General features: G+C 47.8%; 47 protein-coding genes and 1 pseudogene. 16 read left to right on the top strand and 32 right to left on the bottom strand.

All coding sequences use genetic code 11. The annotated features are described in order from the left end of the window. Window positions 1-36 precede the first annotated feature (36 nt). From tnaA to yieF, 6 genes are all read left to right on the top strand, one after another. Window positions 37-1,452, top strand: a complete 1,416-nt coding sequence (tnaA, locus tag ACJHW7_RS15475; protein WP_001295247.1) for a tryptophanase — start codon at window positions 37-39, stop codon at window positions 1,450-1,452. A 90-nt stretch (window positions 1,453-1,542) separates the two neighbouring features. Continuing rightward, the gene (gene tnaB / locus ACJHW7_RS15470; RefSeq protein ID WP_000131911.1) at window positions 1,543-2,790 is read left to right on the top strand and encodes a low affinity tryptophan permease TnaB; all 1,248 of its coding nucleotides are present in this window, start codon (window positions 1,543-1,545) and stop codon (window positions 2,788-2,790) included. A 131-nt stretch (window positions 2,791-2,921) separates the two neighbouring features. After that, entirely contained in the window at window positions 2,922-4,097 is a 1,176-nt protein-coding gene (gene mdtL, locus ACJHW7_RS15465; protein WP_040235092.1) for a multidrug efflux MFS transporter MdtL, read from the top strand. Continuing rightward, window positions 4,072-5,031 (top strand): HTH-type transcriptional regulator YidZ, encoded by a 960-nt coding sequence (gene yidZ / locus ACJHW7_RS15460; protein WP_021557348.1) that lies wholly within the window; start codon window positions 4,072-4,074, stop codon window positions 5,029-5,031. The genes mdtL and yidZ overlap by 26 nt, the downstream gene beginning before the upstream one ends. A gap of 156 nt (window positions 5,032-5,187) precedes the next feature. Beyond that, window positions 5,188-5,937 (top strand): 4'-phosphopantetheinyl transferase family protein, encoded by a 750-nt coding sequence (locus ACJHW7_RS15455; RefSeq protein WP_001491398.1) that lies wholly within the window; start codon window positions 5,188-5,190, stop codon window positions 5,935-5,937. A 21-nt stretch (window positions 5,938-5,958) separates the two neighbouring features. Then, a complete protein-coding gene (gene yieF, locus ACJHW7_RS15450) occupies window positions 5,959-6,525 on the top strand; it encodes a class I chromate reductase YieF (RefSeq protein ID WP_001626317.1) in 567 nt (188 codons plus the stop codon). Between the two features lie 53 nt (window positions 6,526-6,578). Here yieF and adeP read toward each other — a convergent pair whose 3' ends face one another. Further along, the gene (adeP, locus tag ACJHW7_RS15445) at window positions 6,579-7,916 is read right to left on the bottom strand and encodes an adenine permease AdeP (protein ID WP_000082693.1); all 1,338 of its coding nucleotides are present in this window, start codon (window positions 7,914-7,916) and stop codon (window positions 6,579-6,581) included. Window positions 7,917-8,082: 166 nt separating this feature from the next. Here adeP and yieH point away from each other — a divergent pair, with 166 nt between their 5' ends. Beyond that, the gene (gene yieH / locus ACJHW7_RS15440) at window positions 8,083-8,748 is read left to right on the top strand and encodes a 6-phosphogluconate phosphatase (RefSeq protein ID WP_021557349.1); all 666 of its coding nucleotides are present in this window, start codon (window positions 8,083-8,085) and stop codon (window positions 8,746-8,748) included. A gap of 136 nt (window positions 8,749-8,884) precedes the next feature. On the opposite strand, the gene ACJHW7_RS15435 is transcribed toward yieH, so the two are convergent. Continuing rightward, on the bottom strand, window positions 8,885-11,293 hold the full coding sequence (locus ACJHW7_RS15435; protein WP_072847838.1) for a type III effector: 2,409 nt from the start codon (window positions 11,291-11,293) through the stop codon (window positions 8,885-8,887). Between the two features lie 300 nt (window positions 11,294-11,593). Here ACJHW7_RS15435 and ACJHW7_RS15430 point away from each other — a divergent pair, with 300 nt between their 5' ends. Then, window positions 11,594-12,781, top strand: coding sequence for a pentapeptide repeat-containing protein (locus tag ACJHW7_RS15430; RefSeq protein ID WP_021557351.1), 1,188 nt, complete (start codon window positions 11,594-11,596; stop codon window positions 12,779-12,781). A 2,901-nt stretch (window positions 12,782-15,682) separates the two neighbouring features. On the opposite strand, the pseudogene ACJHW7_RS15425 reads toward ACJHW7_RS15430, so the two are convergent. The 26 genes and pseudogenes from ACJHW7_RS15425 to asnC form a co-directional block, all read right to left on the bottom strand. After that, a pseudogene (locus tag ACJHW7_RS15425) lies at window positions 15,683-15,766 on the bottom strand (hypothetical protein); the annotation flags it as partial. Window positions 15,767-16,190: 424 nt separating this feature from the next. Next, window positions 16,191-16,916, bottom strand: coding sequence for a phosphate signaling complex protein PhoU (gene phoU, locus ACJHW7_RS15420; protein WP_000377785.1), 726 nt, complete (start codon window positions 16,914-16,916; stop codon window positions 16,191-16,193). Between the two features lie 14 nt (window positions 16,917-16,930). Beyond that, window positions 16,931-17,704, bottom strand: coding sequence for a phosphate ABC transporter ATP-binding protein PstB (gene pstB, locus ACJHW7_RS15415; RefSeq protein WP_000063125.1), 774 nt, complete (start codon window positions 17,702-17,704; stop codon window positions 16,931-16,933). Window positions 17,705-17,874: 170 nt separating this feature from the next. Further along, a complete protein-coding gene (pstA, locus tag ACJHW7_RS15410; RefSeq protein WP_001251991.1) occupies window positions 17,875-18,765 on the bottom strand; it encodes a phosphate ABC transporter permease PstA in 891 nt (296 codons plus the stop codon). Continuing rightward, window positions 18,765-19,724 carry a phosphate ABC transporter permease PstC gene (pstC, locus tag ACJHW7_RS15405; protein WP_000741620.1) on the bottom strand — a complete coding sequence of 320 codons (960 nt, stop codon included), beginning with the start codon at window positions 19,722-19,724 and terminating at the stop codon, window positions 18,765-18,767. The genes pstA and pstC overlap by 1 nt, the downstream gene beginning before the upstream one ends. A gap of 86 nt (window positions 19,725-19,810) precedes the next feature. Next, a complete protein-coding gene (gene pstS, locus ACJHW7_RS15400) occupies window positions 19,811-20,851 on the bottom strand; it encodes a phosphate ABC transporter substrate-binding protein PstS (protein ID WP_000867143.1) in 1,041 nt (346 codons plus the stop codon). A gap of 211 nt (window positions 20,852-21,062) precedes the next feature. Next, window positions 21,063-22,145: a fimbrial protein gene (locus ACJHW7_RS15395; RefSeq protein WP_001383675.1), complete on the bottom strand. Its 1,083-nt coding sequence runs from the start codon at window positions 22,143-22,145 to the stop codon at window positions 21,063-21,065. 27 nt (window positions 22,146-22,172) lie between these two features. Beyond that, entirely contained in the window at window positions 22,173-23,264 is a 1,092-nt protein-coding gene (locus ACJHW7_RS15390) for a fimbrial protein (RefSeq protein WP_021557353.1), read from the bottom strand. Between the two features lie 11 nt (window positions 23,265-23,275). Further along, window positions 23,276-25,810 (bottom strand): fimbria/pilus outer membrane usher protein, encoded by a 2,535-nt coding sequence (locus tag ACJHW7_RS15385; RefSeq protein WP_021557354.1) that lies wholly within the window; start codon window positions 25,808-25,810, stop codon window positions 23,276-23,278. A 21-nt stretch (window positions 25,811-25,831) separates the two neighbouring features. Further along, window positions 25,832-26,518 (bottom strand): fimbrial chaperone, encoded by a 687-nt coding sequence (locus ACJHW7_RS15380; RefSeq protein WP_021557355.1) that lies wholly within the window; start codon window positions 26,516-26,518, stop codon window positions 25,832-25,834. Between the two features lie 102 nt (window positions 26,519-26,620). Next, window positions 26,621-27,223 (bottom strand): long polar fimbria major subunit LpfA2, encoded by a 603-nt coding sequence (gene lpfA2, locus ACJHW7_RS15375; RefSeq protein WP_000804045.1) that lies wholly within the window; start codon window positions 27,221-27,223, stop codon window positions 26,621-26,623. Window positions 27,224-27,922: 699 nt separating this feature from the next. Then, window positions 27,923-29,752 carry a glutamine--fructose-6-phosphate transaminase (isomerizing) gene (gene glmS, locus ACJHW7_RS15370; protein WP_040235096.1) on the bottom strand — a complete coding sequence of 610 codons (1,830 nt, stop codon included), beginning with the start codon at window positions 29,750-29,752 and terminating at the stop codon, window positions 27,923-27,925. 161 nt (window positions 29,753-29,913) lie between these two features. Further along, window positions 29,914-31,284, bottom strand: a complete 1,371-nt coding sequence (gene glmU, locus ACJHW7_RS15365) for a bifunctional UDP-N-acetylglucosamine diphosphorylase/glucosamine-1-phosphate N-acetyltransferase GlmU (RefSeq protein WP_021557356.1) — start codon at window positions 31,282-31,284, stop codon at window positions 29,914-29,916. 350 nt (window positions 31,285-31,634) lie between these two features. Then, window positions 31,635-32,054 (bottom strand): F0F1 ATP synthase subunit epsilon, encoded by a 420-nt coding sequence (locus ACJHW7_RS15360; protein ID WP_001251965.1) that lies wholly within the window; start codon window positions 32,052-32,054, stop codon window positions 31,635-31,637. Between the two features lie 20 nt (window positions 32,055-32,074). Then, on the bottom strand, window positions 32,075-33,457 hold the full coding sequence (atpD, locus tag ACJHW7_RS15355; protein WP_000190506.1) for a F0F1 ATP synthase subunit beta: 1,383 nt from the start codon (window positions 33,455-33,457) through the stop codon (window positions 32,075-32,077). Between the two features lie 26 nt (window positions 33,458-33,483). Next, window positions 33,484-34,347, bottom strand: a complete 864-nt coding sequence (gene atpG / locus ACJHW7_RS15350; protein ID WP_000896498.1) for a F0F1 ATP synthase subunit gamma — start codon at window positions 34,345-34,347, stop codon at window positions 33,484-33,486. A gap of 50 nt (window positions 34,348-34,397) precedes the next feature. Beyond that, window positions 34,398-35,939: a F0F1 ATP synthase subunit alpha gene (atpA, locus tag ACJHW7_RS15345; RefSeq protein ID WP_001176745.1), complete on the bottom strand. Its 1,542-nt coding sequence runs from the start codon at window positions 35,937-35,939 to the stop codon at window positions 34,398-34,400. Between the two features lie 12 nt (window positions 35,940-35,951). Next, window positions 35,952-36,485 carry a F0F1 ATP synthase subunit delta gene (atpH, locus tag ACJHW7_RS15340; protein WP_001288594.1) on the bottom strand — a complete coding sequence of 178 codons (534 nt, stop codon included), beginning with the start codon at window positions 36,483-36,485 and terminating at the stop codon, window positions 35,952-35,954. A gap of 14 nt (window positions 36,486-36,499) precedes the next feature. After that, window positions 36,500-36,970 carry a F0F1 ATP synthase subunit B gene (atpF, locus tag ACJHW7_RS15335; protein ID WP_001052219.1) on the bottom strand — a complete coding sequence of 157 codons (471 nt, stop codon included), beginning with the start codon at window positions 36,968-36,970 and terminating at the stop codon, window positions 36,500-36,502. A gap of 61 nt (window positions 36,971-37,031) precedes the next feature. After that, the gene (gene atpE, locus ACJHW7_RS15330) at window positions 37,032-37,271 is read right to left on the bottom strand and encodes a F0F1 ATP synthase subunit C (RefSeq protein WP_000429386.1); all 240 of its coding nucleotides are present in this window, start codon (window positions 37,269-37,271) and stop codon (window positions 37,032-37,034) included. Between the two features lie 46 nt (window positions 37,272-37,317). Then, window positions 37,318-38,133 carry a F0F1 ATP synthase subunit A gene (gene atpB / locus ACJHW7_RS15325; protein ID WP_000135625.1) on the bottom strand — a complete coding sequence of 272 codons (816 nt, stop codon included), beginning with the start codon at window positions 38,131-38,133 and terminating at the stop codon, window positions 37,318-37,320. Window positions 38,134-38,141: 8 nt separating this feature from the next. Further along, window positions 38,142-38,522 (bottom strand): F0F1 ATP synthase subunit I, encoded by a 381-nt coding sequence (gene atpI, locus ACJHW7_RS15320; protein ID WP_000116695.1) that lies wholly within the window; start codon window positions 38,520-38,522, stop codon window positions 38,142-38,144. A gap of 616 nt (window positions 38,523-39,138) precedes the next feature. Next, window positions 39,139-39,762 carry a 16S rRNA (guanine(527)-N(7))-methyltransferase RsmG gene (rsmG, locus tag ACJHW7_RS15315; protein WP_000932839.1) on the bottom strand — a complete coding sequence of 208 codons (624 nt, stop codon included), beginning with the start codon at window positions 39,760-39,762 and terminating at the stop codon, window positions 39,139-39,141. A gap of 63 nt (window positions 39,763-39,825) precedes the next feature. Then, window positions 39,826-41,715, bottom strand: a complete 1,890-nt coding sequence (gene mnmG, locus ACJHW7_RS15310; protein ID WP_000499788.1) for a tRNA uridine-5-carboxymethylaminomethyl(34) synthesis enzyme MnmG — start codon at window positions 41,713-41,715, stop codon at window positions 39,826-39,828. A 378-nt stretch (window positions 41,716-42,093) separates the two neighbouring features. After that, window positions 42,094-42,537, bottom strand: a complete 444-nt coding sequence (mioC, locus tag ACJHW7_RS15305) for an FMN-binding protein MioC (protein WP_000763742.1) — start codon at window positions 42,535-42,537, stop codon at window positions 42,094-42,096. An 89-nt stretch (window positions 42,538-42,626) separates the two neighbouring features. Next, complete coding sequence (gene asnC / locus ACJHW7_RS15300) at window positions 42,627-43,085, bottom strand: transcriptional regulator AsnC (RefSeq protein WP_000432970.1); 459 nt, start codon at window positions 43,083-43,085, stop codon at window positions 42,627-42,629. A 151-nt stretch (window positions 43,086-43,236) separates the two neighbouring features. On the opposite strand from asnC, the gene asnA reads away from it, so the two are divergent. Next, window positions 43,237-44,229, top strand: coding sequence for an aspartate--ammonia ligase (gene asnA, locus ACJHW7_RS15295; protein WP_000845107.1), 993 nt, complete (start codon window positions 43,237-43,239; stop codon window positions 44,227-44,229). 4 nt (window positions 44,230-44,233) lie between these two features. Here asnA and viaA read toward each other — a convergent pair whose 3' ends face one another. Further along, window positions 44,234-45,685, bottom strand: coding sequence for an ATPase RavA stimulator ViaA (viaA, locus tag ACJHW7_RS15290; protein ID WP_001626337.1), 1,452 nt, complete (start codon window positions 45,683-45,685; stop codon window positions 44,234-44,236). Further along, on the bottom strand, window positions 45,679-47,175 hold the full coding sequence (gene ravA, locus ACJHW7_RS15285; RefSeq protein WP_021557357.1) for an ATPase RavA: 1,497 nt from the start codon (window positions 47,173-47,175) through the stop codon (window positions 45,679-45,681). Before ravA ends, viaA begins: the two co-directional genes overlap by 7 nt. A 222-nt stretch (window positions 47,176-47,397) precedes the next feature. On the opposite strand from ravA, the gene kup reads away from it, so the two are divergent. From kup to rbsR, 7 genes are all read left to right on the top strand, one after another. Then, window positions 47,398-49,266 carry a low affinity potassium transporter Kup gene (gene kup, locus ACJHW7_RS15280; RefSeq protein WP_000102319.1) on the top strand — a complete coding sequence of 623 codons (1,869 nt, stop codon included), beginning with the start codon at window positions 47,398-47,400 and terminating at the stop codon, window positions 49,264-49,266. A 166-nt stretch (window positions 49,267-49,432) separates the two neighbouring features. After that, window positions 49,433-49,852 (top strand): D-ribose pyranase, encoded by a 420-nt coding sequence (rbsD, locus tag ACJHW7_RS15275; RefSeq protein ID WP_000715936.1) that lies wholly within the window; start codon window positions 49,433-49,435, stop codon window positions 49,850-49,852. 7 nt (window positions 49,853-49,859) lie between these two features. Next, complete coding sequence (gene rbsA, locus ACJHW7_RS15270) at window positions 49,860-51,365, top strand: ribose ABC transporter ATP-binding protein RbsA (protein WP_000387770.1); 1,506 nt, start codon at window positions 49,860-49,862, stop codon at window positions 51,363-51,365. Between the two features lie 4 nt (window positions 51,366-51,369). Beyond that, window positions 51,370-52,335 carry a ribose ABC transporter permease gene (gene rbsC, locus ACJHW7_RS15265; RefSeq protein WP_000211858.1) on the top strand — a complete coding sequence of 322 codons (966 nt, stop codon included), beginning with the start codon at window positions 51,370-51,372 and terminating at the stop codon, window positions 52,333-52,335. Between the two features lie 24 nt (window positions 52,336-52,359). Continuing rightward, window positions 52,360-53,250, top strand: coding sequence for a ribose ABC transporter substrate-binding protein RbsB (gene rbsB / locus ACJHW7_RS15260; protein ID WP_001056273.1), 891 nt, complete (start codon window positions 52,360-52,362; stop codon window positions 53,248-53,250). A gap of 125 nt (window positions 53,251-53,375) precedes the next feature. After that, a complete protein-coding gene (rbsK, locus tag ACJHW7_RS15255; protein WP_021557358.1) occupies window positions 53,376-54,305 on the top strand; it encodes a ribokinase in 930 nt (309 codons plus the stop codon). Window positions 54,306-54,308: 3 nt separating this feature from the next. Then, the gene (gene rbsR / locus ACJHW7_RS15250; protein WP_000224470.1) at window positions 54,309-55,301 is read left to right on the top strand and encodes a ribose operon transcriptional repressor RbsR; all 993 of its coding nucleotides are present in this window, start codon (window positions 54,309-54,311) and stop codon (window positions 55,299-55,301) included. Here the strand turns inward: rbsR and mdtD are convergent. Together mdtD and ACJHW7_RS15240 are read right to left on the bottom strand one after the other, a co-directional pair. Next, complete coding sequence (gene mdtD / locus ACJHW7_RS15245) at window positions 55,267-56,694, bottom strand: multidrug transporter subunit MdtD (RefSeq protein WP_001280838.1); 1,428 nt, start codon at window positions 56,692-56,694, stop codon at window positions 55,267-55,269. The two genes, rbsR and mdtD, sit on opposite strands and share 35 nt — an antisense overlap. A gap of 22 nt (window positions 56,695-56,716) precedes the next feature. After that, complete coding sequence (locus ACJHW7_RS15240) at window positions 56,717-57,409, bottom strand: FadR/GntR family transcriptional regulator (protein WP_001131169.1); 693 nt, start codon at window positions 57,407-57,409, stop codon at window positions 56,717-56,719. Window positions 57,410-57,671 lie beyond the last annotated feature (262 nt).

Below are 57,671 nucleotides of genomic sequence, written 5' to 3'. Positions count from 1 at the left end.
GGATCACTGTAATTAAAATAAATGAAGGATTATGTAATGGAAAACTTTAAACATCTCCCTGAACCGTTCCGCATTCGTGTTATTGAGCCAGTAAAACGTACCACTCGCGCTTATCGTGAAGAGGCAATTATTAAATCCGGTATGAACCCGTTCCTGCTGGATAGCGAAGATGTGTTTATCGATTTACTGACCGACAGCGGCACCGGGGCGGTGACGCAGAGCATGCAGGCTGCGATGATGCGCGGCGACGAAGCTTACAGCGGCAGCCGCAGCTACTATGCGTTAGCCGAGTCAGTGAAAAATATCTTTGGTTATCAATACACCATTCCGACTCACCAGGGCCGTGGCGCAGAGCAAATCTATATTCCGGTACTGATTAAAAAACGCGAGCAGGAAAAAGGCCTGGATCGCAGCAAAATGGTGGCGTTCTCTAACTATTTCTTTGATACCACGCAGGGCCATAGCCAGATCAACGGCTGTACCGTGCGTAACGTCTATATCAAAGAAGCATTCGATACGGGCGTGCGTTACGACTTTAAAGGCAACTTTGACCTTGAGGGATTAGAACGCGGTATTGAAGAAGTTGGTCCGAATAACGTGCCGTATATCGTTGCAACCATCACCAGTAACTCCGCAGGCGGTCAGCCGGTTTCACTGGCAAACTTAAAAGCGATGTACAGCATCGCGAAGAAATACGATATTCCGGTGGTAATGGACTCCGCGCGCTTTGCTGAAAACGCCTATTTCATCAAGCAGCGTGAAGCAGAATACAAAGACTGGACCATCGAGCAGATCACCCGCGAAACCTACAAATATGCCGATATGCTGGCGATGTCCGCCAAGAAAGATGCGATGGTGCCGATGGGCGGCTTGCTGTGCATGAAAGACGACAGTTTCTTTGATGTGTACACCGAGTGCAGAACCCTTTGCGTAGTTCAGGAAGGCTTCCCGACATATGGCGGCCTGGAAGGCGGCGCGATGGAGCGTCTGGCCGTAGGTCTGTATGACGGCATGAATCTGGACTGGCTGGCTTATCGTATTGCGCAGGTGCAGTATCTGGTCGATGGTCTGGAAGAGATTGGCGTTGTCTGCCAGCAGGCGGGCGGTCACGCGGCATTCGTTGATGCCGGTAAACTGTTGCCGCATATCCCGGCTGATCAATTCCCGGCACAGGCGCTGGCCTGCGAGCTGTATAAAGTCGCCGGTATCCGCGCGGTAGAAATTGGCTCTTTCCTGTTAGGCCGCGATCCGAAAACCGGTAAACAACTGCCATGCCCGGCAGAACTACTGCGTTTAACCATTCCGCGCGCAACATATACTCAAACACATATGGACTTCATTATTGAAGCCTTTAAACATGTGAAAGAGAACGCGGCGAATATTAAAGGGTTAACCTTTACCTACGAACCGAAAGTATTGCGTCACTTCACCGCAAAACTGAAAGAAGTTTAATTAATACTACAGAGTGGCTATAAGGATGTTAGCCACTCTCTTACCCTACATCCTCAATAACAAAAATAGCCTTCCTCTAAAGGTGGCATCATGACTGATCAAGCTGAAAAAAAGCACTCTGCATTTTGGGGTGTTATGGTTATAGCAGGTACAGTAATTGGTGGAGGTATGTTTGCTTTACCTGTTGATCTTGCCGGTGCCTGGTTTTTCTGGGGTGCCTTTATCCTTATCATTGCCTGGTTTTCAATGCTTCATTCCGGGTTATTGTTATTAGAAGCAAATTTAAATTATCCCGTCGGCTCCAGTTTTAACACCATCACCAAAGATTTAATTGGTAACACCTGGAACATTATCAGCGGTATTACCGTTGCCTTCGTTCTCTATATCCTCACTTATGCCTATATCTCTGCTAATGGTGCAATCATTAGTGAAACGATATCAATGAATTTGGGCTATCACGCTAATCCGCGTATTGTCGGGATCTGCACAGCCATTTTCGTTGCCAGCGTATTGTGGATAAGTTCGTTAGCCGCCAGTCGTATTACCTCATTGTTCCTCGGGCTGAAGATTATCTCCTTTGTGATCGTGTTTGGTTCTTTCTTCTTCCAGGTCGATTACTCCATTCTGCGCGATGCCACCAGCACCACTGCGGGAACGTCTTACTTCCCGTATATCTTTATGGCTTTGCCGGTGTGTCTGGCGTCATTTGGTTTCCACGGCAATATTCCCAGCCTGATTATTTGCTATGGCAAACGCAAAGATAAGCTAATCAAAAGCGTGGTCTTCGGTTCGCTGCTGGCGCTGGTGATTTATCTCTTCTGGCTCTATTGCACCATGGGGAATATTCCGCGAGAAAGCTTTAAGGCGATTATTTCCTCAGGCGGCAACGTTGATTCACTGGTGAAATCGTTCCTCGGCACCAAACAGCACGGCATTATCGAGTTTTGCCTGCTGGTGTTCTCCAACTTAGCTGTCGCCAGCTCGTTTTTTGGTGTCACGCTGGGGTTGTTCGATTATCTGGCGGACCTGTTTAAGATTGATAACTCCCACGGCGGGCGTTTCAAAACCGTGCTGTTAACCTTCCTGCCACCCGCGTTGTTGTATCTGATCTTCCCGAATGGCTTTATTTACGGGATCGGCGGTGCCGGGCTGTGCGCCACTATCTGGGCGGTCATTATCCCCGCGGTGCTGGCAATAAAAGCTCGCAAAAAGTTTCCCAATCAGATGTTCACGGTCTGGGGCGGCAATCTTATTCCGGCGATTGTCATTCTCTTTGGTATAACCGTAATTTTGTGCTGGTTCGGCAACGTCTTTAACGTGTTACCTAAATTTGGCTAAATCCTTCAAGAAGCCAGTCATTCGCTGGCTTCTTGCCTCTCAGGAAATCACTTATGTCCAAATGGCAACTCGCCTGATCCTCCTTCACCACGTATGCTTTGCGTCACCTTACTATCAGGACGCTTTAGCCCATGTCCCGCTTTTTGATTTGTAGTTTTGCCCTGGTTTTACTTTATCCCGCTGGGATTGATATGTACCTCGTTGGTTTACCGCGCATCGCCGCCGATCTCAATGCCAGCGAAGCGCAGTTACATATTGCGTTCTCCGTTTATCTGGCAGGTATGGCAGCTGCGATGTTATTTGCCGGTAAAGTGGCCGATCGTTCAGGGAGAAAACCGGTCGCCATCCCCGGCGCGGCGCTATTTATTATCGCTTCGGTGTTCTGTTCACAGGCTGAAACCAGTACGTTATTTCTTGCAGGGCGCTTTCTACAGGGGTTGGGCGCGGGCTGTTGTTACGTGGTGGCATTCGCCATTTTGCGCGACACGCTGGATGATCGACGTCGGGCAAAAGTGCTGTCGTTACTCAACGGCATTACCTGCATCATTCCGGTGTTAGCGCCGGTGCTCGGTCATCTGATTATGCTTAAATTCCCGTGGCAGAGTCTGTTCTGGACGATGGCAATAATGGGCATCGCGGTACTGATGTTGTCTTTGTTTATTTTAAAAGAAACGCGCCCTGCCGCCCCCGCAGCTTCGGACAAATCACGAGAAAATAGCGAGTCGCTGCTTAATCGGTTTTTCCTCAGCCGTGTTGTTATCACCACCCTCAGCGTTTCGGTGATCCTCACCTTCGTCAACACGTCGCCGGTATTGCTGATGGAAATCATGGGTTTTGAGCGCGGAGAATACGCCACCATTATGGCGTTGACCGCTGGCGTCAGCATGACCGTTTCATTCTCGACGCCATTTGCGCTGGGAATTTTTAAGCCACGTACGTTGATGATCACCTCACAGGTGTTATTCCTGGCGGCGGGGATCACTCTTGCCGTTTCACCTTCCCATGCGGTTTCTCTGTTTGGTATCACGCTGATTTGCGCCGGTTTCTCGGTTGGTTTTGGTGTGGCGATGAGTCAGGCGTTAGGGCCGTTTTCATTACGCGCGGGTGTAGCCAGCTCGACCTTAGGTATTGCGCAGGTTTGCGGTTCGTCACTGTGGATTTGGCTGGCGGCGGTGGTTGGTATCGGCGCATGGAATATGCTGATCGGGATTCTGATTGCATGTAGCATAGTGAGCCTGTTGCTGATTATGTTCGTCGCGCCTGGACGCCCCGTTGCCGCTCATGAAGAAATCCATCACCACGCTTGATCTCAATCTGCTGCTCTGTCTGCAACTGCTGATGCAGGAGCGCAGCGTGACCAAAGCGGCGAAGCGGATGAACGTGACCCCTTCGGCGGTGAGTAAGTCGCTGGCAAAGTTAAGAGCGTGGTTTGACGACCCGCTCTTTGTGAACTCACCGCTGGGGCTGTCGCCCACACCGCTAATGGTCAGCATGGAGCAAAATCTGGCGGAGTGGATGCAAATGAGCAACCTGCTGCTGGATAAACCGCATCACCAGACACCGAGCGGCCTAAAGTTTGAGCTGGCGGCAGAATCACCGCTAATGATGATCATGCTTAATGCGCTGTCGAAACAGATCTACCAACGTTACCCGCAGGCGACCATCAAATTACGTAACTGGGATTACGATTCCTTAGATGCCATTACTCGTGGTGAAGTGGATATCGGTTTTTCCGGTCGCGAAAGCCATCCTCGCTCGCGGGAGCTGTTAAGCTCGCTACCGTTAGCCATTGATTATGAAGTGCTGTTTAGTGATGTGCCTTGCGTCTGGTTACGCAAAGATCATCCGGCACTGCATGAAACGTGGAATCTGGACACCTTTTTACGTTATCCGCATATCAGCATTTGCTGGGAACAGAGCGATACCTGGGCGCTGGACAATGTGTTACAGGAGCTGGGGCGCGAACGCACGATTGCTATGAGCCTGCCGGAATTCGAGCAGTCGCTGTTTATGGCAGCGCAGCCCGACAATCTGCTACTGGCGACCGCGCCGCGCTACTGTCAGTACTACAATCAACTCCACCAACTGCCGTTGGTTGCTCTTCCTCTCCCGTTTGACGAAAGCCAGCAAAAAAAGCTGGAAGTCCCTTTTACCCTGCTGTGGCACAAACGGAACAGCCATAATCCGAAGATCGTCTGGTTACGGGAAACCATTAAAAATCTTTACGCGTCGATGGCATAACCGAATCGTATGAAACGCGACCCTATTTCACAATAAAATGTAAAAAATTTGTAATAAACTTGTCTGAATCGAACTTTTAGCCGCTTTAGTCTGTCCATCATTCCAGTAAATGATTACTCTTGTATTCATAATGGACCATTAAGCATGGAGCGAAAAATGGCGACTCACTTTGCCCGAGGGATTTTAACGGAAGGACATCTGATTTCTGTTCGTCTCCCCTCCCAGTGTCATCAAGAAGCCCGAAACATTCCCCCTCATCGTCAAAGCCGTTTTCTGGCGTCCAGAGGTTTACTCGCAGAACTGATGTTCATGCTGTATGGCATTGGCGAATTGCCGGAAATCGTCACCCTGCCGAAAGGTAAACCGGTTTTCAGCGATAAAAATTTGCCTTCGTTTTCTATTTCCTATGCCGGGAATATGGTTGGCGTGGCGTTAACAACCGAAGGTGAATGTGGCCTCGATATGGAACTGCAGCGTGCGACACGCGGGTTTCATAGCCCACACGCGCCCGATAACCACACCTTTTCCAGCAATGAATCGCTATGGATCAGTAAACAAAACGATCCTAACGAAGCGCGGGCGCAGCTCATCACGCTGCGCCGAAGCGTGCTAAAACTAACCGGTGATGTTTTGAATGACGATCCGCGCGATCTGCAGCTGCTGCCCATTGCCGGACGCCTGAAATGTGCTCATGTAAATCATGTAGAAGCGTTATGCGACGCGGAGGACGTGCTGGTGTGGTCCGTGGCGGTCACGCCCACGATTGAAAAGCTCAGTGTCTGGGAGTTAGATGGCAAACACGGCTGGAAAAGCCTGCCGGATATTCACAGCCGCGCCAACAATCCTACCAGCCGGATGATGCGTTTTGCCCAGCTCTCTACCATGAAGGCTTTTTCGCCAAATTGATAGACAACCACAGGAGTCATTATGTCTGAAAAATTGCAGGTGGTTACGTTACTGGGGAGCCTGCGCAAAGGCTCATTTAATGGCATGGTTGCACGTACCCTGCCGAAAATTGCTCCGGCGAGCATGGAAGTCAATGCGTTACCTTCCATTGCCGACATTCCCCTGTATGACGCTGACGTACAGGAGGAAGAAGGTTTTCCAGCAACGGTTGAAGCTCTGGCGGAACAGATCCGTCAGGCTGACGGTGTGGTGATCGTCACGCCGGAATATAACTATTCGGTACCGGGTGGGCTGAAAAATGCCATCGACTGGCTTTCCCGCCTGCCGGATCAACCGCTGGCCGGTAAACCGGTGTTGATTCAGACCAGCTCAATGGGCGTGATTGGCGGCGCGCGCTGTCAGTATCACCTGCGTCAGATTCTGGTTTTCCTCGATGCAATGGTGATGAACAAGCCGGAATTTATGGGCGGCGTGATTCAGAACAAAGTTGATCCGCAAACCGGAGAAGTGATTGATCAGGGTACGCTGGACCACCTGACCGGGCAATTGACCGCATTTGGTGAGTTTATTCAGCGAGTTAAGATCTAAATAAAAAACCCGCCAGCAATCATGCATGGCGGGTTTTTAATGCGCTATCGATTTTAATGAGCGTCGATAAATACAATCTTCAGGATAAACAGCAGCGCAACGATGATTACGCACGGGCTAAGGTCACGGAGACGCCCGGTACCAATCTTCATCACGCAGTAGGAGATAAAGCCCAGCGCAATACCTTCGGTAATCGAGAAGCTGAACGGCATCATCACAGCGGTAATAAACGCCGGAACAGATTCAGTAAGATCCTGCCAGTTCACGCGAGCAAGACTTGAGGTCATCAACACGCCAACGTAAATCAGCGCGCCAGCTGCAGCGTAGCCTGGCACCATTCCCGCCAGCGGCGACAGAAAGATAACCAGCAGGAACAGCAGACCAACAACCACTGCCGTCAGACCGGTACGACCGCCAACCGATACGCCGGAAGAGGACTCAATATAAGCCGTAACGGAAGAAGTACCGATAAACGAACCGGTCACGGAAGAGATACTGTCGACATACAGCGCCTGCTTCATGCGCGGGAATTTCCCCTTCTCATCTGCCAGACCTGCTTTATCGGTCACGCCAATCAACGTACCGGAGGAGTCAAACAGGTTGACCAGCATGAAAGAGAAAATCACCCCTGCCAGCCCGAGGTTAAACGACCCGGCTAAATCTACATGACCCACGACAGTCATTACGCTCGGCGGCGCAGAAACGATGCCATTGTAGTGGACATCACCCAGCATCCAGCCCAGCAGCGTTGTCACCACGATAGAAACCAGCACCGCTGCGTGAATGTTGCGTGAGGCCAGAATAGCAATGATGAAGAAGCCGAGGATCCCCAGCAGCACGCTGTGAGAAGTCAGATTACCGATGCTGACCAGCGTTTCCGGGTTAGCGACAATCACACCTGCGTTTTTCAGCCCCATCATGCCAATGAACAGACCGATACCGCTGGTAATGCCCACACGCAGACTCACCGGAATGTTGGCAATCATCCAGTAGCGAACGCGGAAAATCGTCAGTAATAGCAGACCAATCGCGCCCCAGAAGATTGCGCCCATCCCGACTTGCCACGGCAAGCCCATCGCCTGCACAACGACAAAAGCGAAGAACGCATTCAGGCCCATAGCGGGTGCCAGTGCAACTGGCAGGTTAGCAAACAGCCCCATCATAATACTGCCGAATGCAGCAATCAGACAGGTAGTGACGAAGACGGCGCTGGTATCCATGCCAGCAACGCCAAGAATTTGCGGGTTAACAAAAACGATGTAAACCATCGTCAGGAAGGTGGTAAAACCGGCGATCACTTCGGTCCGTGCCGTCGTGCCATGTTCGCGCAGTTTAAACACGCGTTCCAGCATCCCCTGGCCAGAAGCCTGGGTTGTGTGTTGTTGACTCATTATCTATTTCCGAACAAGGAGGGAAAATCCGTCGCTATCGTATACCAAAATGAGACAATATGGACGGCTGAAGATAACTTTTTTTCATTGTATTTGCTTATACGGCAACGATTGCGTCATGCGAATTGGCATGACGAAAACGTTAAACTAACGATAAAGGAAAGACATGTCCCAGATAGAAGCGGTATTTTTCGACTGCGACGGTACGCTGGTCGATAGCGAGGTCATTTGCTCTCGCGCCTATGTCACGATGTTCAGGGAATTTGGCATTAACGTTGACCTGGAGGAGATTTTTACCCGTTTTAAAGGCGTAAAACTCTACGAAATCATCGACATCATCAGTAAAGAACATGGCGTGACGATGGTCCAGGCCGATGCCGAGCACGTTTACCGCGCAGAAGTAGCGCGTCTGTTTGATACCGAACTTGCGGACATCGCAGGCGCGAACGAATTGCTGGCGAGCGTTAACGTGCCGATGTGCGTCGTCTCTAACGGTCCGGTCAGCAAAATGCAGCATTCGCTGGGTAAGCTCAACATGCTGCACTACTTCCCGGAAAAACTGTTCAGCGGCTACGATATCCAGCGTTGGAAGCCCGATCCGGCATTAATGTTCCATGCGGCAAAAGCGATGAATGTGAACGTTGAAAACTGCATTCTGGTCGATGACTCCAGCGCTGGCGCTCAATCAGGGATAGATGCCGGAATGGAAGTGTTTTACTTCTGCGCTGACCCGCACAATAAGCCGATCGTTCACCCGAAAGTCACCACCTTTACCGAGCTGTCGCAGCTGCCTGCGCTCTGGAAGGCACGCGGCTGGAATATAACGCGATAATCGCCTCCTTACTTCAACGCTTACACATCAGTCACGCTGGTTTGAGATAAAGAACACCAGGTGTCTGATGAGTAAGCGTCTATTCCCTATGAATAAATTATGTCGTTATTCGTCCTGTCATCCACCCTCTGCATAGTTAAGCCTTGGTTATATTTTTTACAATATCGGAATACTGTTCGAACCAATCCAGAATATTACGCATCGCGTCACTGATGTTTTTATCGTCTTTATATTGATTCTCAAGTCTATTATTTCGAATAATAGTAAGCTTAGAACGTATTTTATCATCACAATCGACAATTTTCGCATTCAATACATTTACTTCATCCTGCACTTCTATACTATTCCAATTGTCCCTTTTGTTATCAAATAAAGTCCTTTTATCCTCTAATGATTTATTACGACTTATGGTTAACTCTTTAATTTCTCGCAATAAGTCATCGTAATCTTTAATGGAAGTATTTATTTCCTGATAGTTTTTTTGTAAATCCTCCCAGTTAATTGCAAATGCACTGGAAAAATTTCGAAAATCGGAAGCAAACTTATTGAGCTCTGAGTCGTAATATGCTTTGAAATTTTTTATATTTTCCAATTGGATTTTTAGCGCTTCAATTTGTTTTTTTTCAACACCTTCAAAAAGGGGGACAAGGTCACCATAATTCAATTTATAATCAATATCAAATTGGTTATGAGACTCATGTTGTTTTTGTCGAATAAATTTGTCTGAATCTTTAGTAGGCATTTTTATATCTGCCGGTGGAATGATTTTATTTATGATAGATTCAATAAACTTAATCCGGTCACTTTCTATCATATTGGTAATAATATTTTGTGCTTTATATTGCATATCTTTGAAAATAAAAAATTCAGACCTACTATTATTAAAATGATATTTCTCCTCGTACGATTTATTTTCAACATAAAGTGTAGACAAAAACGACTCTAGCTCTGAAAATGCGTTATTATATTCTTCCTTAATCTTTGTCTCAGTATTATAAAAATCTTTTATATCGCTATTGATAGCATTTACCTTTTCTAAGAAATTAGGTATTTTGTCTTTACTTATAGCTCCGTCCAGATTCATATAAATGTATTTTATCGGTGTAACACCATCTTCTAAATAAATTGAATCTGGATCAATAGAACAGTCTTTGCACCAATCTTCTCTGTAATAACTGTCTAAATTGGCACTCCGCAAATCACAATAATTAAAGGAGATATTATCATTCTCTGAATTCTGCTTGCTAAATGAAGTTTTAACAGCCTTCTCGATATTCCCTACGCAGTTAGAAAAATTATCATCCAACTTAAGAGTTCTCGATCTTCTTTCAATGTAATCAGAAAAATACTCTTCTGGGTTAAACTTATATTCATCGGAACTCGCATTACCAAGACTACACTTCATATTAATACTATTCAAATTACAATAATTAAACACAGTTCCCTGATCCTGCGCCCTGGCTTCGTTATCACTAGACTTAGTGAATGCGTTTGCCAAAAAATCCATCCCATGAGCATCAAGTTTCGCTATCGTACAGTTATAAAAATGACTCAGAAGTATACTCGAACCAGGACAATATCCCCCCTGAATTGTGCAATCCTGAACAAAAGACTGCATAAAGAGATAAGAACCTAATTTTTCATTAATACTTACAGGTTGTGTAACGTTGTAGATTTTAGACGTCTCACATCTATAATTTTCAATTTTGCATTTAGAAATAAAACAACCTTTAAACATACCTTTTATTGGTTTTTTATTTCCTGACCCCACAGTATCATCATTAGTCTCATAAAGCTGTATGTTGTTGAATTTACAATCATCGAAATAGCAATTTTCAAAAACCGGACCTTCAAGGTTAGGGCTGTTTATCACTCCTGAAAAAATTACATTCTTAAAACTACAATATTTTAGTGAATTTAAAACATCCTTAGACAACGATGATAAATTGATTGTTGTATTAATAATAGGAATTTTATTTTTAATCAGCGTCGTAAGTTTTACAGAATAATCATCAAACGTTAATCTATTCAAGGGAGAATTATCAAAATGTGAATCATCAAGATAATTATCAAGCGTTAATCTCTCTGAAGAAACCTGTTTTTTTTCGTTATCATTCGAAGTAGCCCCCGTGTAGAGATTAAAGGATCTACTCACAATAACTTCATTATTTTCATTTGTGGTAAAGTCTGTCTTAGTACTAAATCGCCATTGTTGTTCTGTTTTTGCCAGCGATTTAATCTTATCGAACACCTCGGCTTTGTTATCAACTTTCGTGACAAATTCGTAAATTAAGCCTTTGACTTCTTTAATATGAGATCCAGGAAAAAGATCGCGAACAAACTCCCACAGTGTACGTTTTTTAAATAAATCCCCTTTGCCATCAAGAATATTTTCAATATCCTTAGAGTTTACATTATATTTCTTATCATTAATACTTAAAGCAATTTTATCAGAATAGCCTTTATGACTAAGCCTCTCCTTATACATTGCTTCTAAAAAAGGATTAGTATTAACAAAAACATCTGGTTTTAATTTAGCGACCATAAATCCTCCGGCGTGCAATATTGAGTTGTTTGAAAAACAATAACTTCTATGTTGTTAATTAACCGTACTGCTAGTTAGGTTAGCAACAAGTGTTACTTATATTACCGGTGAATACTGTAAAAAATAGCTCATTATTTCCATTTTAACCCAGGGTGTTCACCCTGGATTTGCAATTTTTAGGGGGTTAACGGCACATTCCACAGGTTAACCGCAGCATCAGAAAATGAGCGTTTTTTTATAGCCGCTTTTATTGTCGAGGTTAAAATAAAGAGATTTTATTAAATTTTATCAAGGTGATTTATGGATAATCTTATTGGCACACCACCAAACCACGCAGTTCCCCATAACTATATAGACATGGAGCAAATGGAATATTTATGTCATCTCAATCGTTTTTCTAAATTGTCTGACGATTTTTTAATAAATGGTCCAAGAGATGACATTTTTACATATAAATATATTTTAGATGACTCTTTTTCAAATTTACAGCATTTACTTCCTAAAGGACAACTACAGAAGATACAACAGAGATTAAGTTCTCTTATGCATAAAAACATGTTTCATTGTTTTCATGTTTTTTTATTAAAACTATGCTCAATTGAGAGTATTCCTCTCCCAAATGCCGATTACGCTTTCTTTGATGACGAAATGCCATTTACATTAACTGATGAACAGATCGAAAATATTTCTTTTTTAAACGCATATCACAAAGAAAAGAAAGGAAACCACGACATTGTTACATTTGATTTTATGAGTGCTGATCACCACCATAATTTTAGCACAACCATAGCTTTAACAAATTATAGCTTTCATATATCATCAATAAACAACCATAATGCACAGGTTATATTCGATGAAAACTTCCATTTATACCCCAATGAATTACCAGAATCATCACAGTGGTGTTATCAGTTAATAAAAAACATGATTTCTTTATATTGCAGATACAATAACAACTTCAAAATCAAAAAAACCTGTTCTTTTGACTTTAAAAATAAATCTTTTTGTCATTCCAGGTTGCAATATATAACGTTTATTGCATGTTTATTTTCACATGCAGACATGAAATGTTCGACATTTCATGATGTTAATTTTGATATGTGTGAGATAAAGAATTGTAATTTTGATAATTCAGAAATGAATTTTATTTCATGCGTCGGGACAAATTTTAGTGGTTCTACATTTAATAATGTTAAAACAACAACAGCGCAACTAATTAAGACACCAACAAAGTGGACGAATAATATTCTAAAATATTGGTTCTCCAGTTGTAATAAACGTAATATCATCTTCACACTTAATACAATATCTGATAGAGATATAAAATTAAAAGGTGTCAAGGATATATTATTATCATTAGTTGACCAAAAAGCTAATATTTATAGTGTAAGGCAAGAGTTTCTGGATTTCCTTAATAGTGATTTATATAAAAATGATGGCGAGATTCTTTCTTATAAAGAATCAATAATGATGTTTTGTGCTGAGTAGCCGACTATAGATTTTTAAGATTAACTACCGCACTCTATGTTGGGTTTATATCCATGTCAGGAAACAGGTCATTTGTGAATCCTGACACCAGACCATGACTCTCGTTCAAGGATCATCCACAAACGCTGGAGGCTGTCTCATTTCAGCAGGATAAAACCGTAGAGTGCGATTGTGATGAACAATAAATACAGACTTATTATTCCAGTCTGTTTTATTGCGTTGGCTTATTCAAATGGCTCGGTTAATAAAATGCACCATTCACTCGGAAAACTCAACATATTGCACTCTTATACGCCGTCTGGAAAGGGCGTAGCGGTGATATAACAATTTAATCGTCTCCCAACGTCGACGCTTACACATCAGCGACACTGGTTTAATTAAAGTACACCAGATTTCTAATGCGTAAGCGTCTTTTTCGTATAACCTCATTGTCACAGGAACGACTTGATCCGTTTATTTATTCGCCATGTTATTAGTATCAATTTTCTTAATAGCTTTCACCATATTTTCATTTTCTTTTAGCCAACGCCTGATATTTTGAACTACATCATTAAGTGTATTTTCTTGTTGATACTCTTCCTCCAATCTCTCTGTTTCATCCTTAAGATGTAGAATCTCATCACTTATATTTGGTAGTTTTCCATCTATTGTCTTTAGTATTTCATTAATCTCATTAATTCTGGCTACATCTTTTTTATCTTTATTGTCTTTATTATTTAATTCAAAACTCTCATTAATCAATTGATCCTTAGTAGCGACTAAATAATTTCTTTCATAAATAAGCTTGGCATATTTGTCTTTTTTATTACCATAATTTTCCTCATTATAGCTATTATTTTTCTCAATTACCCCCAGTAAATATCGTTCAATGCCAGAGAATAAATCGACTTTATCATCTACATATTTTGATACTTTTCTATAATCCCTGTAATTTATTTCCGTTCTTTCCTTAAATACATTCAACGCTAAAAATATCTTTTGCATTTTATCAAAACTATCAAAATCATAAAGATTATCATTTTTATGATTTTTATTATAACTGCTGTAAAGAGCTCGCAAATCATTAAAATTAAAGTGGAAGTGAAATGTTTTGCTGTTTGAAATACCAGAACGATTTATTTTTAAATATTCACGTTCATTGTAATGAAATTGCCAAAAGAATCCAGTATAGAGGTTATGCATGAAATTCACTTTATCAATATCTATTTCATTGGCTATATCTTTTTCTATATTGTACAAAACATTTAATATAATATACTGGATAGCTTCATCATTAAGTTGATATTTTTTTCCTTCATTATCAAGATTGAAGCTACCCAGCTTGACCAACAAAGATTGTAAATATAATAGTTCCTTTTGGTAATAACTTTTCGCATCCTTGCCATAATTATTAAATTCTTCTACCCATGAATTAATTTCCATTAAATTTTCCATGAAATCTGAAATGCCATTTTCAGCTATAGCTCCTTTCATGTCCATATAAACAGGAATTCTAATCTGGGTATTCGCAGCAAGATTACCACTTAACCAAGTGGTTGAAGGATCAATAGCACAATCATCCAATTTAATTCCATTGATTGACTCGCCCAAACAAGTTTTAAGTAAATTGCAATTACTAAGTTTTAAATATTTTTCTATATCACCACCAACGTCTTTATCATTTATATAATGATGTTCACTCATATTAGGGAAAATATTAATGTAGATAAAGTCAGAAATGCGTTTATCCAGATTAAGTTTACCTCCATCCTTTTTGAAATACTCTCTGGGATCAAAATCCAGTAAATCTTTGCGAATTCCATTTCGCTTGCATGTCATATCAGAGGAGCTAAAATCACAATAATAAAAATGATTATCATATTTATATTCACGTCTATAATCGTGATAAAACGAAGTCCCTATGAAATCCATTTCAGCACCATTAAGCTTTGCTATTTTACAACATAACAAACTGCTTGCAATAACACTTGCATTTTTACACACTCCATTCACAAGAGTACATTCATATACAAATGATTGCATAAACAGATATGCACCAACCGGCTTACCCACATCGGAATCTTGATTTACAGAGTATATTTTTGATGTATCTATGTTAAAATTGTTTATATCACAATGAGATAGAAAACATCCTTTAAACACGCCGTAAATAGGTATTTCATTATTTGGTTTTACTCGACGCCTGGAGCTAACAAGTGACACATTCTCAAAAATACAGTCCTCAAAAAAACAATTTTCAAATACTGAACCATTAAGATTTTCGTAAGATATAGCACCAGTGAATGTCACTTTTTTAAAGTTACAATATTTTAGAGATGCCAGGGCTTCTTTTTCCAGCGCAGATAAATCGATTGTGATATTTTCAAAGGGGATTTTATTTTTTAAATATACGCTAAGCTTTTCATTATCATTTGGGAACTGTATTTTCAACATTCCTGATTGAAAAGCCTTCTCATCAAAATGAATATTATGCTTATAAATATCCAAACTGAGATCTTCTGAAAATACAGAATGCATTGTATTTTCTTCAACATCATTATGATTATCTTTCGAGTTAATATTTATTTTAAATACTCTACTAACAATAATGTCTTTATTTTCATCTACAGTAAATTCTGTAGTCGCATTAAAACGCCATTGTTGATCTTCATTGGCGAGAGATTTAATTCTATTAAACATCTCAACTTTATCACCAGGTTCCGTCACAAAATTTATAATGGCTTGTTTAGCCTCCTTAATATGATACATAGGAAAAAGATCGCGTATAAATTCCCAAAGACTTCGTTTAAGAAAAGATTGACTATCACCAGCTAAAATGTTTGTTATATCTTTATGAGTTACTGAATACTTACCCACACCATCTACAGACAAACCAATTTTTCCTGAATATTTTTGCGTTCTATTTTTTTCATTCATATTTTCATCTGGTATTTTAGTCAGATTAGCAAATTTATCTGTAACTGTACTATATGATGATATAGCCATAATCATTTCTCCTGAACACAATATTTATTCGCCCAAGCACAACACATAGCCGATTTGTCTTAAAAAGCATACCTGGGTGTTGGTTTGAGACGATTATGGCTAAACCACCTATGAATACTGTAAAAAATCGCTCATTATGTATGTTTCGATATAGGGCTTTCACCCTGTTTTTTGTTTTCTTTTCCATTCTCTGTGCAGGTAGCGATATAAATGAAAAGAATAACAAAAATGTTTTTATAGCGTGGCACTACATTAAAAGTAAAATAATTCAAATGTAATAATGTATATGCAATGTACTGGGGAGAGTTTCGAGGTGAGTTTGTGTGGCAATATTTCAGTGAGAAAGTTTATCAGCCCGGTAACTATGTATGACCGGGCTGATTGCCAGATGCGGCAAAAAGCTTTATCTGGCCTACAGTTAGCACTACTCTTTGGGGTCTTTTCCCGCCAGCAGTTTATCCAGCTCATCACCACCGACGTGACGGAAATCCTGCCCCTTCACGTAGTAGAAGATAAACTCACAAATATTCTGGCAGCGGTCGCCAATACGTTCGATAGAACGCGCACAGAATAGCGCGGTAAGTACGCTCGGAATGGTACGCGAATCTTCCATCATGTAGGTCATCAGTTGACGAACAATACCTTCATACTCCTGATCGACTTTTTTATCTTCACGATAAATACGTACCGCTTCGTCAATGTCCATCCGCGCGAACGCGTCCAGCACGTCGTGCAGCATCTGGATGGTATGACGGCCCAGCGACTCCAGACTTACCAGCAACGGCTGATGCTGCTGGGAGAATTTCTCCAGCGCAGTACGGCAGATTTTGTCCGCCACGTCGCCAATACGCTCCAGTTCAGCAATGGTTTTACTGATCACCATAACCAGACGCAGGTCGCTCGCTGTCGGCTGACGTTTGGCAATAATGCGCACGCAGGCTTCATCGATCGCCACTTCCATCATGTTGACGTTCTTGTCGCCTTCGATGACGCGCTTCGCCAGATCGCTGTCCTGGTTGTGCATCGCGGTGATTGCATCAGAAAGCTGCTGCTCCACCATGCCGCCCATGGTCATCACCTGCGTGCGGATACTTTCCAGTTCGGCGTTGAACTGGCCGGAAATATGTTTATTAAGATTGAGACTGTCCATAACGCACTCCTGAATCAACCGTAACGACCGGTGATGTAGTCTTCTGTTTGTTTCTTCGCTGGCTTGGTGAACAGATCGTCCGTGTTGCTGAACTCAATCAATTCGCCCAGGTACATAAACGCCGTGTGGTCGGAACAACGCGCAGCCTGCTGCATGTTGTGGGTGACGATCACCACGGTGTAATCCTGCTTCAGTTCGGTGATCAGCTCTTCAATACGCCCGGTAGAGATAGGGTCGAGCGCCGAACACGGTTCGTCGAGCAGCAGCACTTCCGGGCGAATGGCGATACCACGCGCAATGCACAGACGTTGTTGCTGACCACCAGAGAGAGAGTAACCGCTCTGGTGCAATTTATCTTTGGTTTCGTTCCACAATGCGGCTTTGGTCAATGCCCACTGTACGCGCTCGTCCATGTCGGCACGGGAGAGCTTCTCAAACAGACGGACACCAAAGGCGATGTTGTCGTAAATGGACATCGGGAACGGCGTAGGCTTCTGGAACACCATGCCCACTTTCGCACGCAGCAGGGCGATATCCTGAGAGTTGGTCAGGATGTTGTCGCCATCAAGCAGAATTTCACCTTCCGCACGCTGTTCCGGATACAGTTCAAACATTTTGTTGAAGGTACGCAGCAGCGTCGATTTACCGCAGCCGGACGGCCCGATAAACGCCGTTACCTGGTTTTTAGCGATATCCAGGTTGATGTTTTTCAGGGCATGGAATTTGCCGTAGTAGAAGTTCAAATTACGAACCTGAATTTTACTCGGGGCAGTTTCAACCATACTCATTGCAATCTTTTCCTCATCGTGCCTGATGCACTTCGCTAATCAGGCTTACCGTAGGCCGGATCAGGCGTTTACGCCGCATCCGGCAAAGTGTTAACCGTGTACAGAGTCAAAAAGGCGCTCGGTCGGTCCCCTCGCCCCTCTGGGGAGAGGGGAAAACCGTGTCAGCAATATCAACCGTGTTTATTCTTCGCGAAAACAACGCGCGCCAGAATGTTCAGCAGCAGTACGCACAGGGTAATGATCAATACCCCGGCCCAGGCCAGTTGCTGCCATTCCGCAAACGGGCTCATCGCAAACTTAAAGATCGTCACCGGCAGGTTGGCGATCGGCTGCATCATGTCCGTGCTCCAGAACTGGTTGGAGAGCGCGGTAAACAGCAGCGGCGCGGTTTCACCGGCAATACGGGCAATCGCCAGCAGGATACCGGTCATAATTCCGGACACCGACGCTTTCAGCGTAATCGCGGAGATCATCTTCCACTTCGGCGTACCCAGTGCATAAGCCGCTTCACGCAGGCTGTCCGGCACCAGTTTCAGCATGTTCTCGGTGGTGCGGATAACAATCGGTACCTGCAACAGCGCCAGCGCAATCACACCCGCCCAACCGGAGAAGTGCTCCATCTGCGCCACCACGATGGTGTAAACAAACAGACCAACCACAATCGACGGCGCAGAGAGCAGAATGTCGTTAATGAAGCGAATCACTTCTGCCAGCCAGGATTTACGACCATATTCAGCCAGATAAATCCCCGCCATAATGCCCAGCGGCGTACCGAATACCGTGGCCCACAAAATTAACAGCCCGCTACCCGCCAGAGCGTTCGCCAGACCACCACCTTCCGTATTGGGCGGCGGCGTCATTTCAGTGAACAGAGCCAGCGACATACCATCGATACCGCGAGTGATGGTGGACATTAAAATCCAGATCAGCCAGAACAGACCGAAGGCCATCGTCGCCATTGAGAGCGTCAGTGCAATACGGTTCTTGAGGCGGCGACGCGCCTGCATTTTGCGGCGGGATTCAGCAAGCGCCGCAGTGGTTTGCATTTCAACCATAGCCATTAGCGTGCCCCCTCATTCTTAGCCAGGCGCATAATCATAAACTTCGATGCGGCGAGGACGATGAAGGTAATCACAAACAGGATCAGGCCCAGTTCCATCAGTGCGGCAACGTGCAGACCGGATTCCGCTTCCGCAAATTCGTTCGCCAGCGCAGAGGTGATACTGTTGCCCGGCATGTACAGCGAGGCGCTGTCGAGCTGGTAGGTGTTACCGATGATAAAGGTCACCGCCATGGTTTCACCAAGCGCGCGGCCCAGCCCCAGCATAATGCCGCCGATAACACCATTTTTGGTGAACGGAAGAACGATACGCCAGATAACCTCCCAGGTGGTGCAGCCAATACCGTAGGCCGACTCTTTCATCATCACCGGGGTTTGTTCGAACACATCGCGCATTACCGCCGCAATGTACGGAATAATCATGATGGCGAGGATCACGCCTGCCGCGAGGATACCGATACCAAATGCCGGGCCAGAGAACAGCGCGCCGACAATCGGGATATTCGACATGATATTGCCGACCGGCTCCTGGAAGTAAACGGCGAACAGCGGCGCAAAGATAAACAGGCCCCACATGCCGTAAACGATACTTGGAATGGCTGCCAGCAGCTCAATGGCGATACCCAGCGGGCGTTTCAGCCAGCCAGGCGCAAGCTCAGTCAGGAACAGGGCGATACCGAAACTCACCGGGACGGCGATCAGCAGCGCGATAAACGAAGTCACCAACGTACCGTAGATCGGCACCAGCGCCCCGTAGATATCGTTCGGCGCATCCCACTCTTTGGTCCACAGGAAAGCCAGACCAAATTTCTGAATGCTCGGCCATGAGGAGATGATCAGAGAGACAATAATGCCACCCAACATCAATAGCACAATCAGCGCCGCCAGTTTTACCAGCACGCTGAAAATTATGTCGCCCTTTTTACCCGGTGGGTTAAAAGCAGGCTTGGTTGCAGCCATAAGTTACTCTTCAGTTAAACGCGTTTACAAAGTCATTTTGTAATGCCGGATAAGCCGTTTAATGCCTTATCCGGCCTGGAGTTTTATTAGTACAGCGGCTTGCCGCTACTGTCTTTAATATTGGTCTTCCACGCAGCGCGAACCTGTTCAACTACGCTATCCGGCAGGCTGGCGTAATCCAGGTCGTTCGCCTGTTTAGCCCCGGTTTTGTACGCCCAGTCGAAGAATTTCAGCACTTCTGTGCCTTGTTCTGGTTTCTTCTGATCTTTGTGGATCAGAATGAACGTGGTAGAGGTAATAGGCCACGCATCTTCGCCTTTCTGGTTGGTCAGATCCTGAGCGAAGGTTTTGCTCCAGTCTGCACCTTTTGCTGCATTAGCGAAGTTTTCTTCAGTCGGCAAAACAGGTTTACCATCAGCGGAGATCAGTTTGGTGTACGCCAGGTTGTTTTGCTTCGCATAAGCATATTCAACGTAACCAATTGCACCCGGCAGACGCTGAACGAACGCAGCGATACCGTCGTTACCTTTACCACCCAGACCGATCGGCCATTTTACGGTAGAGCCAGTACCAACGTTGTTTTTCCACTCTTCATTCACTTTCGCCAGGTAGCTGGTGAAGACGAAGGAAGTCCCGGAGCCATCTGCGCGGCGTACTACAGCAATGTTCTGTGAAGGCAGTTTCAGACCCGGATTCAGTTTGGCGATGGCTTCATCATCCCACTTCTTGATTTTGCCGAGGTAGATGTCGCCGAGGGTTTTACCATCCAGCACCAGCTCGCCAGACTTCAACCCAGGAATGTTAACCGCCAGCACCACGCCGCCAATCACGGTCGGGAACTGGAACAGACCTTCCTGAGCCAGTTTTTCGTCAGACAGCGGCGCGTCAGAAGCACCAAAATCAACGGTATTGGCGATAATCTGTTTTACGCCACCGGAAGAACCGATACCCTGGTAATTAACTTTATTACCGGTTTCTTTCTGGTAAGTGTCAGCCCATTTGGCATACACCGGCGCAGGGAAGGTTGCACCTGCACCTGTCAGGCTTGCTTCTGCAAACACAGAGAAAGCACTCATCGATAAGGTCGCGGCGACAACAGTTGCGACGGTGGTACGCATAACTTTCATAATGTCTCCTGGGAGGATTCATAAAGCATTGTTTGTTGGCTACGAGAAGCAAAATAGGACAAACAGGTGACAGTTATATGTAAGGAATGTGACAGTTTGATGACACCCAAAGGAAAGTTATTACTTATTGATATTGAAGGGGAAAAATATCAGCATTTTTTCATGAAAGGAGAGGAAATATGAACGGCTGTCATAAAACAGCCGCAAAAGGTTAGTTTACAAATTCAATGGTTAAGGTCGCGGTAGCGTTAAAAACGCCGGGCTGAGGCCGGGCACCGGTAAAGCTGGCAGGTGCTGCCGAAAAAGTTACCGAACCATTTTTACGACCAATAATGGTCGTGTTGCCCATGTCTGCGGGTAACTTGCCGTTGTTGACGCTAACTTCAGCATTCGATTTATTGTAAATTTTGATCCCGACATCAGCATTGTCTGTCGCCACCATCGTATCGTCACTGCTTCGGTTCGTCCCCGTAAAAGAAGCATCGACTTTCTGCGTACGCTCATCCCCCATCCCCGTACACTCAATACTCACTGTTTTAGTGATTTTTCGTGAAGTAATGGCTTGCCCGGCGGTAGATGAAAATTCGGACGCAGGAATAGTATCAAAATCAAAATAAATCACCTGTCCTGCATTTATCTGACAAGACTGTGGTGCGGTCAAACTGCCTGAAATTCGAACTTTTGCAATCGCCTCACCACGGGTCGTGGTGCTGGATATGTTGGCATACAGCAATGCAATATCGGTGATAGGTATTACTACCGTTCCATTTATTGAACGTTTAATACGAAATGAAATCTTCGCATCTGCTCCAGTTTTCAGGCTCACGCCAACCGCTGTAGTTTTGTTTCCCTGACAAGTGTGATCTGTTGTAGTTGCCTGGTTGGAAACATGTTCAAAAGGAACTGCCGTATACCCCGCATTTAGCACAGATATTTTTGTTCCCACATCGACATATTCGTTAAGATAGTAAAAAGCAAGACCACTTGCGGTGGTGCTATAAACCATACCGGGAGCAGGGTCTGCGGTATAATATATTTCGTGATAAGCGCCATTGCTATGTTTTGAATCACAGTTACACAGAACGCTATAATTTTCAGAAGATGTTGCATTAGCAATATCTATTAATGTATTTCCAGGCACATTGTTTGCTGCACTGACCGTTGTCAGAGGAAAATTAAGGCTTAATGTATGTGTGCCGCCTCTTGTTGCACACGTGCCATCATTTGCCGCATACCCGCACGGCAACCCTAAATGAAAGAGAATTATGCAAAATATATAATGCCATTTTTTCATGAAATTATTCCTTTTACTAACACAAGATTAGTTAGTAAATTCAATAACCAGCGTGGCTGTGGCGGTAAATCCATTATCAGGCGCTGGTTTTGTGCCCGTCAGACTGGCGGGCGCTGAATAAAACGTTACGCTACCATCGGTTTTTCCTAATCGACTAATAGCACCCATATCAGCGGGTAAGTTGCCCCCATCCACATTCACTGGACGGTCGTTCTTATCAAAAATCTTAATTCCCACATCCGGATTACTCGTCACGATCATGGTGGCATCGGCACTTCTGTTTGCCGCAATCATCGACGCACTCACCACCTCCGTAGACCTTACGTCTTCCATCCCGGTACAGGATACTGTGACTTCGGTTTTAATCTTTCGTTCTGCAATAATTGAACCCGCCGTTGAGGAGAACTCACCGCTATTAATTTTTTGAAAATCGACATCGATGCTCTGATTTGGCGTTAACTCACAGTTCTGCGGGGCCGTTAATTGTCCGCGAATTGTCACTTTAGAAACGGGGGTCGTTTTGGGAAAATGATCGGACATGCCCGCGTATAACCAGGCGACTTCCGTTGTGGGTATTGTCACCGTGCCAGTAATAGAATGCCGAACATAGAAAGATAATTTTGCCGAGCGCCCTGAATCCAGATTTACAGTGCTCCCATTATTACCTGCTCCACAGGTATGTTGCGGTGAGGTGGATTGGTTGGATAAGTGTTCAAAAGGAATGGCCGCATATTGGTTATTAATAATAAAAATCGTCACGCCGACCGATAAATAATCATTCAGAGCATAGTAATTTAACCCATTAAGAGTGCGCTCAAGCACAAGCCCCGGTGCGGCATCCCCCGTGTAGAAGATAGGAAAAAATGCTGTTTGTTGGCCCGGTCCGCCATGCGTGTCATCACAGTGACAGCGCACCGGGTATGTTCCAGTCGTGTTGCTCAGTGCCTCGAAAATATTGTATCCGGAGTGGTTATTCGCCGCAGCCACCGTCAGCGGACCAAATGATAAATTTGACATGTGCGTTGCGCCATCACTATTAAAACAAACGCCATCACCATTAGCGGCGAAACCATAAGGACAGCAAAGCAGCAGAATCAACCCTGATAATATTTTTTTCATTCATGCTTCCTTTAGCGACAAATCGCATCCATTTGAATCAGGCTGGTATCATCAGGTTTATGGGTGATGTGATAGGCCGCCTTACATTTTTCATCCGCAGCTTGTCCCCAACTCAATAAAAACTCGCCTTTTTCAGGCATCCCGGAGAGATACAGTTCGCCGTTATCACCGACAATCCCGGTGACTGTGCCCGTTTCGAGAGAGGCGGTTGCCATCGCGCCAAACATTATTGGTTTACCGTTGACCTGGCGGACGTTAAATAGCACGCGATAACCGACATGGGTGACAAATTCGGCTTTCACCACCGCACCGCGCGTTGGTACCAGGTTGATGACGGTGTTTTCCAGTTCAATATTGGCTTTGGAGAAATAGTCGCTGTTCAATGCCACGCGGTTTTCGTCATATGGGCTAAGCTGCGTTTTTACGGTATAACCACGCCAGTCGGTAGAAATCCCGGTGGCGTTTTCAATGGACAGGCCTTCTGCGCCCGGCGCTTTGACTAATGCCACCGTTTCGCCCAGTTCCTGCGAGAAGGTCACTCCGTCACTATGCACCAGCACGCCGCCTCTGGCGCCATAATCAAAATGTTGGGAGTCACGGCTCCAGGAATAGCTGCCATTGACCGAGCCATAAGTCCCGTCATAGGTCATTCCGGCATTGCCGCTGTAGGAGTCATCAGGAGAGTGCATCCACGATTCCTGTACGTTATAAGACAGGTTACGCCCTTCCAGCATCGTTCCGTTCAGACCGACCTGCATCGTGCTTTCATGGTGGTTGTTTTGCGTTAACGAATAGTTGACGTAGCTGTCTTCCATCCAGCCCGATAGCGGTATCGACATTGAGAACATGAAAATCTGTTCTTTGCCGAAATTATCATTGTTATCATCATGATAGTTGCTCGATGAGCGCTTGATCGAGTCCGTATAGTTCCAGGAAACGTTCCAGGAGATGTTTCGCCAGTTGTTGTTATAGCCGAACTGTAATAAACGCTCGACCTCATCGGTCTGCCAGTATTCCTGTCGACTGAATGTTAAATAAATATTGCCCCAGCCTGGCGTGAAAGATTGCGTCCAGGTGCCTTCGAAGCGGCTGCGACGGTTGCCCGTTACCCAGAAATCAGAATCGTTATCCTGTCGCGACACCCATTCATTGAGGGTGTAGAACCCCTCCGTAGAGTAGCGATAACCCACCAGACGAAAGGTGGTATTGGTGTCTTCAAAACGTTTGGAATAGAGAAAACGATACGATTGACCACTCTCATTATCGCCGTAGTCAAACTGCGAGCGGGCATGAGTCACGTCAAAAGAAATCGCGCCCAGCGCCCCCATATCTTTACCAATACCCAGCGCGGCAGAAGCGTAATCATTTGCCAGTTGTGTTCCGCCATACAAGGTTATTCCCAAAGGGAAACCGTGCATTGCTTGTAACTGCAAGACCTCAGGCGTAAAGCCGCTTTCGTCGCGCACTTCTCCAATGCTAAGGTCTACATCGGTCTGACCTTCACGCTTGAGAATGGCCAGTGAAGTAAATGGCTGAATAAAGTGCTGCTCGCTGCCATCTTCTTCTTTGATAGTGACATCGAGATCGCCGCCGCTACTGGTCGTGTTTAAGTCGGTGAGGGCAAATGCGCCCTGTGGTACGGCTGATTGATAAATAACGTAGCCGTTTTGTTTGATGATCACCGTGGCGTTAGTTTTCGCAATCCCATGTACCACTGGCGCAAAGCCATTCTGGCTGGAGGGCAACATATCGTCATCGGTATACAGCCGCACGCCACGCACCTGTGTACTATCAAATACATCGCTTGCCGTCCAGGTATCGCCAATCATAATCTGGCTACGTAATGCCATGATGTCGCGCTGAATGTAATTACTGACGGAATGGTAGTCCACATTACCGTCATAAGAATTCAGGGTGCTGTAATTACGAAAACGCCATGCGCCTAAATTAATACCATTACGCAAATTCAGATAATAACTGTCATCGTCGTCGTCATAATTTGACCGGATGGTATGCGATGCCGAAAAATCATAATTCATCATCATGGCATTGATCCCCTGATCCCAACGGGAAGGGCTGATATAACCATTAACTGCATTGTTGAGATAAATTTGCGGAATAGTAATATTCAATGCAAGTTTACTGGCGTCCAGTAACCAGGTAGCCCCGTCGATCAGCGGAACTGGATTTACGCATGTTTTGTCATCAACATTCGCCAGAGATTTTATCGCATCAACTTTTATACCATAGGTCGCCAGTACGTTTTTTATCGCCACGTAGCATGGGTGGAGTTCAGCATCAGGGTTATCCTGGACAAATTTAACTTCCTGGCGTTCGAAGAGCATGCCGTTGATCATCACATCAACTTTGTATGTTCCCGCAGGTAAGGTATTCGAACGGTTGAACTGGTGAATATCAATATTATCCGCAGGATGATCCAGTTCCAGTAATCTGGGGTTGAACAAGCTATCCCGGGCAAAAGCAGATATGGAACAGAGCAGACATATGCCCGATGCAAGCGTAATGAAAAGATGCGAAGAGGCCATCGATATATCCTTATCCGGCGCTTAAAGGTTTTTCTTTAGTGGTTGACTAATTGCACCGTAATCATTAATAAAGCGCCAAACGAGCGATTTTCCTGCCACGCCAGCCGGAATTGGTAATGTCAATGTTTCAAAAGGGCGGATCATATTTAGCGACACGTCTTTATCGTCCACCGTCACACTCATTACATTAATATGGATCGGATTTGGATTTTCGACGATGAGATTATTACCCTGCCGCGACCATTTAACATTTTTAATAGCCTGCTCAGGGATTATCTTTACCGCGGCTGGTCGCCAGAATAACTTAATTCTTGTTTTTATGGCTATCTCAAGAACATTGGTATTTTTTTTATCAATTGAAGGAGGGATGTTTTTCACGTTCAACCAGAATACGGACTCTCGATCTTTTGGTAACTCGCCAGCCGTTTTTAAAATGCGTAATATTTTCTCTTGCTGCGGTTCAATGCGAGAAACGGGAGGTATCACAGAAAATGGCGGTTTGCTTTTATCCTCTTTATTAAATGGATCAACCCATGTCTGCAATAGATAAGGAAGGTTCGTTTCTTTATTAAAAATAGAGATTGTAGTATCAGGTTTGTCACCATAAAAAATAACGCGAGTTCCCCCAACAACAATACCAGCCATAGCCATCGACATCTGCGTAATCAAAGTAACAGCAAAAAACAATCTAAGTAAATACATAGGCATAAATGTATCTCATAAAAATATAATAATGACGCCCTTCTTTTAAGTAAAAGAGAACCATAATGGCGAGCGCCATTTTATTTAAGGTATTATGTTAAGAATGATTTATTTTATATATTCAACTGTAAACTGCGAGTCGGCGTTAGCTGTACCAGGGTCAATAGTCGTTTCCGTAGCAATATAACGAGCCATGAACTTCATGGATGCATTACCATTAGAAATCGGAGTTGATGCAGAATTTTCATATAACTTGACCTGAGTGTTATCTGCACGGTTATATAAACGAATAGCTACGCCTTTCGCTGCACTAACGGCACCCGCACCAGTATAATCCCCACTGTTATCACTCGGGCTAATACCAGCGGCAGCATCGTTAGAGTTATCAAGCGGGGTACCGATTGCCAGGTTGCCATTACCATGAGCATCTTCATTACCATCGAAACGAATTGCGGCGGACTTAAAGGTTTCCGGGCATTGAGTCAGATCGATAGAAAAAGCCGTCGGGGCAGCCACATCATCGACGCCACTAAAGGCTGTACGGTTTACTTTGCCTAAGTCAACGACCTGATCTTTAGTTTCAGGAGTGACTTCGCAAGTACTGTCAATAATTTCACCACGGAAATGGACTGTTCCATCAGCCGCCTGTAGGTGACCTGCCATAAACACAGAAGTTAACGCTAATGCTCCTACAATCATATTTGGTTTCATAAATATAACTCCATTAATTTGATATTATTCCTGTGTGTTATCCATTTATTAAATTTGGATAAACCTGATCGGTATTTGATCAGAAACCAAATAGTACTACCAATATACTTTGGCGCAAGTGGTTTTTATTTTATACATTTAGATAAATTAAATTGGGTGTTAAGCAAAACTAAATTTATATCGTTATGTGATTGCTTAAAAGAAGAGGGAATAATAAATGGATATAAATATTATTTTTATGATGAGGTGATTTTTTAATTATATCACACATCTCAAAGCAGACAATTTTTTCATATTTACATAATCCACAACTATGAATTTGCGTAGAAAACAGTCTTATTTTTAGTAAACCACACATTCAAATTATATTTTTTGCCTATATTTGTGGAAAGACTATATATTTACAGTGATAATTTATTATCACACATTGTTACATAGTTAAATAAAATTACATATTGATGATTGTTTTACAAGCGATTCTTGAATGAACAAAACGTGCTATTCATTACAAAGTACGTCAATTATGGCAATTGTTTGTCAATGATTCGAGGTATTTAATTACTACTACGGTTAAAACAAGTGTTCAACGGTGCCCCAAATAATAGCTGAAGTTAATTATATGGAATGAGGTTAGATTATTAATGCTGGTAAGTAAAAGGGCCGCCAAAAGGCAGCCCTTCGTTCAGCAAATGAATAATATTACTCAACCGTTACCGATTTTGCCAGGTTACGCGGCTGGTCAACGTCGGTGCCTTTGATCAGCGCGACGTGATAAGCCAGTAACTGCAGCGGAACGGTGTAGAAGATCGGTGCAATCACCTCTTCCACATGCGGCATCTCGATGATGTGCATGTTATCGCTACTTACAAAACCCGCATCCTGATCGGCGAAGACATACAATTGGCCGCCACGCGCGCGAACTTCTTCAATGTTGGATTTCAGTTTTTCCAGCAATTCGTTGTTCGGCGCAACAACGATAACCGGCATATCCGCGTCAATCAGCGCCAGCGGACCGTGTTTCAGTTCACCTGCAGCGTAGGCTTCAGCGTGAATGTAAGAGATCTCTTTCAGCTTCAATGCGCCTTCCAGCGCGATTGGGTACTGATCGCCACGGCCCAGGAACAGCGCGTGATGTTTGTCAGAGAAATCTTCTGCCAGAGCTTCAATGCGTTTGTCCTGAGACAGCATCTGCTCAATACGGCTCGGCAGCGCCTGCAGACCATGCACAATGTCATGTTCAATGGAGGCATCCAGACCTTTCAGGCGAGACAGCTTCGCCACCAGCATCAACAGCACAGTTAACTGGGTGGTGAATGCTTTAGTGGATGCCACGCCGATTTCTGTACCCGCGTTGGTCATTAGCGCCAGATCGGATTCGCGCACCAGAGAAGAACCCGGAACGTTACAGATTGCCAGTGAACCAAGGTAACCCAGCTCTTTCGACAGACGCAGGCCCGCCAGGGTATCTGCGGTTTCGCCAGACTGTGACAAGGTGATCATCAGGCTGTTATGACGCACGGCAGATTTGCGATAGCGGAATTCAGAGGCGATTTCGACGTCGCACGGAATACCTGCCAGCGATTCAAACCAGTAACGGGAAACCATACCGGAGTTATAAGAAGTACCACAGGCGAGGATCTGAATATGCTCAACCTTCGACAGCAGTTCGTCGGCGTTCGGTCCCAGCTCGCTTAAATCAACCTGACCGTGGCTGATGCGCCCGGTAAGGGTGTTTTTGATCGCGTTCGGCTGTTCGTAGATCTCTTTCTGCATGTAGTGACGGTAAATACCTTTATCGCCCGCGTCATATTGCAGATTGGATTCGATATCCTGACGTTTTACTTCCGCGCCAGTTTTATCGAAGATGTTTACCGAACGGCGAGTAATTTCCGCAATATCGCCCTCTTCAAGGAAGATAAAGCGACGGGTCACCGGCAGCAGCGCCAGCTGGTCAGAAGCGATAAAGTTTTCGCCCATACCCAGACCAATCACCAGCGGACTACCAGAACGTGCTGCCAGCAGGGTATCCGGGTGACGGGAGTCCATGATCACTGTACCGTACGCACCACGCAGTTGCGGGATAGCACGCAGAACAGCCTCACGCAGAGTACCGCCCTGTTTCAGCTCCCAGTTCACCAGATGGGCAATCACTTCGGTGTCGGTTTCAGAAACGAAGGTATAGCCACGCGCTTTTAACTCTTCACGCAGCGGTTCATGGTTTTCGATGATGCCGTTATGCACCACCACAATGTGTTCAGAAACATGCGGATGCGCGTTAACTTCTGAAGGTTCACCATGGGTCGCCCAGCGAGTGTGAGCAATACCGGTGCCGCCATGCAGAGGATGTTCTTCCGCTGCCTGAGCCAGCATCTGGACTTTACCGAGGCGACGCAGGCGGGTCATATGACCTTCCGCATCAACAACGGCCAGACCGGCAGAGTCATATCCGCGGTATTCCAGACGACGTAAACCTTCAAGAAGGATTTCTGCTACATCACGTTGCGCGATCGCGCCAACAATTCCACACATAGTTTTTGATTCCGATTTATATCGTTGTCGGTCAACCTGTATGCCCGTTTTTTCGGGCGCCCCGAGCCTTGTAGAGAGTGGGGTTATTTTTATAGTTACTGCTTGTGGGAGGGAGATTATGTTATCTCCTCATCCCATGTGACCGGATTACCCGGCCAGAATCACTTTTTCTTTACCGGACGACGCCAGCCTTCTTTCTGAGTCTGCGGCACACGGCTGATAGCTAATGCATTTTCGCCGACATTACGCGTCACAGTTGTACCCGCAGCAATGGTCGCGCCTTTGCCTACTGTTACCGGGGCCACCAGCTGAGTGTCGGAACCGACAAACACATCGTCGCCGATAATGGTCTTAAATTTATTCGCACCATCGTAGTTGCAGGTAATGGTTCCCGCGCCGATGTTAACGTTATCGCCAATTTCCGCATCGCCCAGGTAAGTCAGATGACCAGCTTTCGAGCCTTTACCCAGACGCGCTTTTTTCATCTCAACAAAGTTACCGACGTGTGCACCTTCCTGCAACTCAGCACCAGGACGCAAACGGGCAAACGGGCCAATGGTACAGGCCGCCGCCAGATTCGCGTCTTCCACGACGGTATATGGGCTAATTTCGCAATCATCGCCAATCACGCTGTTTTTAATCACGCAACCGGTGCCGATTTTCACGCGATGACCGAGAGTCACGTTGCCCTCGATGATAACGTTAGTATCAATTTCAACATCGCGCCCGTGAGTAAGCGTACCACGCAGATCAAAACGCGCCGGATCGCGCAGCATAACGCCTGCTAACAGCAGTTTTTCAGCCTGTTCGGACTGATAAACACGCTCCAGACGGGAGAGTTGCAGGCGGTTATTCACGCCTTCTACTTCGCTTAAACGTTGCGGATGAACGGCGACGATTTCACGCCCTTCCTGATACGCCAGCGCAATAATGTCGGTGATGTAGTATTCACCCTGAGCGTTATTGTTGGTCAGCTTCGCCAGCCAGCGTTTCATATCTGCGCCGTTAGCGATCAGAATGCCGGTGTTGATCTCCTGAATCTGACGCTGCTCGTCGGTGGCATCTTTGTGCTCAACAATGCCGGTAACTTTGCCATTTTCACGGGTGATACGTCCATAACCGGTCGGATCATCCAGTTTCACCGTCAGCAGACCAATGCCACCCTGCGGTTTAGCATCACGCAGGCGCTGGAGTGTTTCGACAGAGATCAGCGGCACGTCGCCGTAGAGCATTAAAATGTCTTCATCATCGGCAAAGAAAGGTGCGGCCTGCTGCATTGCATGACCCGTACCCAGCTGCTCTGCCTGAAGCACCCAGTTAAGGTTGTCGTCTTTCAGCGCCTGTTTAAGCAGATCGCCGCCGTGACCGTACACCAGGTGAACGTGCGCTGCGCCTAATTCATTCGCAGCATCAATGACATGCTGAACCATCGCTTTCCCGGCAAGGGTATGCAGCACTTTCGGAAGATCGGAATACATGCGCGTGCCTTTGCCTGCGGCAAGGATCACTACGCTCATAGCATTATTCAACATACGCGTCCTGACTGTAATTTGAGAACGAATTTAAACCGCTTCACCTTGAAAAAACTACATTTTTTTCATCGTGAAATGGACAGAGGATAAATTGTTCAATAACGGATTATCCCCGCTGACGAAAGTGCCATTTTCGACCATCGTCACGCCTTTTGTCTGCAGAAAATTAAGGCAGTACCTTCATTTAAGCGTCAGGTGGATGTTTTTGCTCTTATTTCGATCAATGAATAAACGGGAAAACAGGGGTGTTTTATATCAGCAGGATCTATGTGAACGCTCTTCAGGACGGATCACGCGTAAAAAAAAGCCAGCCTGTTTCCAGACTGGCTTTTGTGCTTTTCAAGCCGGTGTTACATCGCTTTTTTGGTCAACTCGATAACGCGCAGCTGCGCGATCGCTTTGGCCAGTTCCGCAGACGCCTGAGCGTAATCTACGTCGCCGTGAGAGCTGCTAATGTGCTCTTCAGCCTTACGTTTCGCTTCCATGGCTCGCGCTTCGTCGAGATCCTGGCCGCGAATTGCGGTGTCGGCCAGAACGGTCACGTTGCCAGGCTGCACTTCAAGAATGCCGCCAGACAGATAGATAAACTCTTCGTGACCGTGCTGTTTCACGATGCGAATCATACCAGGCTTAATGGCGGTGAGCAGCGGTGCGTGGCCAGGGTAGATCCCCAGTTCACCTTCGCTACCCGTTACCTGGATTTTCTCGACCAGACCAGAGAACATTTGTTGCTCTGCGCTGACGACGTCCAGGTGGTAAGTCATTGCCATATCACCCTCCGATTAAGGCGTTAAAGTTTTTTGGCTTTTTCCACAGCTTCTTCGATGGAACCGACCATGTAGAACGCCTGCTCCGGCAGGTGATCGTATTCGCCTTCCATGATGCCTTTAAAGCCACGGATGGTGTCTTTCAGGGAGACGTATTTACCCGGAGAACCGGTGAATACTTCTGCCACGAAGAACGGCTGGGACAGGAAGCGCTGGATCTTACGAGCACGCGCTACCACCAGTTTGTCTTCTTCAGACAGTTCATCCATACCCAGGATGGCGATGATGTCTTTCAGTTCCTGATAACGTTGCAGGATGGACTGAACGCCACGCGCGGTGTCGTAGTGTTCCTGACCAACCACCAGCGGGTCCAGCTGACGGCTGGTGGAGTCCAGCGGGTCAACGGCCGGGTAGATACCCAGAGACGCGATCTGACGGCTCAGTACCACGGTTGCGTCAAGGTGCGCAAAGGTGGTTGCCGGAGACGGGTCAGTCAAGTCATCCGCAGGTACGTATACCGCCTGTACGGAGGTGATAGAACCAGTTTTGGTGGAGGTGATACGTTCCTGCAGAACGCCCATCTCTTCCGCCAGGGTCGGCTGATAACCTACCGCTGAAGGCATACGGCCCAGCAGTGCGGATACTTCCGTACCGGCCAGGGTGTAACGATAGATGTTGTCAACGAACAGCAGAACGTCACGACCTTCGTCACGGAATTTCTCAGCCATGGTCAGACCGGTCAGAGCAACGCGCAGACGGTTTCCCGGCGGCTCGTTCATCTGGCCATACACCAGGGATACTTTGTCGATAACGTTGGAGTCGGTCATTTCGTGGTAGAAGTCGTTACCCTCACGAGTACGTTCACCTACGCCCGCAAACACAGAGTAACCGGAGTGCTCGATCGCGATGTTACGAATGAGCTCCATCATGTTTACGGTTTTACCTACACCCGCACCACCGAACAGACCAACTTTACCGCCCTTAGCGAACGGACACATCAGGTCGATAACTTTGATACCGGTTTCCAGCAGTTCCTGAGAGTTTGACAGCTCTTCGTAGGAAGGTGCTGCGCGGTGAATCGCCCAACGCTCTTCTTCACCGATCTCGCCTTTCATGTCGACCGGTTCACCCAGTACGTTCATGATACGGCCCAGAGTCGCTTTACCTACCGGGACTTCGATCGGGTGTTCGAGGTCTTTTACATCCAGACCGCGACGCAGACCGTCGGAGGAACCCATTGCGATGGTACGCACGATACCGCCGCCGAGCTGCTGCTGAACTTCCAGCACCAGACGCTCATTACCATTTTGCACCTCAAGAGCATCGTACACGCGCGGTACGGCATCCTGAGGGAATTCGACGTCAACTACGGCGCCGATTACCTGGACAATCTTTCCAGTAGCCATCTTAAATCCTCTACGAAATAACCTGTTTAAACCGCGGCGGCCCCCGAGACGATCTCGGTGAGTTCCTGAGTAATGCTGGCCTGACGAGCTTTGTTGTATACCAACTGCAGCTCTTTAATCAGGCTGCCGCCATTGTCGGTCGCGGCTTTCATCGCCACCATACGGGCGGCCTGCTCGCTGGCCAGGTTTTCAACCACGCCCTGATAAACCTGAGATTCGACATAACGACGCAGCAGGGTATCCAGCAACGCCTTCGGATCGGGTTCGTACAGGTAATCCCAGGATTTATGTTTCAGATCATCATCATCTGATGCCGGTAACGGCAGCAGCTGGCTGATGGTCGGAACCTGAGACATGGTGTTAATAAATTTGTTGCTGACAATGTAAAGCTTGTCCAGACGGCCTTCGTCGTAGGCCTGCAACATCACTTTTACCGGACCGATCAGTTCGGACAGGGAAGGGTTATCCCCCATGCCGGTGACCTGGGCAACAACATTGCCGCCCACGGAGTTGAAGAACGACACGCCTTTCGAGCCGATCATTGCGAGGTCGCATTGAACGCCTTTGTCGGTCCAGGTCTTCATTTCCGCCAGCAGTTTTTTGAACAGGTTAATGTTCAAACCACCGCACAAACCACGGTCGGTCGACACCACCAGGTAGCCCACGCGTTTAACGTCGCGGTCTTCCAGGTAAGGGTGCTTGTATTCCAGATTACCGTGTGCAAGGTGACCAATCACTTTGCGCATGGTTTCTGCATAAGGACGGCTGGCCGCCATGCGATCCTGCGATTTACGCATTTTGGAAGCGGCGACCATCTCCATCGCTTTAGTGATCTTTTGCGTGTTCTGGACGCTTGCGATCTTACTACGTATCTCTTTTGCGCCGGCCATGAGCTTCTCCTCAATGCCTTGCGGCCTGCCCTAAGGCAAGCCGCCAGACGTTACCAGGATTGGGTTGCTTTGAAGGAATCGAGGATGCCTTTCAGCTTGCCTTCGATTTCGTCGTTGTAGCCACCGGTCTGGTTGATCTCTTGCATCAACGGAGCGTGATCACGGTCGACGTAAGCCAGCAGAGCGGCTTCGAAGCTGCCGATTTTCGACAGTTCAACATCCGCCAGGTAACCACGTTCTGCTGCGAACAGAACCAGAGACTGTTGCGCTACGGACATCGGCGCATACTGTTTCTGTTTCAGCAGTTCGGTCACTTTCTGACCGTGGTCAAGTTGCTTACGTGTTGCATCGTCAAGGTCGGATGCAAACTGAGAGAACGCTGCCAGTTCACGATACTGTGCCAGAGCGGTACGGATACCACCGGACAGTTTTTTCATGATCTTGGTCTGTGCTGCACCACCAACACGGGATACGGAAATACCCGGGTTAACCGCAGGACGAATACCGGCGTTGAACAGGTTGGTTTCCAGGAAGATCTGACCATCGGTAATGGAGATTACGTTGGTCGGAACGAACGCAGAAACGTCACCCGCCTGAGTTTCGATAATCGGCAGTGCGGTCAGAGAACCGGTTTTCCCTTTCACTTCACCTTTGGTGAAGGCTTCAACGTATTCGGCGTTAACACGCGCAGCACGCTCCAGCAGACGAGAGTGGAGGTAGAATACGTCGCCCGGGAATGCTTCACGTCCTGGCGGACGACGGAGCAGCAGGGAGATCTGACGGTAAGCAACAGCCTGTTTAGACAGGTCATCGTAAATGATCAGCGCATCTTCACCGCGGTCACGGAAGTATTCGCCCATTGCGCAACCGGCATACGGTGCCAGGTATTGCAGTGCAGCGGATTCAGACGCGGTTGCTACCACAACGATGGTGTTAGCCAGTGCGCCGTGCTCTTCCAGTTTACGTACCACGTTAGAAATGGTGGACGCTTTCTGGCCGATAGCGACATAGATACATTTGATACCGGAATCGCGCTGGTTGATGATGGCATCGATAGCCAGTGCGGTTTTACCGGTCTGACGGTCACCGATGATCAATTCACGCTGACCACGACCGATTGGGATCATGGAGTCAACGGCTTTATAACCGGTCTGTACCGGCTGATCTACGGACTGACGTTCGATAACGCCCGGAGCGATTGCTTCTACAGCAGAGAAGCCGTCGTGATCCAGCGGACCTTTACCGTCGATTGGTGCACCCAGAGTATTAACCACACGGCCCAGCAGGCCACGGCCAACCGGAACTTCCAGGATACGGCCAGTACACTTAACTTTCATGCCTTCGGCAAGGTCAGCGTACGGACCCATAACAACCGCACCTACAGAGTCGCGCTCGAGGTTCAGTGCGATAGCGTAACGGTTACCCGGCAGGGAGATCATTTCACCCTGCATACAATCGGCCAGGCCGTGAATGCGGATAACACCGTCACTTACAGAAACAATAGTACCTTCGTTGTGAGCTTCACTCACAACATTGAACTGAGCAATGCGCTGCTTGATCAGTTCGCTGATTTCGGTGGAATTCAGTTGCATGCTCCAGTCCCCTTAAGACTGCAAGACGTCTGCAAGGCGCTCAAGACGACCGCGTACGCTGCCATCAATGACCATATCACCCGCTCGGATGATAACGCCTGCCATTACAGACTTATCGATTTTGCAATTCAGCTTAACTTTGCGTGACAGACGTTTTTCCATCGCAGCAGAAATTTTCGCGAGCTGTTGTTCACTCAGTGCGGCAGCGGAAATGACGTCTACCTCAGCGGTAGCCTCACTCACGGCACGAAGGTGAATAAACTGCTCCAGAACATCCGGGAGCGCGTTAAGACGACCATTTTCAGCCATTACCCGAATAAGGTTCTGACCGTTTTCGTCCAGTTGCTCACCACAAACTGCGATAAACGACTCGGCAAGCGTTTCTGGCGCAAGCGCGCCAGAGAGAAGCTCTGCCATTTGTTCGTTTTTGGTTACCTCGGCGGCAAACACCAGCATGTCCTGCCAGCGTTCTACACTTTGGTGTTCGACGGCAAAGTCAAAAGCTGCTTTGGCGTAGGGGCGAGCTACCGTAATAAATTCAGACATCAGCCCCTCCCTCCTTACAGTTCAGCGACAAGTTTATCCACGATGTCGCTGTTAGCAGCTTCATCCACGGAACGTTCGATGATCTTCTCGGCGCCAGCAACAGCCAGGATAGCAACTTGCTTACGCAGCTCTTCACGGGCACGTTTACGCTCGGCTTCAATTTCCGCCTGCGCCTGGGCCACGATTTTAGTACGTTCCTGTTCTGCCTCAGCTTTCGCTTCGTCCAGAATCTGCGAGCGGCGTTTGTTCGCCTGCTCGATGATTACCTGGGCTTCCGCTTTCGCTTTTTTCAGCTGGTCGGTCGCGCTGGCCTTTGCAAGGTCAAGGTCCTTATGTGCTCGTTCTGCGGAAGCAAGGCCGTCAGCAATTTCTTTTTGACGTTTTTCGATGGCTGCCATTAATGGCGGCCATACGTACTTCATGCAGAACAGAACGAACAGGACAAACGCGATGGCCTGGCCGAGGATTGTTGCGTTAAGATTCACAGCACAATGCCTCTATTTAGTTAACGTTCTGATATTGCTCTTTAAATAAAAGCAACGCTTACTACGCGACAGCGAACATCACGTACAGACCCAGACCTACAGCGATCATCGGGATAGCATCCACCAGACCCATAACGATAAAGAACTGAGTACGCAGCAGAGGAATCAGATCAGGTTGACGCGCTGCGCCTTCCAGGAATTTACCCCCGAGGATGCCGATACCGATCGCAGCACCGATTGCCGCCAGACCCATCATCACAGCGGCAGCCATGTACAGCAGATCCATATTCAGGTTTTCCATGACAGTCTCCAGTTTGTTTCAGTTAAAACGTAGTAGTGTTGGTAAATTAATGTTCTTCAGACGCCATCGACAGATAGACGATCGTCAGAACCATGAAGATGAAGGCTTGCAGCGTAATGATCAGGATGTGGAAAATGGCCCACGGCACATTCAGGATCCACTGTGACCACCACGGCAACAGACCAGCAATCAGAATGAAAATCAGCTCACCGGCATACATGTTACCGAACAGTCGCAAACCGAGTGAAACTGGTTTGGACAGCAGGCTTACCCCTTCAAGGATTAAGTTGACAGGAATGAACGCCCAGTGATTGAACGGCTGCAGCGTCAACTCTTTCGTGAAGCCGCCGATGCCTTTCATTTTGATGCTGTAGAACAGAATCAGGATAAATACGCCCAGTGCCATAGACAGCGTTACGTTCACGTCCGCAGACGGAACCACACGCAGTGCAGGCAGACCCAGTACATGTTCAGCAATGTACGGCAGCAGGTCGATAGGCAGTAAATCCATCAGGTTCATCAGGAATACCCAGACGAAGATCGTCAGGGCCAGCGGAGCAATCAGCTTGCTTTTGCCATGGTACATGTCTTTCACGCTACCATTAACAAAGCCGATCACCAGCTCAATCGCGGTCTGAAACTTACCTGGCACACCGCTGGTCGCCTTTTTGGCTACGCTACGGAATAAAACCAGGAACAACAGACCCAGCACCACCGAGAAGAACATGGAGTCAATATTGATTGTCCAGAAGGTGGCTGGGGGGTTTTGTGGATCCACCAGCGAGAATGTACGCAGGTCCAGCTGAAGGTTATTCAGGTGGTGTCCTATGTAATCCTGCGGCGTCATATTTTCTGAAGCCATGATGCCTTTTACCCTTTGTTGTTAATTACAGCCGGTGCCAGTATCTGAACCACCAGCACCAAAACCCACGTAACGATCAGCGGCAAGAATACCGCCTTTAAAACCGCCAACGCCACCACCAGTAACACCAACATCGCCAGAACTTTGAAAGCTTCGCCAAATGCGAATGTCCAGGCCACCCGGCCTTTCGCTGGTGTATGCGCCTGGTGACGCCAGGCAAATATCATAAACAAAACGTTAGGCAGAAAGACTGCCAGGCCCCCGCTTATTGCAGAGACGCCCCAGAAGGGGTCTTTGAGGCTGAACAGCAATCCACTTGCTATCACCACCAGTAACTGAACGAGCAGAAGCTTCCGAGCAACGTTTCGACTCACGAGCGACACAGACATCACGTTTTTCACTCCTGCTCCCTTCGAGGTATGCCGCGTGTCGTATAAAACTTTCTTTAAGGCTTAGAGTCAAGCATCAAAAAGCGGTCAAATTATACGGTGCGCCCCCGTGATTTCAAACAATAAGTAGCCAAAAGGTGAATAAATGTTTAAATATTTTTCCAGTGCATACAATTGCGACTTTTCTGCTAACCCTGTTTGATCATGAAAAACTGTAAATAACGCGTAAACACTGGTGATAAAGCGTGCTTCAGATCACATATTGCGCATGTTCGCGCACAGCATATTTATTTACTTGGCAAATGATGCCTTTGCAAGTTTATGATATTTCAGTCTAAAAACAGATACTGTTTTAATAAATGACATTTACACAACAAAAACCACCCATTGACATTTTTAATAATGTTTTAACAGACAATGATGGTTCTTAGCGCCGATTTTTAGCAGACTGATATTTTCACTAATGACTTATTTTCTGCTTACCAAAAAAAGCCACGTTATCTTGTTGATGCAAAAGAGTGAACGTGGCGTTAAATGTAACCAGTTATATCAGTAGAAAACCTGGTTGTTGTTAACAGTCTAACCGGTCAATTTTTTATGATTTTTTTGATAAAAATTAAATTTTATTTGCTTTAATCACCACCAGATGGCGTTCGCCATCCAGGGCAGGAACCTGAAGTTTAACCACTGATTCAACCTGATATTCTTCGGGCAACAAAGCGATTTCATCTTCCGGCATTTGCCCTTTCAGCGCGTAGAAACGGCCTTGCTCACCAGGAAGATGGTGGCACCAGCTCACCATATCGTTCAGAGAGGCAAAAGCGCGGCTAATTACGCCATCAAATGGCGGCTCTGAAGGAAACTCTTCTACCCTGCTCTGTACTGGCTCAATATTCTCCAGTTTAAGCTCATGTTGCACCTGACGAAGGAAACGCACGCGTTTACCAAGGCTATCCAACAGAGTGAAATGGGCTTCAGGACGCACGATAGAGAGTGGAATGCCAGGCAGTCCAGGACCGGTGCCGACATCGATAAACCGTTCACCTTGCAGATACGGTGCCACCACAATGCTATCGAGAATATGGCGTACCAGCATCTCATTAGGATCGCGGACCGAAGTCAGGTTGTACGCTTTGTTCCATTTATGCAGCATATTCACGTAGGCAATAAGCTGGTTTTTCTGGTGATCGGTAAGCGAAATACCTGCGTCTTTCAGCAGTAAGGAGAGTTTGTTGAGCACGGTGATTACCTGTTCTTGATGCGTTGCCTGGTAAGCGGGTGCTTACCAGGCATTTTTAATGCGTTATGCGCTACGACGCAGCATACCCTGTTTTTTCAGCCACACCAGCAGAATGGAGATGGCCGCAGGCGTGACGCCAGAAATACGTGAAGCCTGGCCGATAGAGGCCGGTTTGTGATCGTTAAGTTTGGCGATCACTTCGTTAGAAAGACCGGATACCTGGCGGTAATCCAGTGTCGCGGGTAGCAGGGTGTTCTCGTTACGCAGCTGCTTTTCGATCTCATCTTGCTGGCGCGCGATATAACCTTCGTATTTAACCTGAATCTCAACCTGTTCCGCCGCCTGTTCGTCTGTCAACGCAGGGGCAAACGGCGTCAGCGTGGTTAATTTTTCATAAGTCATTTCCGGACGACGCAGCAGATCTTCACCACTGGCTTCACGGGAAAGCGGCGCAGTCAGGTGAGCATTCACTTCGGCTGCAGCTTCCGCCGACGGGGTTACCCAGGTCGATTTCAGACGCTGACGCTCACGCTCGATATTCTCAAGTTTCTCGTTAAAGCGCGCCCAACGTTCGTCATCCACCAGGCCCAGTTCACGACCGATTTCAGTCAAACGCAGATCCGCATTATCTTCGCGCAGCATCAGACGATATTCTGCGCGCGAAGTAAACATACGATACGGTTCTTTGGTTCCTAAAGTGCACAGGTCATCAACCAGTACGCCGAGATAGGCCTGAGAACGCGCCGGAGCCCAACCTTCTTTGTCAGCAGACAGACGGGCAGCGTTAAGACCGGCCAGCAAACCTTGCGCAGCGGCTTCTTCGTAACCGGTAGTGCCGTTAATCTGACCAGCAAAGAACAGCCCCTGGATAAACTTGCTCTCCAGCGTCGGTTTCAGGTCGCGTGGATCGAAGAAGTCATACTCAATGGCATAACCCGGACGCACGATCTTCGCGTTTTCCATCCCCTGCATGGAGCGGACGATTTGCATCTGCACATCGAACGGCAGGCTGGTGGAGATACCGTTCGGATAAATTTCGTTAGAGGTCAGCCCTTCCGGTTCAAGGAAGATCTGATGCTGATTTCTGTCGGCGAAGCGCATGACTTTGTCTTCGATCGACGGGCAGTAGCGTGGGCCGACACCTTCGATCACCCCTGCGTACATTGGGCTACGATCGAGGTTACTGCGGATCACATCATGGGTTTTCTCGTTGGTATGAGTGATATAACACGGCACCTGCTGGGGATGCTGGGACGCATTGCCCATAAACGAGAATACCGGCATTGGGTTATCGCCATGCTGTTGCGCAAGCACGCTAAAGTCGATGGTTCGAGCATCAATACGCGGTGGTGTCCCGGTTTTCAGACGACCAACGCGCAGCGGAAGTTCACGCAAACGGCGAGAAAGCGGAATGGACGGCGGATCACCAGCACGGCCACCGCTGTAGTTATCCAGACCGATATGAATTTTACCGTCGAGGAACGTCCCAACGGTGAGCACAACGGCTTTGGCACGGAACTTCAGTCCCATTTGGGTAACAGCACCGACCACGCGATCGTTTTCGACAATAAGATCTTCAACCGCCTGCTGGAAGATCATCAGATTCGGTTGGTTCTCCAGCGCCGTACGTACCGCCTGACGGTAGAGCACACGATCCGCCTGAGCTCGGGTAGCGCGAACAGCCGGTCCTTTACTTGCGTTTAGTATCCTAAACTGGATACCCGCCTGATCGATCGCTTTCGCCATCAGACCGCCGAGTGCATCCACTTCTTTTACCAGATGTCCCTTCCCAATACCGCCGATCGCCGGGTTGCAGCTCATCTGCCCCAGAGTGTCGATATTGTGTGTCAAAAGCAGAGTCTGTTGACCCATACGCGCCGCAGCCATCGCGGCCTCGGTGCCTGCATGACCCCCGCCAATGATGATGACGTCAAAAGGATCCGGATAAAACATGGTGATTGCCTCGCATAACGCGGTATGAAAATGGATTGAAGCCCGGGCCGTGGATTCTACTCAACTTTGTTGGCTTGAGAAAGACCTGGGATCCTGGGTATTAAAAAGAAGATCTATTTATTTAGAGATCTGTTCTATTGTGATCTCTTATTAGGATCGCACTGCCCTGTGGATAACAAGGATCCGACTTTTAAGATCAACAACCTGGAAAGGATCATTAACTGTGAATGATCGGTGATCCTGGACCGTATAAGCTGGGATCAGAATGAGGGGTTATACACAACTCAAAAACTGAACAACCGTTGTTCTTTGGATAACTACCGGTTGATCCAAGCTTCCTGACAGAGTTATCCACAGTAGATCGCACGATCTGTATACTTATTTGAGTAAATTAATCCATGATCCCAGCCATTCTTCTGCCGGATCTTCCGGAATGTCGTGATCAAGAATGTTGATCTTCAGTGTTTCGCCCGTCTGTTTTGCACCGGAATTTTTGAGTTCAGCCTCGAGTTTATCGATAGCCCCACAAAAGGTGTCATATTCACGACTACCAATACCGATTGCGCCAAAGCGGACCGCAGAAAGATCGGGCTTCTGTTCCTGCAATGCTTCATAGAAAGGAGAAAGGTTGTCCGGAATATCTCCGGCACCGTGGGTGGAGCTGATAACCAGCCAGATCCCCGAGGCAGATAAATCTTCCAACAGCGGACCGTGCAGCGTTTCGGTGGTAAAACCCGCCTCTTCCAGCTTTTCAGCCAGGTGTTCTGCTACATATTCGGCACCGCCGAGGGTGCTGCCGCTGATAAGAGTGATATCTGCCATAAACCGCCACCTTTATTAAGAGTGGCGTATTGTACGCTGTGAACGCGTTGGGATCTACCTGTGGAAAAGTATGGGATTAAAAAAGCCGATCAGGGCTTGATGGTACGCATGATCGGGTTCTGCAGGACGATCAGTGTCTCGGTGGACTGAATTTCATCAATTGTTTGGATCTTGTTGATAAGTACATGCTGGAGAGCATCGATCGAACGGCACATCACTTTTATAAAGATGCTGTAGTGGCCGGTGGTGTAGTACGCCTCGGTCACTTCATCGAGGCTTTCCAGCTTTGCCAGCGCGGAAGGATAGTCTTTGGCGCTCTTTAATATAATGCCGATAAAGCAGCCTACGTCATAACCGAGCTGCTTCGGGCTGACATCAATACGCGCCCCGGTAATGATTCCCGCCTGCTTCATTTTCTCTACTCGAACGTGAATCGTCCCCGGACTGACGCCAAATTGTTTCGCCAGTTCGGCGTAAGCGGTGCGCGCATTGCCCATTAATGCTTCCAGGATGCCACGGTCCAGATTGTCGATCAGATAATTTTCCATAGGATTTTCTTATGCGGATTGATGATTCATTCTATTTTAGCCTTCTTTTTTAATGAATCAAAAGTGAGTTAGGCTTTTTATTGAATGATTATTGCATGTGTATCGGTTTTTGTTGCTTAATCATAAGCAACAGGACGCAGGAGTATAAAAAATGAAAACCGCTTACATTGCCAAACAACGCCAAATTAGCTTCGTGAAATCTCACTTTTCTCGCCAACTGGAAGAACGTCTGGGGCTGATCGAAGTCCAGGCGCCGATTCTTAGCCGTGTGGGGGATGGCACGCAGGATAACTTGTCGGGCTGTGAAAAAGCGGTGCAGGTAAAAGTGAAAGCTCTGCCTGATGCCCAGTTCGAAGTGGTTCATTCACTGGCGAAGTGGAAACGTCAGACCTTAGGGCAACACGACTTCAGCGCGGGCGAAGGGCTGTACACGCACATGAAAGCCCTTCGCCCCGATGAAGACCGTCTTTCTCCGTTGCACTCGGTCTATGTTGACCAGTGGGACTGGGAACGCGTAATGGGCGACGGTGAGCGTCAATTCTCGACTCTGAAAAGCACGGTAGAGGCGATCTGGGCGGGAATTAAAGCAACCGAAGCTGCGGTTAGCGAAGAGTTTGGCCTGGCACCGTTCCTGCCGGATCAGATCCACTTCGTACACAGCCAGGAGTTACTGTCTCGTTATCCGGATCTTGATGCCAAAGGGCGTGAGCGGGCGATAGCGAAAGATCTTGGTGCGGTATTCCTTGTCGGGATTGGCGGCAAGCTGAGCGATGGTCATCGTCACGACGTGCGCGCACCGGATTATGATGACTGGAGCACCCCGTCAGAGCTGGGCCATGCGGGCCTGAACGGCGATATTCTGGTGTGGAACCCGGTACTGGAAGATGCGTTTGAGCTTTCTTCCATGGGGATCCGCGTGGATGCCGACACGTTGAAGCATCAGTTGGCGCTGACCGGTGATGAAGATCGTCTGCAGCTGGAATGGCATCAGGCGTTGCTGCGCGGTGAAATGCCGCAGACCATCGGCGGCGGTATCGGCCAGTCTCGTTTGACCATGCTGCTGCTGCAACTGCCGCATATCGGCCAGGTTCAGTGTGGAGTATGGCCAGCTGCTGTTCGCGAGAGCGTCCCTTCTCTGCTGTAATAATTTATCGCCGCCAGCGTCTGAGCAGGCGGCTTCGCATCCCGGTATCAAAGCGCCAGATATGATCGAAAATGCGCATGATGCCGGGTTTGCCGTGTGCCGACATCGCCACGGCATGAAAGCGATGCTGATGTACCCGCTGCAGCTCTTTCACTTTACTCGTCACGTCGTCAGGCAACCGCTGGGCGATAAAATCAGAAATCACCACCGCATCGGCATCAAACCATTCCTTGCTTTGCAAGCGTTCCATAATGGCGCGAAAACAACTGGCAAGATCGGTGCCGCCACGAAACTGCTGGCTTAAAAAACGGATTGCTTGTTCGATGCCTTGTGGGCCTGAAAGCTCATAACGGACGATCTCGGTGGAAAATAGCATAATATAACAGCGCCGGTTTTCAGCGAGAGCAATGCGCATCAAAGCCAGGCAGAACGCTTTCGCACACTGTTCATTAAAGCCGCCCATTGAGCCGGAAGTATCCACGCAGACAATAAACGGTCCGCGCGGCTGTTCGTCGTAATCTTTATGCACCACCGGGCGTTCGATCACTTTTTCACGCCACGACTCACCGTGCAGGCGATAGGTGAGCAACTGTTTTTCCACCAGCCGACGGTAAAACTCATACTCCAGTTCCGTTATCCCTAGTGTCGCCAGTTCTGGCGGCAGAAGACGTAAAATATCATCGCTTTGTTGCAGACCATCAACCTGCTCAGGAACAGTTGCCGGTTCGCGCACCATGGTGCGGAAGGTTTCCATCTGCGCATCGTTGCGCGGTATTGATTTGGCTTCCCGGGAACGCCCCAGCTGTTCTGCCAGGCGTTTCAGTTCCGGCTGTTCGTTAAGAAATTCACCGTATTTCACAATCAACTGATAGTCGCCACGTTTAAGCTGACCGGCGCTCATATCCCACAGACGACCAGCTGCGGTATTGTTATCTGCGAGAATCGGTTCAAGTTGTCCGCTCAGCGTCATGCGTTCCTGAACTTCACTCAACAGTTGTTCGCGTTCTTCTTCTAATAACTGTTGATTTAACGTCGTTGCTTGCACGATCAGACTTAAACGCCAACGCTGGAGGAAAAGCGTGTGTAACGCTGAAGTGATCGTGCTGTTAGCATCAACCAACTGTCGGGCTTGTTCTGCCCATGGGGAATTCAGACGATGCAGTAAGTCCAGGATCTGTGGTAGCTGCACAATAAACTGCGGCGTGGAGAGGAGCTGGCTTTGCTGATAGCACATCACCTCTTCGGTGAGTTCCGGCGGGACTCGGGCATCTTTCAGCCGATTACGCAGCGCCTCACGCCAGCGGGGAACATCATCAGTGATTGCCGCCTTCAGTCGTGGGAATTTTTCAAAGAAGACCGCTAGCTGCGGTGAGGCCAGCAGCGCGATGATCATCTCTTCGATCAATCCCTCTTCGCTGACGGCCAGCATCACATTAAGCGTATCCAGCGTTAGCATTGTTGTGCCTGGCGAATCTGTGCGCCGACATCCTGTAGGCTGGCTTCAATGCGACCTAACCAGTCGCCAGGGATAAACAGACATTTTTGCTGTTCGCTGAATAAAGCGTGTTGCTTACGCCAGTCGCTTTCAAGCTCTTCCAGTTGTTGTTTTATTTCACCTGGCAGACCTTCAGCCGATGAACCGGGAAGAGCCAGCGTACTGCCTTGTAAACTTACATCGCGTACAACAAGATGTTGGGTGCTATCAACTTCCAGATTCAGTTTCTGGGCAAAGCCGATACCGTTCAGTTTGCCGCGAATTTCACCACCTTTACTCAGCCACTGTTCCAGCGCGCTACGCTCAAAGGAGATATGAACCACTTCCATATCATGCAGTTTTAACGGTTTTTGCAGCAGCAGAGTCAGAGTGGAAGCAGTAACGTTAACAGGGAGTTGATACTGCTGACGACGGCTGAAAATGCCGCCCAGACGAATTACCGTTAAGGCTGTTTTATCACTTTGTTGCTGCTGGAGTTGCAGGTGACGTTGCACAATCGCGCCAAGGCGAGTCAACATCCCTTGCTGTTGCCAGGCGTGACCGGTCATCAATACATCAATTTGTTGTTGTATCAAATTCAGGCTTTGCGCGTCATACCACAGGCAATCTTTCAGCAAAATGAGATCTACCGGGGCAACAGCACTGCGACCGCTAAAAAAGGCGCAGGCCTGCAATAAGCGGATCGCTTTTTTCCAGCGACGATCCGAGACATAAGGCGCATCCGGTAATTTATCCAGTTGCTGGCGCAGCATAAAAATCAGCTCAAATACATGATCGGGCAGCGTAATTTCACCAATCTCTTTCTGCCAGCGTTCATATTCTTCATCTGTGACCTGCAAGGCATCAGGAACCGGATTGTCGTTTTCATCCTGTTGACTGGTCAGCATGGAGCGGAAATTCGCTTTATCCTGCACTTTATCTAACCACAGACGAATCAGCATGCGGTCATATAACGCTTCCAGACTGCTGTCTGCTTCCGGCAGCTCGTTGGAGGCCGCCACCAGTAGACGCATCGGGATTTTTTCTACGTGTGCACCGTTGCGGAACTGGCGCTCGTTAATGGCGGTGAGCAAGGTATTAAGAATTGCCGGGCCCGCTTTCCAGATCTCATCCAGAAAGACAATTTCTGCTTCCGGCAGGTAACCGCTGGTTAAACGTTCATAGCGCCCTTCATCTTTTAGCGCCTGAATAGAAAGGGGACCAAAAACTTCTTCCGGCGTGGAGAAGCGAGTCATCAGATATTCAAACGCGCGGGCATTCTGAAAGGCGAATTTTAAGCGCCGGGCGATCAAACTTTTGGCAATACCTGGCGGGCCAAGGAGGAACACACTTTCACCACTTAATGCCGCTAATAAACACAAGCGGATGGCGTGGCTACGTTCATAAAGCCCCTTTTCCAACGAACTGCTCAGGCGGGAAATTCTTTCCGCTAATAAATGAGGGTGAGCCATAATGAAGTGGCGTCCTTTCGTCAAAAGTTCTGCGTAAATTGCGAGTATAGACGTTTCTTGCTGGTGGCTAAAATAGTCTCAAAGGGGGGGGATTTTTCTTTGAGCCAGGTTAATGTGGCCGCATTTAGGAGTACGATTTTGCCGTTAATCGTGCATACTGTGCGCTTTTTTGTGGGCCAAGGGACTAAGCACACATTTCATATTTCAACGAAAGACTAGTCTATGAGCACTGATAATAAGCAATCATTGCCCGCGATTACCCTCGCGGCGATTGGAGTTGTCTACGGCGATATTGGTACCAGCCCGTTATATACACTTCGTGAATGTTTGTCCGGCCAGTTTGGTTTTGGCGTTGAACGCGATGCCGTGTTTGGCTTTTTATCGCTGATCTTCTGGCTGCTAATCTTTGTGGTTTCCATTAAATATCTCACCTTCGTGATGCGGGCAGATAACGCCGGTGAGGGGGGGATCCTGACGTTGATGTCGCTTGCCGGGCGTAATACGTCGGCGCGAACCACATCAATGCTGGTGATTATGGGGCTAATCGGCGGCAGTTTTTTCTATGGTGAAGTCGTCATAACACCCGCTATTTCGGTGATGTCAGCCATTGAAGGTCTGGAAATCGTCGCCCCGCAGCTGGATACCTGGATAGTTCCCCTCTCAATTATCGTTCTCACTTTATTATTTATGATTCAAAAGCATGGCACGGCTATGGTCGGTAAGCTGTTTGCGCCGATCATGCTGACCTGGTTTTTGATTCTGGCAGGACTGGGGTTACGTAGCATTATTGCTAACCCGGAAGTGCTGCATGCGCTGAATCCGATGTGGGCGGTGCATTTCTTCCTTGAATACAAAACGGTTTCTTTTATTGCATTAGGGGCAGTGGTGCTGTCGATTACGGGGGTCGAGGCGCTGTATGCTGATATGGGACACTTTGGTAAGTTCCCTATTCGTCTGGCGTGGTTCACTGTCGTATTACCTTCCTTAACTCTTAATTACTTCGGCCAGGGAGCGCTGTTGTTAAAGAACCCGGAAGCGATTAAGAACCCGTTCTTCCTTTTGGCACCGGACTGGGCGCTGATCCCGCTGCTGATCATCGCCGCACTGGCGACGGTAATCGCCTCGCAGGCGGTTATCTCTGGCGTCTTTTCATTGACGCGTCAGGCGGTACGTCTGGGATATTTGTCGCCGATGCGCATTATTCACACCTCCGAAATGGAGTCAGGGCAAATCTATATTCCGTTTGTGAACTGGATGCTCTATGTCGCGGTCGTGATTGTGATTGTCAGCTTTGAGCACTCCAGCAACCTGGCGGCGGCGTACGGGATTGCGGTGACCGGAACCATGGTGCTGACGTCTATTCTCTCGACTACCGTGGCACGTCAGAACTGGCACTGGAATAAGTATTTTGTTGCGCTGATCCTGATTGCTTTCCTTTGTGTCGATATTCCATTGTTCACCGCTAACCTCGATAAACTGCTCTCCGGCGGCTGGTTGCCATTGAGCCTCGGTACTGTGATGTTTATCGTGATGACCACCTGGAAGAGCGAGCGTTTCCGCTTGCTGCGGCGGATGCATGAACATGGTAACTCTCTGGAAGCGATGATTGCTTCGCTGGAGAAATCACCGCCTGTTCGCGTGCCCGGGACCGCGGTGTATATGTCGCGTGCAATCAACGTCATTCCCTTTGCGCTGATGCATAACCTCAAACATAACAAGGTATTGCATGAGCGGGTGATTCTGTTAACTCTGCGCACCGAAGACGCGCCATATGTCCATAACGTCCGTCGGGTACAGATTGAACAACTGTCGCCCACTTTCTGGCGCGTGGTGGCAAGTTATGGTTGGCGAGAAACGCCAAACGTGGAAGAAGTTTTCCACCGCTGCGGTCTGGAAGGATTAAGTTGCCGGATGATGGAAACCTCCTTCTTTATGTCGCATGAGTCGTTGATCCTCGGCAAACGCCCGTGGTATTTGCGTCTGCGCGGCAAGCTGTACTTGCTGCTGCAACGTAATGCGCTGCGTGCACCAGATCAATTTGAAATCCCGCCAAACAGGGTTATCGAACTGGGTACTCAGGTCGAAATCTAACGCCAGACGCCTCCTTTCTTCATAAGGGGGCGTTTTTGTTTTCATGGTTAATCACCATGTAAAACGTTTCGAGGTTGATCACATTTCCGTAACGTCACGATGGTTTTCCCAACTCAGTCAGGATTAAACTGCGGGTCAGCGAAACGTTTCGCTGATGGAGAAAAAAATGAAAAAAGGCACCGTTCTTAATTCTGATATTTCATCGGTGATCTCCCGTCTGGGACATACCGATACGCTGGTGGTGTGTGATGCTGGGTTACCCATCCCCAAAAGTACAACGCGTATCGATATGGCATTAACCCAGGGTGTACCTTCTTTTATGCAGGTGCTGGGCGTCGTCACAAATGAAATGCAGGTCGAGGCGGCCATTATCGCGGAAGAGATCAAACAACATAATCCGCAACTCCACGAAACGTTGCTCACTCACCTTGAGCAGCTGCAAAAACACCAGGGAAATACCATTGAAATTCGTTACACCACGCATGAACAATTCAAACAACAAACCGCAGAAAGTCAGGCGGTAATTCGCAGCGGAGAATGTTCTCCGTATGCGAATATCATTCTCTGTGCTGGCGTGACGTTCTGAGGCCGTCATGGAAGCATTACTTCAGCTTAAAGGCATCGATAAAGCCTTCCCGGGCGTAAAAGCCCTCTCGGGCGCTGCGTTAAATGTCTATCCGGGCCGCGTGATGGCGCTGGTGGGCGAAAACGGCGCGGGTAAATCCACCATGATGAAAGTGCTTACTGGTATCTATACTCGCGATGCCGGCACGCTTTTATGGCTGGGGAAAGAAACGACATTTACCGGGCCGAAATCTTCCCAGGAAGCCGGGATTGGGATTATCCATCAGGAACTGAACCTGATCCCGCAGTTGACCATTGCCGAAAACATTTTCCTCGGTCGTGAGTTTGTTAATCGCTTTGGCAAAATTGACTGGAAAACCATGTATGCCGAAGCGGATAAATTGCTGGCTAAACTTAACCTGCGCTTTAAAAGCGACAAGCTGGTGGGCGATCTTTCCATCGGTGACCAGCAAATGGTTGAAATCGCCAAAGTGCTGAGCTTTGAGTCGAAAGTCATCATTATGGATGAACCGACCGATGCGCTGACCGATACCGAAACCGAATCCCTGTTCCGCGTCATCCGCGAGCTGAAATCGCAAGGCCGCGGTATTGTCTATATCTCCCACCGCATGAAAGAAATCTTCGAGATTTGTGATGACGTTACCGTTTTTCGTGACGGACAATTTATTGCTGAGCGCGAAGTGGCATCACTGACCGAAGATTCGCTGATTGAGATGATGGTGGGTCGCAAGCTGGAAGATCAATATCCGCACCTGGACAAAGCGCCGGGAGATATCCGCCTGAAAGTCGATAATCTCTGCGGACCTGGCGTTAACGATGTCTCTTTTACTTTACGCAAAGGCGAAATTCTTGGCGTCTCTGGTTTGATGGGCGCAGGTCGTACCGAACTGATGAAAGTGCTCTACGGCGCACTACCGCGCACCAGCGGTTACGTCACCCTGGATGGGCATGAAGTCGTTACCCGTTCACCGCAGGATGGCCTGGCAAACGGCATTGTGTATATCTCCGAAGACCGTAAACGTGACGGTTTAGTGTTGGGCATGTCAGTAAAAGAGAACATGTCGCTGACAGCGCTGCGCTACTTCAGCCGCGCTGGTGGCAGTTTGAAGCATGCCGATGAACAGCAGGCTGTGAGTGATTTCATTCGTCTGTTTAATGTGAAAACTCCGTCGATGGAACAGGCAATTGGTCTGCTTTCCGGTGGCAATCAGCAAAAAGTGGCGATTGCCCGCGGTCTGATGACACGCCCCAAGGTGTTGATCCTCGATGAGCCTACCCGTGGCGTAGATGTCGGCGCGAAAAAAGAGATCTATCAACTGATTAACCAGTTCAAAGCCGATGGCTTGAGCATCATTCTGGTGTCATCGGAGATGCCAGAAGTATTAGGCATGAGCGATCGCATCATCGTCATGCATGAAGGGCATCTCAGCGGGGAATTTACTCGTGAGCAGGCCACCCAGGAAGTGTTAATGGCTGCCGCTGTGGGCAAGCTTAATCGCGTGAATCAGGAGTAAAAAAATGACAACCCAGACTGTCTCTGGTCGCCGTTATTTCACGAAAGCGTGGCTGATGGAGCAGAAATCGCTTATCGCTCTGCTGGTGCTGATCGCGATTGTCTCGACGTTAAGCCCGAACTTTTTCACCATCAATAACTTATTCAATATTCTCCAGCAAACTTCGGTGAACGCCATTATGGCGGTTGGGATGACGCTGGTGATCCTGACGTCGGGCATAGACTTGTCGGTAGGTTCTCTGTTGGCGCTAACCGGCGCAGTTGCTGCATCTATCGTCGGCATTGAAGTCAATGCGCTGGTGGCTGTCGCTGCCGCTCTCGCGTTAGGTGCCGCAATTGGTGCGGTAACCGGAGTGATTGTAGCGAAAGGTCGCGTCCAGGCGTTTATCGCTACGCTGGTTATGATGCTTTTACTGCGCGGCGTGACCATGGTTTATACCAACGGTAGCCCAGTGAATACCGGCTTTACTGAGAACGCCGATCTGTTTGGCTGGTTTGGTATTGGTCGTCCGCTGGGCGTACCGACGCCAGTCTGGATCATGGGGATTGTCTTCCTCGCGGCCTGGTACATGCTGCATCACACGCGTCTGGGGCGTTACATCTACGCGCTGGGCGGCAACGAAGCGGCAACGCGTCTTTCTGGTATCAACGTCAATAAAATCAAAATCATCGTCTATTCTCTTTGTGGTCTGCTGGCATCACTGGCCGGGATCATTGAAGTGGCGCGTCTCTCCTCCGCACAACCCACGGCGGGGACTGGCTATGAGCTGGATGCTATTGCTGCGGTGGTTCTGGGCGGTACGAGTCTGGCGGGCGGAAAAGGTCGCATTGTTGGGACGTTGATCGGCGCATTAATTCTTGGCTTCCTTAATAATGGATTGAATTTGTTAGGTGTTTCCTCCTATTACCAGATGATCGTCAAAGCGGTGGTGATTTTGCTGGCGGTGCTGGTAGACAACAAAAAGCAGTAATAACGACTACAGGACATCTTGAATATGAACATGAAAAAACTGGCTACCCTGGTTTCCGCTGTTGCGCTAAGCGCCACCGTCAGTGCGAATGCGATGGCAAAAGACACCATCGCGCTGGTGGTCTCCACGCTTAACAACCCGTTCTTTGTATCGCTGAAAGATGGCGCGCAGAAAGAGGCGGATAAACTTGGCTATAACCTGGTGGTGCTGGACTCCCAGAACAACCCGGCGAAAGAGCTGGCGAACGTGCAGGACTTAACCGTTCGCGGCACAAAAATTCTGCTGATTAACCCGACCGACTCCGACGCAGTGGGTAATGCTGTGAAGATGGCTAACCAGGCGAACATCCCGGTTATCACTCTTGACCGCCAGGCAACGAAAGGTGAAGTGGTGAGCCACATTGCATCTGATAACGTACTGGGCGGCAAAATCGCCGGTGATTACATCGCGAAGAAAGCGGGTGAAGGTGCCAAAGTTATCGAGCTGCAAGGCATTGCTGGTACATCCGCAGCCCGTGAACGTGGCGAAGGCTTCCAGCAGGCCGTAGCTGCTCACAAGTTTAATGTTCTTGCCAGCCAGCCAGCAGATTTTGATCGCACCAAAGGTTTGAACGTAATGCAGAACCTGTTGACCGCTCATCCGGATGTTCAGGCTGTATTCGCGCAGAATGATGAAATGGCGCTGGGCGCGCTGCGCGCACTGCAAACTGCCGGTAAATCGGATGTGATGGTCGTCGGATTTGACGGTACACCGGATGGCGAAAAAGCGGTGAATGATGGCAAACTAGCAGCGACTATCGCTCAGCTACCCGATCAGATTGGCGCGAAAGGCGTCGAAACCGCAGATAAAGTGCTGAAAGGCGAGAAAGTTCAGGCTAAGTATCCGGTTGATCTGAAACTGGTTGTTAAGCAGTAGTTTTAATCAGGTTGTATGACCTGATGGTGACATAAATACGTCATCGACAGATGAACGTGTAATATAAAGAAAAGCAGGGCACGCGCCACCCTAACACGGTGGCGCATTTTATGGACATCCCGAATATGCAAAACGCAGGCAGCCTCGTTGTTCTTGGCAGCATTAATGCTGACCACATTCTTAATCTTCAATCTTTTCCTACTCCAGGCGAAACCGTAACCGGTAACCACTATCAGGTTGCATTTGGCGGCAAAGGCGCGAATCAGGCTGTGGCTGCTGGGCGTAGCGGTGCGAATATCTCCTTTATTGCCTGTACTGGCGATGACAGCATTGGCGAGAGCGTTCGCCAGCAGCTCGCCACTGATAACATCGATATTACTCCGGTCAGCGTGATCAAAGGCGAATCAACAGGTGTGGCGCTGATTTTTGTTAATGGCGAAGGTGAGAATGTCATTGGTATTCATGCCGGCGCTAATGCTGCCCTTTCCCCGGCGCTGGTGGAAGCGCAACGTGAGCGTATTGCCAACGCGTCAGCATTATTAATGCAGCTGGAGTCACCACTCAAAAGTGTGATGGCAGCGGCGAAAATCGCCCATCAAAATAAGACTATCGTTGCGCTTAACCCGGCTCCGGCTCGCGAACTTCCTGACGAACTGCTGGCGCTGGTGGACATTATTACGCCAAACGAAACGGAAGCAGAAAAGCTCACCGGTATTCGTGTTGAAAATGATGAAGATGCAGCGAAGGCGGCGCAGGTACTGCATGAAAAAGGTATCCGTACTGTACTGATTACTTTAGGAAGTCGTGGTGTATGGGCTAGCGTGAATGGTGAAGGTCAGCGCGTTCCTGGATTCCGGGTGCAGGCTGTCGATACCATTGCTGCCGGAGATACCTTTAACGGCGCGTTAATCACGGCGTTGCTGGAAGAAAAACCATTGCCAGAGGCGATTCGGTTTGCCCATGCTGCCGCTGCGATTGCCGTAACACGTAAAGGCGCACAACCTTCCGTACCGTGGCGTGAAGAGATCGACGCATTTTTAGACAGGCAGAGGTGACGCTTGGCTACAATGAAAGATGTTGCCCGCCTGGCGGGCGTTTCTACCTCAACAGTTTCTCACGTTATCAATAAAGATCGCTTCGTCAGTGAAGCGATTACCGCCAAAGTTGAAGCGGCGATTAAAGAACTCAATTACGCGCCATCAGCCCTGGCGCGTAGCCTCAAACTCAATCAAACACATACCATTGGCATGTTGATCACTGCCAGTACCAATCCTTTCTATTCAGAACTGGTGCGTGGCGTTGAACGCAGCTGCTTCGAACGCGGTTATAGTCTCGTCCTTTGCAATACCGAAGGAGATGAACAGCGGATGAATCGCAATCTGGAAACGCTGATGCAAAAACGCGTTGATGGCTTGCTGTTACTGTGCACCGAAACGCATCAACCTTCGCGTGAAATCATGCAACGTTATCCGACAGTGCCTACTGTGATGATGGACTGGGCTCCGTTCGATGGCGACAGCGATCTTATTCAGGATAACTCGTTGCTGGGCGGAGACTTAGCAACGCAATATCTGATCGATAAAGGTCATACCCGTATCGCCTGTATTACCGGTCCGCTGGATAAAACTCCGGCGCGCCTGCGGTTGGAAGGTTATCGGGCGGCGATGAAACGTGCGGGTCTCAACATTCCTGATGGCTATGAAGTCACTGGTGATTTTGAATTTAACGGCGGGTTTGACGCCATGCGCCAACTGTTATCACATCCGCTGCGTCCTCAGGCCGTCTTTACCGGAAATGACGCTATGGCTGTTGGCGTTTACCAGGCGTTATATCAGGCAGAGTTACAGGTTCCGCAGGATATCGCGGTGATTGGCTATGACGATATCGAACTGGCAAGCTTTATGACGCCACCATTAACCACTATCCACCAACCGAAAGATGAACTGGGGGAGCTGGCGATTGATGTACTCATCCATCGGATAACCCAGCCGACCCTTCAGCAACAACGATTACAACTTACTCCGATTCTGATGGAACGCGGTTCGGCTTAGATTTACGCTGTCTTTTGATCAAATTATTACCATCGGTTGTTTTCAGAAGCATGAACATTGCTGCTGAAGCAACAGTAATAATGCCCATCGTGATAAACGTATAGTGGAATTGTTCGACAGTCGTTGTGCCTTCCATCCCTTCATAAACGCGAAGGACGGCCGCACTTACAGCAACGCCTAAACTAATCGACAGTTGCTGCGTGACCGCCAGAACACTGTTACCGCTGCTGGCGTTGTCATCGGTCAGATCGGCAAGTGTGATGGTATTCATCGCGGTAAATTGCGTCGACATAGCCATCCCTAATATAAACAACGGCAAGATCAGCATCCATATCGCCATTGCCGGTGATTGCAAAGAGAACTGAGCGATCATTAGCCCAATAATCACCGTGATCCCCACTAACGTATGGCGATAGCCCAGACGACGTAAGACTTGGGTAACCATCGATTTTGCAATAATGGAACCTAACGCTGTCGGTGCCATCATACAGCCGGCAATAAACGCCTGATAACCAAATCCTACCTGTAACATCAATGGCATAAGGAACGGTACACAACCGGTCCCCAGACGGGTTGCAATATTGCCTACGATACCGATCGAGAAAGTGCGGGTTTTAAATAAATCTAATGAAATTAATGGGTTTGGCGTGTGTCGCGCATGGAGAATATAGAGAAGCAGTAACCCGATGCTGGTGACAATTACCGTCAAGGCAATCCAGCTGGCGACAATCTTTTCCCCGAATAGCTCTATTCCGCTTGAGAAGAGAACAAGGCTGAGGCCAAACAGCAAAAAGCCAGTGATATCGAATCTGCGTCGTGCGGTGGTGAAATTGGGCATATGTTTGCGCGCGTAAAGAAGGCCCGCAATACCTATGGGGATATTGATTAAAAATATCCAGTGCCAGGTTGCCCAGGTGACCAGCACGCCGCCAAGAACGGGGCCTAAAATTGGCCCCACCAGACCCGGCATGGCGACAAAATTCAATACTGGAAGAAGTTCATTACGAGGATAAGCGCGCAGTAAGGCCAGCCGAGCAACAGGCATCATCATTGCGCCGCCTATCCCCTGAATAACCCGGAAGACAACCAGCTGTGGTAGCGAATTAGAAAGTGCGCAGGCCAGAGAACCCAATGTGAACAGACTCACGGCAAGGGTAAAAATGCGACGCGTACCGAAGCGATCGGCTAGCCATCCGCTTACCGGAATAAGCATCGCCACCGTCAGCGTATAACTGATGATGGCTGATTGCATCGCGAGAGGAGAACGATTAAGGCTATGAGCGATTGCGGGTAAGGCGGTATTCAGAATAGTGGCATCAAGTGCCTGCATGAAGAAGGCCATCGCCGCGATCCACGGCAAACCCGCCATACTGCGCTTCTTTTTATCGCTCATTCAATGTCCTATTATCGGGTTGTCACTTATCAGGTGAGCGTAGCAGCGCCTGACAAGCTTTAAATGCCGCGTCGCCATCGCTTTGGACAATCGCATCGACAATCGCCTGGTGCAGATCCAGCTTTATCACTGTGTCGCTGGTAATTGACGTGAAGTAAGTGTGATAAACCGAATGGAATAGCGAGGCGAATGAGGTCAAAAACGGATTGGCGCTCATTTCATAGATATGCTCATGCCAGGCCATATCGACTTCGATCCAGCGTTCACGGCGAAAGTTCTCTTTTAATGCCGCCATTTCGGCCATTAACGTATTGAGATGCGCCTTCTGTTCCGCGGTGCCAACCGTTGCAGCCAGTAGGCAAGCTTGCGGCTCCAGACAGATACGCATAACCAGAAAGTGATCGATGACCTGATGAAAGTTCTCTTCTGTCATCCACCAGGTAAGCAATTCCTGATCAAGAAAATTCCAGTTTGATTGTGGCATGACCCGGGTACCAATTCGCGGTCGCGGTAAAACCATCCCTTTTGCCGTTAACGTTTTGACCGCTTCGCGTACCGCTGTACGACTCACTCCAAATTGCTCGCCCAGCTCAATCTCACCAGGCAAAATGGTGCCGGGTTCATATTCACCTTTTAAGATGCGTTGCGCCAGCTTCTCAGCCAGAACATACGAAAGGTTTTTCTGTGCAGCTAACTGTTGTGCGCTTAAAGGCATTACTAATCTTCCTTTTTCTTTTTATTCCTCCTTAGTATGCCACCAGGAAGTGTGATTACGGTTGCAAAAACGGCAAATTGCTTGTTTTATGGCACATTAACGGGGCTTTTGCTGAAAAAATGCGCGGTCAGAAAATTATTTTAAATTTCCTCTTGTCAGGCCGGAATAACTCCCTATAATGCGCCACCACTGACACGGAACAACGGCAAACACGCCGCCGGGTCAGCGGGGTTCTCCTGAGAATTCCGACAGAGAAAGCAAA

The organism is Escherichia sp. WS1152 (genome assembly GCF_046487665.1).
In the GTDB taxonomy this organism is placed as follows: domain Bacteria; phylum Pseudomonadota; class Gammaproteobacteria; order Enterobacterales; family Enterobacteriaceae; genus Escherichia; species Escherichia coli.
Note: the sequence above shows the minus strand (reverse complement) of the source record. Positions and strands in the feature narration are given on the sequence as shown.

Bases quoted from the DNA above. Each gene is read 5' to 3' on its own strand.
- tnaA (WP_001295247.1), top strand. From the start codon at position 37: ATGGAAAACTTTAAACATCTCCCTGAACCGTTCCGCATTCGTGTTATT.
- pstC (WP_000741620.1), bottom strand. From the start codon at position 19,724: ATGGCTGCAACCAAGCCTGCTTTTAACCCACCGGGTAAAAAGGGCGAC.
- lpfA2 (WP_000804045.1), bottom strand. From the start codon at position 27,223: ATGAAACCAAATATGATTGTAGGAGCATTAGCGTTAACTTCTGTGTTT.
- ACJHW7_RS15455 (WP_001491398.1), top strand. From the start codon at position 5,188: ATGGCGACTCACTTTGCCCGAGGGATTTTAACGGAAGGACATCTGATT.
- mnmG (WP_000499788.1), bottom strand. From the start codon at position 41,715: ATGTTTTATCCGGATCCTTTTGACGTCATCATCATTGGCGGGGGTCAT.
- atpE (WP_000429386.1), bottom strand. From the start codon at position 37,271: ATGGAAAACCTGAATATGGATCTGCTGTACATGGCTGCCGCTGTGATG.
- yieH (WP_021557349.1), top strand. From the start codon at position 8,083: ATGTCCCAGATAGAAGCGGTATTTTTCGACTGCGACGGTACGCTGGTC.
- ACJHW7_RS15240 (WP_001131169.1), bottom strand. From the start codon at position 57,409: ATGCCTTTAAGCGCACAACAGTTAGCTGCACAGAAAAACCTTTCGTAT.
- atpD (WP_000190506.1), bottom strand. From the start codon at position 33,457: ATGGCTACTGGAAAGATTGTCCAGGTAATCGGCGCCGTAGTTGACGTC.
- adeP (WP_000082693.1), bottom strand. From the start codon at position 7,916: ATGAGTCAACAACACACAACCCAGGCTTCTGGCCAGGGGATGCTGGAA.
- phoU (WP_000377785.1), bottom strand. From the start codon at position 16,916: ATGGACAGTCTCAATCTTAATAAACATATTTCCGGCCAGTTCAACGCC.
- atpG (WP_000896498.1), bottom strand. From the start codon at position 34,347: ATGGCCGGCGCAAAAGAGATACGTAGTAAGATCGCAAGCGTCCAGAAC.
- ACJHW7_RS15435 (WP_072847838.1), bottom strand. From the start codon at position 11,293: ATGGTCGCTAAATTAAAACCAGATGTTTTTGTTAATACTAATCCTTTT.
- asnA (WP_000845107.1), top strand. From the start codon at position 43,237: ATGAAAACCGCTTACATTGCCAAACAACGCCAAATTAGCTTCGTGAAA.
- yidZ (WP_021557348.1), top strand. From the start codon at position 4,072: ATGAAGAAATCCATCACCACGCTTGATCTCAATCTGCTGCTCTGTCTG.
- rbsC (WP_000211858.1), top strand. From the start codon at position 51,370: ATGACAACCCAGACTGTCTCTGGTCGCCGTTATTTCACGAAAGCGTGG.
- mioC (WP_000763742.1), bottom strand. From the start codon at position 42,537: ATGGCAGATATCACTCTTATCAGCGGCAGCACCCTCGGCGGTGCCGAA.
- pstB (WP_000063125.1), bottom strand. From the start codon at position 17,704: ATGAGTATGGTTGAAACTGCCCCGAGTAAAATTCAGGTTCGTAATTTG.
- ACJHW7_RS15430 (WP_021557351.1), top strand. From the start codon at position 11,594: ATGGATAATCTTATTGGCACACCACCAAACCACGCAGTTCCCCATAAC.
- yieF (WP_001626317.1), top strand. From the start codon at position 5,959: ATGTCTGAAAAATTGCAGGTGGTTACGTTACTGGGGAGCCTGCGCAAA.
- rbsK (WP_021557358.1), top strand. From the start codon at position 53,376: ATGCAAAACGCAGGCAGCCTCGTTGTTCTTGGCAGCATTAATGCTGAC.
- viaA (WP_001626337.1), bottom strand. From the start codon at position 45,685: ATGCTAACGCTGGATACGCTTAATGTGATGCTGGCCGTCAGCGAAGAG.
- pstA (WP_001251991.1), bottom strand. From the start codon at position 18,765: ATGGCTATGGTTGAAATGCAAACCACTGCGGCGCTTGCTGAATCCCGC.
- ravA (WP_021557357.1), bottom strand. From the start codon at position 47,175: ATGGCTCACCCTCATTTATTAGCGGAAAGAATTTCCCGCCTGAGCAGT.
- rbsA (WP_000387770.1), top strand. From the start codon at position 49,860: ATGGAAGCATTACTTCAGCTTAAAGGCATCGATAAAGCCTTCCCGGGC.
- ACJHW7_RS15385 (WP_021557354.1), bottom strand. From the start codon at position 25,810: ATGGCCTCTTCGCATCTTTTCATTACGCTTGCATCGGGCATATGTCTG.
- rbsD (WP_000715936.1), top strand. From the start codon at position 49,433: ATGAAAAAAGGCACCGTTCTTAATTCTGATATTTCATCGGTGATCTCC.
- atpB (WP_000135625.1), bottom strand. From the start codon at position 38,133: ATGGCTTCAGAAAATATGACGCCGCAGGATTACATAGGACACCACCTG.
- ACJHW7_RS15380 (WP_021557355.1), bottom strand. From the start codon at position 26,518: ATGCCTATGTATTTACTTAGATTGTTTTTTGCTGTTACTTTGATTACG.
- glmS (WP_040235096.1), bottom strand. From the start codon at position 29,752: ATGTGTGGAATTGTTGGCGCGATCGCGCAACGTGATGTAGCAGAAATC.
- ACJHW7_RS15360 (WP_001251965.1), bottom strand. From the start codon at position 32,054: ATGGCAATGACTTACCACCTGGACGTCGTCAGCGCAGAGCAACAAATG.
- atpI (WP_000116695.1), bottom strand. From the start codon at position 38,522: ATGTCTGTGTCGCTCGTGAGTCGAAACGTTGCTCGGAAGCTTCTGCTC.
- asnC (WP_000432970.1), bottom strand. From the start codon at position 43,085: ATGGAAAATTATCTGATCGACAATCTGGACCGTGGCATCCTGGAAGCA.
- ACJHW7_RS15395 (WP_001383675.1), bottom strand. From the start codon at position 22,145: ATGAAAAAATGGCATTATATATTTTGCATAATTCTCTTTCATTTAGGG.
- mdtL (WP_040235092.1), top strand. From the start codon at position 2,922: ATGTCCCGCTTTTTGATTTGTAGTTTTGCCCTGGTTTTACTTTATCCC.
- mdtD (WP_001280838.1), bottom strand. From the start codon at position 56,694: ATGAGCGATAAAAAGAAGCGCAGTATGGCGGGTTTGCCGTGGATCGCG.
- tnaB (WP_000131911.1), top strand. From the start codon at position 1,543: ATGACTGATCAAGCTGAAAAAAAGCACTCTGCATTTTGGGGTGTTATG.
- pstS (WP_000867143.1), bottom strand. From the start codon at position 20,851: ATGAAAGTTATGCGTACCACCGTCGCAACTGTTGTCGCCGCGACCTTA.
- rbsB (WP_001056273.1), top strand. From the start codon at position 52,360: ATGAACATGAAAAAACTGGCTACCCTGGTTTCCGCTGTTGCGCTAAGC.
- glmU (WP_021557356.1), bottom strand. From the start codon at position 31,284: ATGTTGAATAATGCTATGAGCGTAGTGATCCTTGCCGCAGGCAAAGGC.
- kup (WP_000102319.1), top strand. From the start codon at position 47,398: ATGAGCACTGATAATAAGCAATCATTGCCCGCGATTACCCTCGCGGCG.
- atpH (WP_001288594.1), bottom strand. From the start codon at position 36,485: ATGTCTGAATTTATTACGGTAGCTCGCCCCTACGCCAAAGCAGCTTTT.
- atpA (WP_001176745.1), bottom strand. From the start codon at position 35,939: ATGCAACTGAATTCCACCGAAATCAGCGAACTGATCAAGCAGCGCATT.
- ACJHW7_RS15390 (WP_021557353.1), bottom strand. From the start codon at position 23,264: ATGAAAAAAATATTATCAGGGTTGATTCTGCTGCTTTGCTGTCCTTAT.